50 protein-coding genes (2 of these 50 only partly in view) are annotated in these 57671 nt (G+C 61.4%); 27 read left to right on the forward strand and 23 right to left on the reverse strand.

What is annotated here, in order from left to right:
- On the reverse strand, position 1 holds a 1-nt sliver of the coding sequence (locus M0D68_RS00535) for an MFS transporter (protein ID WP_200652100.1). 1331 nt of this gene lie to the left of the window's left edge; just 1 of its 1332 coding nucleotides falls inside the window; the start codon is cut by the window's left edge — 1 of its three bases falls inside, at position 1; the stop codon falls past the left edge of the window.
- Positions 2-432: 431 nt separating this feature from the next.
- Here M0D68_RS00535 and M0D68_RS00540 point away from each other — a divergent pair, with 431 nt between their 5' ends.
- Positions 433-1143, forward strand: a complete 711-nt coding sequence (locus tag M0D68_RS00540; RefSeq protein WP_054035508.1) for a FadR/GntR family transcriptional regulator — start codon at positions 433-435, stop codon at positions 1141-1143.
- A gap of 78 nt (positions 1144-1221) precedes the next feature.
- Here the strand turns inward: M0D68_RS00540 and M0D68_RS00545 are convergent, their stop codons facing one another.
- Genes M0D68_RS00545 through M0D68_RS00555 form a run of 3 tightly spaced genes read right to left on the reverse strand, consistent with a single transcriptional unit; the run spans position 1222 to position 4240 of the window.
- A complete protein-coding gene (locus tag M0D68_RS00545) occupies positions 1222-1542 on the reverse strand; it encodes a hypothetical protein (protein ID WP_093637499.1) in 321 nt (106 codons plus the stop codon).
- A gap of 1 nt (position 1543) precedes the next feature.
- Positions 1544-2902, reverse strand: a complete 1359-nt coding sequence (locus tag M0D68_RS00550; RefSeq protein ID WP_266223509.1) for an acyclic terpene utilization AtuA family protein — start codon at positions 2900-2902, stop codon at positions 1544-1546.
- 33 nt (positions 2903-2935) lie between these two features.
- Positions 2936-4240 carry a CitMHS family transporter gene (locus tag M0D68_RS00555; RefSeq protein WP_266223510.1) on the reverse strand — a complete coding sequence of 435 codons (1305 nt, stop codon included), beginning with the start codon at positions 4238-4240 and terminating at the stop codon, positions 2936-2938.
- A 99-nt stretch (positions 4241-4339) separates the two neighbouring features.
- On the opposite strand from M0D68_RS00555, the gene M0D68_RS00560 reads away from it, so the two are divergent.
- The 5 genes from M0D68_RS00560 (at position 4340) to M0D68_RS00580 (ending at position 9093) form a co-directional block, all read left to right on the forward strand.
- Positions 4340-5251, forward strand: a complete 912-nt coding sequence (locus M0D68_RS00560; protein ID WP_093637510.1) for a LysR family transcriptional regulator — start codon at positions 4340-4342, stop codon at positions 5249-5251.
- 350 nt (positions 5252-5601) lie between these two features.
- Positions 5602-6108 (forward strand): DUF2844 domain-containing protein, encoded by a 507-nt coding sequence (locus M0D68_RS00565; RefSeq protein ID WP_266223511.1) that lies wholly within the window; start codon positions 5602-5604, stop codon positions 6106-6108.
- A 29-nt stretch (positions 6109-6137) separates the two neighbouring features.
- Positions 6138-7439 (forward strand): DUF3443 domain-containing protein, encoded by a 1302-nt coding sequence (locus M0D68_RS00570; RefSeq protein ID WP_266223512.1) that lies wholly within the window; start codon positions 6138-6140, stop codon positions 7437-7439.
- Positions 7440-7661: 222 nt separating this feature from the next.
- Positions 7662-8468 carry an alpha/beta fold hydrolase gene (locus M0D68_RS00575; RefSeq protein WP_266223513.1) on the forward strand — a complete coding sequence of 269 codons (807 nt, stop codon included), beginning with the start codon at positions 7662-7664 and terminating at the stop codon, positions 8466-8468.
- 397 nt (positions 8469-8865) lie between these two features.
- Positions 8866-9093, forward strand: a complete 228-nt coding sequence (locus M0D68_RS00580) for a hypothetical protein (protein ID WP_093637525.1) — start codon at positions 8866-8868, stop codon at positions 9091-9093.
- Positions 9094-9255: 162 nt separating this feature from the next.
- Here the strand turns inward: M0D68_RS00580 and M0D68_RS00585 are convergent, their stop codons facing one another.
- Positions 9256-11484: an NADP-dependent isocitrate dehydrogenase gene (locus M0D68_RS00585; RefSeq protein ID WP_211700302.1), complete on the reverse strand. Its 2229-nt coding sequence runs from the start codon at positions 11482-11484 to the stop codon at positions 9256-9258.
- Positions 11485-11891: 407 nt separating this feature from the next.
- On the opposite strand from M0D68_RS00585, the gene M0D68_RS00590 reads away from it, so the two are divergent.
- Entirely contained in the window at positions 11892-14081 is a 2190-nt protein-coding gene (locus M0D68_RS00590; RefSeq protein ID WP_308187543.1) for a TonB-dependent siderophore receptor, read from the forward strand.
- A 55-nt stretch (positions 14082-14136) separates the two neighbouring features.
- Here M0D68_RS00590 and M0D68_RS00595 read toward each other — a convergent pair whose 3' ends face one another.
- Positions 14137-15054, reverse strand: coding sequence for a LysR family transcriptional regulator (locus M0D68_RS00595; protein ID WP_093637532.1), 918 nt, complete (start codon positions 15052-15054; stop codon positions 14137-14139).
- A 126-nt stretch (positions 15055-15180) separates the two neighbouring features.
- Between M0D68_RS00595 and M0D68_RS00600 the strand changes: the two genes are divergently transcribed.
- Positions 15181-16887: an MFS transporter gene (locus tag M0D68_RS00600; RefSeq protein WP_266223515.1), complete on the forward strand. Its 1707-nt coding sequence runs from the start codon at positions 15181-15183 to the stop codon at positions 16885-16887.
- A gap of 99 nt (positions 16888-16986) precedes the next feature.
- On the opposite strand, the gene M0D68_RS00605 is transcribed toward M0D68_RS00600, so the two are convergent.
- The 3 genes from M0D68_RS00605 to M0D68_RS00615 all read right to left on the reverse strand — a co-directional run bounded on the left by M0D68_RS00605 (position 16987) and on the right by M0D68_RS00615 (position 20657).
- The gene (locus tag M0D68_RS00605) at positions 16987-18285 is read right to left on the reverse strand and encodes an MFS transporter (RefSeq protein ID WP_266223516.1); all 1299 of its coding nucleotides are present in this window, start codon (positions 18283-18285) and stop codon (positions 16987-16989) included.
- A 54-nt stretch (positions 18286-18339) separates the two neighbouring features.
- Positions 18340-18813, reverse strand: coding sequence for a hypothetical protein (locus M0D68_RS00610; protein WP_211705925.1), 474 nt, complete (start codon positions 18811-18813; stop codon positions 18340-18342).
- Positions 18814-19076: 263 nt separating this feature from the next.
- The gene (locus tag M0D68_RS00615) at positions 19077-20657 is read right to left on the reverse strand and encodes a methyl-accepting chemotaxis protein (RefSeq protein ID WP_093637546.1); all 1581 of its coding nucleotides are present in this window, start codon (positions 20655-20657) and stop codon (positions 19077-19079) included.
- Positions 20658-20920: 263 nt separating this feature from the next.
- On the opposite strand from M0D68_RS00615, the gene M0D68_RS00620 reads away from it, so the two are divergent.
- The 3 genes from M0D68_RS00620 to M0D68_RS00630 all read left to right on the forward strand — a co-directional run bounded on the left by M0D68_RS00620 (position 20921) and on the right by M0D68_RS00630 (position 25511).
- Positions 20921-22081 carry an iron-containing alcohol dehydrogenase gene (locus tag M0D68_RS00620; protein WP_266223517.1) on the forward strand — a complete coding sequence of 387 codons (1161 nt, stop codon included), beginning with the start codon at positions 20921-20923 and terminating at the stop codon, positions 22079-22081.
- 269 nt (positions 22082-22350) lie between these two features.
- Positions 22351-24165 (forward strand): collagen-like triple helix repeat-containing protein, encoded by a 1815-nt coding sequence (locus tag M0D68_RS00625; protein WP_266223518.1) that lies wholly within the window; start codon positions 22351-22353, stop codon positions 24163-24165.
- A 77-nt stretch (positions 24166-24242) separates the two neighbouring features.
- A complete protein-coding gene (locus M0D68_RS00630; RefSeq protein WP_211705929.1) occupies positions 24243-25511 on the forward strand; it encodes an isoprenylcysteine carboxylmethyltransferase family protein in 1269 nt (422 codons plus the stop codon).
- A 208-nt stretch (positions 25512-25719) separates the two neighbouring features.
- Here M0D68_RS00630 and M0D68_RS00635 read toward each other — a convergent pair whose 3' ends face one another.
- Positions 25720-26496 (reverse strand): EAL domain-containing protein, encoded by a 777-nt coding sequence (locus tag M0D68_RS00635; protein WP_266223519.1) that lies wholly within the window; start codon positions 26494-26496, stop codon positions 25720-25722.
- Positions 26497-27032: 536 nt separating this feature from the next.
- On the opposite strand from M0D68_RS00635, the gene M0D68_RS00640 reads away from it, so the two are divergent.
- Positions 27033-27311 (forward strand): transposase, encoded by a 279-nt coding sequence (locus M0D68_RS00640; protein ID WP_093637563.1) that lies wholly within the window; start codon positions 27033-27035, stop codon positions 27309-27311.
- A 95-nt stretch (positions 27312-27406) separates the two neighbouring features.
- On the opposite strand, the gene M0D68_RS00645 is transcribed toward M0D68_RS00640, so the two are convergent.
- The 6 genes from M0D68_RS00645 to M0D68_RS00670 form a co-directional block, all read right to left on the reverse strand.
- Positions 27407-27826: a histidine kinase gene (locus M0D68_RS00645; protein ID WP_266223520.1), complete on the reverse strand. Its 420-nt coding sequence runs from the start codon at positions 27824-27826 to the stop codon at positions 27407-27409.
- A gap of 73 nt (positions 27827-27899) precedes the next feature.
- Positions 27900-28655: a hypothetical protein gene (locus tag M0D68_RS00650; RefSeq protein ID WP_093637566.1), complete on the reverse strand. Its 756-nt coding sequence runs from the start codon at positions 28653-28655 to the stop codon at positions 27900-27902.
- Positions 28656-28810: 155 nt separating this feature from the next.
- Entirely contained in the window at positions 28811-29509 is a 699-nt protein-coding gene (locus tag M0D68_RS00655) for a response regulator (protein WP_054035528.1), read from the reverse strand.
- A gap of 25 nt (positions 29510-29534) precedes the next feature.
- Positions 29535-30917 (reverse strand): sensor histidine kinase, encoded by a 1383-nt coding sequence (locus M0D68_RS00660; protein ID WP_093637570.1) that lies wholly within the window; start codon positions 30915-30917, stop codon positions 29535-29537.
- A 184-nt stretch (positions 30918-31101) separates the two neighbouring features.
- The gene (locus M0D68_RS00665) at positions 31102-32496 is read right to left on the reverse strand and encodes a sensor histidine kinase (RefSeq protein ID WP_211705931.1); all 1395 of its coding nucleotides are present in this window, start codon (positions 32494-32496) and stop codon (positions 31102-31104) included.
- Positions 32486-33163, reverse strand: a complete 678-nt coding sequence (locus M0D68_RS00670; protein ID WP_027778124.1) for a response regulator — start codon at positions 33161-33163, stop codon at positions 32486-32488. Before M0D68_RS00670 ends, M0D68_RS00665 begins: the two co-directional genes overlap by 11 nt.
- 283 nt (positions 33164-33446) lie before the next feature.
- On the opposite strand from M0D68_RS00670, the gene M0D68_RS00675 reads away from it, so the two are divergent.
- The 4 genes from M0D68_RS00675 (at position 33447) to M0D68_RS00690 (ending at position 36731) form a co-directional block, all read left to right on the forward strand.
- Entirely contained in the window at positions 33447-34466 is a 1020-nt protein-coding gene (locus M0D68_RS00675) for an ABC transporter substrate-binding protein (protein WP_200621428.1), read from the forward strand.
- 53 nt (positions 34467-34519) lie between these two features.
- Complete coding sequence (locus M0D68_RS00680) at positions 34520-35314, forward strand: ABC transporter ATP-binding protein (RefSeq protein ID WP_054035532.1); 795 nt, start codon at positions 34520-34522, stop codon at positions 35312-35314.
- Between the two features lie 17 nt (positions 35315-35331).
- Positions 35332-36195 carry an ABC transporter permease gene (locus M0D68_RS00685; RefSeq protein WP_054035533.1) on the forward strand — a complete coding sequence of 288 codons (864 nt, stop codon included), beginning with the start codon at positions 35332-35334 and terminating at the stop codon, positions 36193-36195.
- 227 nt (positions 36196-36422) lie between these two features.
- Positions 36423-36731: a DUF4148 domain-containing protein gene (locus tag M0D68_RS00690; protein ID WP_211705932.1), complete on the forward strand. Its 309-nt coding sequence runs from the start codon at positions 36423-36425 to the stop codon at positions 36729-36731.
- 275 nt (positions 36732-37006) lie between these two features.
- Here M0D68_RS00690 and M0D68_RS00695 read toward each other — a convergent pair whose 3' ends face one another.
- From M0D68_RS00695 to M0D68_RS00715, 5 genes are all read right to left on the reverse strand, one after another.
- Positions 37007-37255 (reverse strand): hypothetical protein, encoded by a 249-nt coding sequence (locus M0D68_RS00695; RefSeq protein WP_093637584.1) that lies wholly within the window; start codon positions 37253-37255, stop codon positions 37007-37009.
- A gap of 166 nt (positions 37256-37421) precedes the next feature.
- Entirely contained in the window at positions 37422-38468 is a 1047-nt protein-coding gene (locus tag M0D68_RS00700) for a phytoene/squalene synthase family protein (protein WP_211705933.1), read from the reverse strand.
- Between the two features lie 109 nt (positions 38469-38577).
- On the reverse strand, positions 38578-40416 hold the full coding sequence (locus M0D68_RS00705; protein ID WP_266223944.1) for a feruloyl-CoA synthase: 1839 nt from the start codon (positions 40414-40416) through the stop codon (positions 38578-38580).
- 168 nt (positions 40417-40584) lie between these two features.
- On the reverse strand, positions 40585-42036 hold the full coding sequence (locus M0D68_RS00710) for an aldehyde dehydrogenase (protein ID WP_266223521.1): 1452 nt from the start codon (positions 42034-42036) through the stop codon (positions 40585-40587).
- Between the two features lie 85 nt (positions 42037-42121).
- Positions 42122-42949: a p-hydroxycinnamoyl CoA hydratase/lyase gene (locus tag M0D68_RS00715; RefSeq protein ID WP_093637597.1), complete on the reverse strand. Its 828-nt coding sequence runs from the start codon at positions 42947-42949 to the stop codon at positions 42122-42124.
- 167 nt (positions 42950-43116) lie between these two features.
- Here M0D68_RS00715 and M0D68_RS00720 point away from each other — a divergent pair, with 167 nt between their 5' ends.
- From M0D68_RS00720 to M0D68_RS00760, 9 genes are all read left to right on the forward strand, one after another.
- Positions 43117-43587 (forward strand): MarR family winged helix-turn-helix transcriptional regulator, encoded by a 471-nt coding sequence (locus M0D68_RS00720; protein ID WP_175049047.1) that lies wholly within the window; start codon positions 43117-43119, stop codon positions 43585-43587.
- 380 nt (positions 43588-43967) lie between these two features.
- A complete protein-coding gene (gene mhpT, locus M0D68_RS00725) occupies positions 43968-45215 on the forward strand; it encodes a 3-(3-hydroxy-phenyl)propionate transporter MhpT (protein ID WP_266223522.1) in 1248 nt (415 codons plus the stop codon).
- 85 nt (positions 45216-45300) lie between these two features.
- Positions 45301-46440, forward strand: a complete 1140-nt coding sequence (locus tag M0D68_RS00730) for a porin (protein WP_266223523.1) — start codon at positions 45301-45303, stop codon at positions 46438-46440.
- A gap of 10 nt (positions 46441-46450) precedes the next feature.
- Complete coding sequence (locus tag M0D68_RS00735) at positions 46451-48178, forward strand: tannase/feruloyl esterase family alpha/beta hydrolase (RefSeq protein WP_266223524.1); 1728 nt, start codon at positions 46451-46453, stop codon at positions 48176-48178.
- A gap of 401 nt (positions 48179-48579) precedes the next feature.
- Complete coding sequence (locus M0D68_RS00740) at positions 48580-50055, forward strand: ATPase domain-containing protein (RefSeq protein ID WP_093637615.1); 1476 nt, start codon at positions 48580-48582, stop codon at positions 50053-50055.
- A 6-nt stretch (positions 50056-50061) separates the two neighbouring features.
- Positions 50062-50412 (forward strand): response regulator, encoded by a 351-nt coding sequence (locus tag M0D68_RS00745; protein WP_093637618.1) that lies wholly within the window; start codon positions 50062-50064, stop codon positions 50410-50412.
- 121 nt (positions 50413-50533) lie between these two features.
- Positions 50534-51967: an MFS transporter gene (locus tag M0D68_RS00750; RefSeq protein ID WP_093637622.1), complete on the forward strand. Its 1434-nt coding sequence runs from the start codon at positions 50534-50536 to the stop codon at positions 51965-51967.
- Positions 51968-51992: 25 nt separating this feature from the next.
- Positions 51993-53192: a CaiB/BaiF CoA-transferase family protein gene (locus M0D68_RS00755; protein WP_266223525.1), complete on the forward strand. Its 1200-nt coding sequence runs from the start codon at positions 51993-51995 to the stop codon at positions 53190-53192.
- A gap of 2 nt (positions 53193-53194) precedes the next feature.
- A complete protein-coding gene (locus M0D68_RS00760; protein WP_266223526.1) occupies positions 53195-54019 on the forward strand; it encodes a citryl-CoA lyase in 825 nt (274 codons plus the stop codon).
- On the opposite strand, the gene M0D68_RS00765 is transcribed toward M0D68_RS00760, so the two are convergent.
- Positions 54007-54771, reverse strand: coding sequence for an IclR family transcriptional regulator (locus M0D68_RS00765; RefSeq protein WP_200621458.1), 765 nt, complete (start codon positions 54769-54771; stop codon positions 54007-54009). The genes M0D68_RS00760 and M0D68_RS00765 overlap by 13 nt on opposite strands.
- 303 nt (positions 54772-55074) lie before the next feature.
- On the opposite strand from M0D68_RS00765, the gene tehA reads away from it, so the two are divergent.
- Entirely contained in the window at positions 55075-56082 is a 1008-nt protein-coding gene (gene tehA / locus M0D68_RS00770; RefSeq protein ID WP_266223527.1) for a dicarboxylate transporter/tellurite-resistance protein TehA, read from the forward strand.
- A 167-nt stretch (positions 56083-56249) separates the two neighbouring features.
- On the opposite strand, the gene bla is transcribed toward tehA, so the two are convergent.
- A complete protein-coding gene (gene bla, locus M0D68_RS00775) occupies positions 56250-57185 on the reverse strand; it encodes a class A beta-lactamase (protein WP_093637645.1) in 936 nt (311 codons plus the stop codon).
- Positions 57186-57284: 99 nt separating this feature from the next.
- Here bla and M0D68_RS00780 point away from each other — a divergent pair, with 99 nt between their 5' ends.
- Positions 57285-57671, forward strand: partial view of a LysR family transcriptional regulator gene (locus M0D68_RS00780; protein WP_200621462.1) — the 5' end (the start) only. 492 nt of this gene lie beyond the right edge of the window; only the first 387 of its 879 coding nucleotides appear in the window; it begins with the start codon at positions 57285-57287; its stop codon lies off the right edge, out of view.

A 57671-nucleotide genomic window follows, 5' to 3' on the forward strand; every position in this document is an offset into this window, starting at 1 on the left:
AGGTTGTCTCCAGTTCCGGTCACTCCGGCGGCCTGATCGAACGCACGGCGGCACATTCGAGCAGGCCGGGCGATTCGGTCCTAAAATGTGTGATACGTTGTCTGACGACAGTCTACCCCGTTCCAATCACCGATTCCAATGGGGTGTTTACCCTGCCATGCAAGCTATATATCCCGGGACACAGCCGCCACAGTGCCGCTGCAGTCGTTGGCATTGTAGAATCGAATTAAGACGTCCGATGACATGACAAAAGACTTGCAAGCTGTGCCGCCTAGGTCCGGGTAACGAGTCATCACCGCCGGCATCGGGAGCACGAGATTCAAATCGGCGCCTTTCGGACAGACGCTATGATGGCTATGTCGAGACGACACGCGATGTCACTCGCCCACGCAACGTGTGAATTTCCAGCCGATTAGTCAATAAACAACAGAGATGAGCAGCCTAACTGAGAAGGTGGTGGCCACCCTTTCCGATGAAATCCGCCGCGGCAGCCTGCGGCCCGGAGACCGTATCCCGACTGAAGTCGCGATGATGAAGCAGCTCTCGGTGAGCCGCTCCGTGGTCCGCGAGGCCATCTCGCGCCTGCAGGCGGCCAAAGTGGTCGAGACGCGTCACGGCATCGGCACGTTCGTTCTGGAGCCGGCCACGGAACAGTCCATGCAGCTGCCCGCCGCCGACCTCTCCAGCATGCTGGACGTCATGGCGATCATCGAATTCCGCATCGACGTCGAAGCGGCCTCGGCCGCGCTCGCGGCAGCGCGACGCACCGAGCAGAATCTCAAGCAGATTCGCGCCGCACTGGAGCGCTTTGAATCCGAACTCGAACGGGGAAGCACCGACACGTTGGCGCACGACATCGAGTTTCATCTGCAGATCGCGCGCGCCAGCGGCAACCGCTACTTCTTCGATGTGCTCAGCCAACTCGGCCGCGCGGTGAGCCCGCGCACGCGGCTCGGCACCGCCGAGATCGCGGAGCTCGACCATATCGAGATCCTGCGCAATGTGCTCAGCGAGCATCAGATGATCTATCGGGCCATTGAACGCCAGGACGCGGACGATGCGCGCGCCGCGATGCGCATGCATTTGAGCAACAGCCGCGAGAGACTTCGGCGCGCGCATGAGTTGAGCAAGGCGAGCGGCTGAGCCGGATAACCGGCGAGCTCTCTTAACTTCACGCTTCGGGCTGCCTTACAGCACCAGCTAACAAGAACAAGAAGCCGGCTAAGGGACCGCAGCCGGATCCTCCACCTCCAGCCCCATCAAAGCCGAACTCAACGATTTGCCGTGCGCGTCGAGCGCAAGCGAGCGCGTCACGCCCCCGCCGAGCGCATGGCCGAGCACGAAGTTGAATGCGGCGATGCCAGGCAGTTCATAACGCACGACTTCGCCGCGCACTACGTCGTTCAGATGCGCCTTGACCCGCTCCACGGTCAACACCGCCCGCAGATGCTCATAGTGCTTCGCGTCATAACAGATGACGGAGATATTCAGCGTATTGCCTTTGTCGCCGGTCCGCGAATGAGCAAGCTCACGTAGTTTCATGTCACGCCTCCACCAGCGAGAATGCCGGCTTGACATGCGCGCGCGGCAACAAGACCGATTGCACCGCGACGACTTCGCGCGCTGACTTCGTCACGCCGCCACCGCCCGCCGGGCCGTTCGTGTAAAGCGTCTCTACCTCGTTGCCGATCCGCACTGCTTGCGCCAACGATTCAGTGCGCCCCGCGACCCGTACTCGCACTTCATAAGGCTCAGCGTGACCGGCAGTCACCGCATCACCATGCAATGCGTTCACACCGATCAGATCGAACCGTAATTCACGCGTTTCGACGCCCGTCAGAGCAAGCCTTTCCCGCACGATATCGAGTGCAAGCCGGGCACGCGCCAGCGCGCCGGGACCGCCATATGAAATCTGCCCTTCGCCGATATAGCCATCGAAGTAAGCGACCGACACCTTCAACGTATCGGTACGTGGCGTACCGCGCCCACCGCTCACGCGAATGCGATCCGGCGCTTCCTGCATAACACGCACCTGTGTGAAATCGGCGACCACGTCCGGTTGCAGATAACGCTGCGGATCGTGAATCTCATACATCAGTTGCTCTTTGCAGGTTGCTTCGGTTACCCGGCCACCGGCCTGCGGGAGCTTGGTGATGACCACCGTGCCGTCCTCAGCGACCTCGGCGATCGGAAAGCCGAGCCTCGCGAGATTGGGCACGTCCTTGAAACCCGGGTCGGCAAAATACCCGCCGGTGATCTGTCCCGCGCATTCGAGCAGATGGCCGGTCACAGTCGCCTGGCCAAGGGTCTGCCAGTCGTCCATCTGCCAGCCGAATTCGTGGATCAGTGGCGCGACAAACAGCGACGGATCGGCGACACGTCCGGTCAGGACGATTTGCGCGCCGGCCGCGAGCGCCTCGACAATCGCCGCCGCGCCGAGATAGGCATTCGCGGATACGAGGCGATCGCTATATGAAGCGACGCTTTCCCCCGACTCTTCAAAACGGAAATTGCCCTGCCGCACGACGTCGAGTACATCGTCGCCGGTGACGGCGGCAATCTTCACGTCACCCAGACCGAGCGAGCGCGCGATCTCGGCAGTCTTTCGCGCCGCCGCAAGCGGATTGGCCGCGCCCATGTTCGAAATGATCCGCACGCCGTTGCGAATCGCTGCGGGCAGCACAGCCATCATGCGCGTTTCGAGCAACGGGTCGTAGCCCAGCTCAGGGTCTTTGCTGCGCGCCTGCTGCGCGATCGCAATCGTGCGTTCGGCGAGGCACTCGAACACCAGGTAATCGAGCGCGCCGTGTTCCGCCAGTTCGACCGCGGGTTCGATACGGTCACCGGAATATCCCGCGCCCGCGCCGATTCGGACCGGCTGCCTATGTGGAGTCGCTATCATGCTGGTCGCTTCCATTCAGTCAAACAGTCAAGCTCACAACGAGAATATCCCCAGCACGACGCAGGCGATCGTCATGACGATCGATGCGCCGAACAGCAGGGGGAACGTGAATTTTTGATGGTCGGCGAGATCGATACCGCACAGGCCAACCACAAGGAAAGTCGCCGGCGTCAGCGGGCTGACCGGAAAGCCGGTGGTCATCTGGCCGAGCAGCGCGGCCTGGCCGACATGCACGGCAGGCACGCCGAGTTGGCCGGCCACTTCGGCAATCACCGGCAGCACGCCGAAGTAAAACGAGTCCGGATCGAACAGCATGCTCAGCGGCATCGACACCAACCCGAGCGCGACGGGAATGTGGCCCGCCATGGCGGGCGGCACGAAGCCGACTGCCGCCTGCGCCATGGCTTTCAACATGCCGCTGCCCTGCATCACGCCGGTGAACACGCCGGCCGCCAGCAGAATGCCGGCCATCATCAACGCGGCGCGTGCGTGAGCGTCGATCCGCTTACGCTGCATGTCGACGTTCGGATAGTTCACCATCAACGCGATACATAGTCCGACCATGAACATGATGGCAGGCGGAATCTTCTCGCCCATTACGACCATCGTGCCGAGCACGACGAGCGTCAGGACAATGTTGAACCAGAAGTTTTTCGGCCGGCGCAAGGCTTGCTCTTCGGGCGTCAATTCGCGTTTTGGCATCGGCGCGGAAGCGTTCGCGGCGGTGAGGCCGAGCCGCTTTTCCTCGCGCCGCCCAAGCCAGAACGCCACGCTGAACACGAACACCAGGCCGATCAACTGGACGGGAATCAGCGGATTGAACAACGCCGAAATAGGCAGATGCAGCGAGGCCGACGCGCGAATCATCGGTCCCGTCCACGGCAAAAAATTGATGCCGGCGGCCATCGAAACGGCCGCGGCCAGCACGCGCCGGTCCATCTTCAAACGATCGTAGAGCGGCAGCATCGCGGGAATCGTGACAAGAAAGCACACCGCGCCGGAACCGTCGAGGTGAATCAGCAGCGCAAGCAAGGTGGTGCCCATCACGATCCGTGTGGGCCGCGTGCCGACAGCACGCAGAATGCGGTCGATGATCGGATCGAGCGTGCCGGCGTCGGTGATGGTGCCGAAGTACAGAATCGCAAACACGAACATACCGACGACCGGCGCGAGGCTCTTGAGCCCGTCGATCACGAATTTGCTTGTCTGAAAACCGAACCCGCCGATCAGCGACGCGGCGAGCGGCACGATGATGAGCGCCACCAGCGGCGACATCCGTTTCGACAGAATCGCGCCAAGTAGCACGACGATGGTGGCTAGCCCCAGCAATGGCAGCATGTCCTTGTCTCCGATGTTGTTTTTTACTGTGATCCAGCGTAAGTTCGAGGCGGCGATAAATCAATTGAAATGAATTGATCGCAGCTATTACAAACCATCATGGATCTGAACCTTCGAGACATTCGCGCGTTTATCGCCGTGGCGCAAACCGGCAGTTTCACGCGCGCGGCCACGCGCCTGCATCTCTCTCAACCGGCCTTGACGGTGCAAATACGCCGCCTCGAGGAGACGGTCGGGCTGCGCCTGTTCGATCGCAACAGCCGCAATGTCGCACTCACGCCGACCGGCCGCGAACTGCTGCCGCTCCTGCAAAAGTCCCTGCATGACATGGAGCACGTGCTGATCGACGCGCGTGCGCTCGGTGAGGGCTCGAGCGGCACGGTCCGGATCGCGTGCTTGCCCACTTTCGCGGCGAGCGTATTGCCGGAACTCGTGCAGGACGTGAAGAAGACCGTGCCGCGCGTGAGCTTTCATGTGCGCGACGTGGTCGCCAGCATGGTCAACACACTGGTGCGCAACGAGGAAGTGGATATCGGCCTGACCGGCGGCGAACTGGGCGACGCCAGCTTCGAGGTGCTGCATGCGGGCATCGACCGGTTGGTGGCGGTATTTCCGAAGCGCCATGCGCTGGCGCGCCGCAAGCGCATCACGCTGGCCGACCTCGCCAGTGTCCCGCTCGTGCTCACCGCGCAGGGCACGAGCGTGCGGGCGGTAGTCGACAGCGCGTTTGCCGACGCGCAGGCCATGCCGGAGATCGCGTGCGAGCCGACCTACATGATGAGCGCGGTCGCGATGGTCCGCGCGGGGCTCGGTGTGACCATCCTGCCGGCGTCGGCCCGCGAGGTCAGAGCGGAACCTGAACTGATCGTCCGACCCATCGACGATCCCGCGTTCACCCGCCCTATCGCCCTTATCAAGAAGCGCGGCAGGACCCTGCCGCCTGTCACGGAAACCTTCGTTGCGGTGCTGATCGAAAAGCTCGGCAGGATTGAAGTGGGCGGCCAGGCTTGAGATTACGCGTATTCAATGATTCAATCGACAGCACAACCAGACAGAGACAAAGTCTAGCGCCGCATGCCGGATAAAGCGGCCACACTGGGGAGTCAGGCACGTGTCGAAAGGACAGGTTCTTACCTTGCGCTACCGGTTGGGCAGACGGCTAGCCGGGATCCGAATATCAGCGCGGCGTGGTCACGCAGGCCATTGATTATCTATCGCGCATTATCTTTCAATTTCAAATAGAACCCGATTCGCCTCGCTATTCATCTGATTTAATCAAAGAGCAGCGCGCTAGTATTTACATCGCGTGGGCGCGAGGAAACGTTCGCGCGTATTTTCCAAAAAACGTCGAAAACCAAAAAATGATAATCAGCCAATTTCGAATGCTCGTGGTGGCTGCGGCCTCGGTCGCCACGATTGCTCCGGCATATGCAGGGTTAGGCGGCGCACCGACCTACCCCGTGACCGCCAGCAGTACCAGCGCAGGGGCGGCCAGCCAGGGCGGCAGCGCAGTGGCCCGCTTTGCCGCCAGCGGCAATGCAGCTTCGTCCACTTACACCGTGAGTCAGACCACGCTTGCATCGGGCACGGTCGTGAACGAGTACATCACGGCAGGCAACACCGTGTTCGCGTTGAGCTGGGAAGGCCCTACCATGCCGCCGCTCAACACGCTGCTCGCCACTTACTTCCCGTCTTACGTGCAGGGACTCACTGACGCGCACGCAGCGCAAGGCGGCGGCTATGGCTCAGCGGTCGTGCGTCAGTCGGCTCTGATCGTTGAAACGGGCGGGCATATGGGCGCCTTCGTGGGTCGAGCCTATCTGCCGCAAGCGTTGCCGCAAGGCGTTAGCGCTGACGACATCAAGTAAGTCTTTAAAAATCAATCGAGAGAATAAAAGTGCGCAAAATCGCATGGATCATTGCCGCAGCGCTCGGCCTGAGTCTGGCTGGCTGCGGTGGCGGTAGCGGGGGCAGCAACAGTGGAACCAACAGCAACACATCGATAAACGCACCAGGGGGTTCGCCGGCGACACCGAGTGGAACGAGTTCGTCGTCCAACGTCCTCGCGGTGGACGCTTCGGCGGTGCCTACTGCGGTCGGTCCCGGCAATACGATGGCCGTGACGGTCAGCAAAACGGGCATCCACAATCAGCCCATGGTCAGCGTCACGATCTGCGCCCCAGGATCTAGCGCCGGCACCAGCTGCTCGACGATCCCGAACGTGATCGTCGATACCGAATCGTTCGGGCTGCGTCTGGTGCGCTCAGCGATTCCGGCCGCCACCTTCAGCGCGCTGACAGCCGAAACCACCCAGTCGGGAGGTCTCCCGCTCGCCGAATGCGCATTGTTCGGCAGCGGCTATGCATGGGGTTCCGTCCATCTTGCGGACATTGCGATGTCGGGTGAGGTTGCCTCGAGCGTGCCGATCCACGTGATCGGCGATTCGGACCTGACCGTGGCTGCGCCGACGGAGTGCCAGGTTGGCCGCTCATTGACCACCACGACCGATCTCGGCGCAAACGGCATTCTCGGCATCGGTGTGAGCCCGAATGACTGCGGCTCGGCATGCGCGAATGCGGCGGTGTCGACGTTCTACTACACCAACGCGGGCGTGGGCACCTCGGTGCCCGTAAGCGGACAGATCACCAATCCGGTCACCAAGTTCGCGCTGGATAACAACGGTGTCATTCTGGAGATGGCGCAGGTTTCCGACAGCGGCAGCGCGACGGCTCAGGGCACGCTGGTGTTCGGAATCGACACGCAGACCAACAATACGTTGTCAGGCACGGGCGCCACGCTGATCAGGACGAACGGGAACGGCGACTTCGCGTCGACCTACGGTGGCTCGACGCTGACGAAGACGTTCTTCGATTCCGGATCGACGGTGCTGTTCTTCCCTGACTTGACGATCCCGGTTGATAGTACGACCGGGTACTACATCCCGACGACCACGGTTGGGCGGACGTCGACGCTGGTGGCAACCAGTCCGGCGAGTGTCTCACTCGGCTTCAATATCGCGAATGGGGCGACACTGAACGCGTCGGGGAATTCCGCGTTCAACAACCTCGGCATTTATATCTCGCGGCAGTTCGACTTTGGTATGCCGTTCTTCTACGGCCGGCACGTGTACTACGGCATTTCGGGTAAGACGTCCACGGCTGGGGGTACGGGGCCTTATGTGGCGTATGTTTCGAGTTGAGCGGTAGTGGTTCTGTAAACAAACCCGGCCTGTGCGCCGGGTTTGTTTTTAGTGGCGTCGATCGTGTTGATGCTGGTCGTATTTCCCGCGCCGAGGCGAGAAGTCGCGCCACCCACCCACCATCCCAGGCGCGAAAATTCGTAGCTTTGTTGATTTTCTGGTGGCGGCGCCGACAACCTGGGGGATCCTTGCATTACTGAGCTCACCAGGAAGGCACCCCTCATGCAATCCCACGACGACGACCTCACCCATTTCGCAGCCCACGGCGCAGCCCCGCTGCCGGATTCGAACGACCACGGCTACGTCGAGCACGATGGCGCTCGAATCTGGTACGCGTCATATGGAACCGGCAAACCGGTGATCCTGCTGCATGGCGGTCTGGGACACAGCGGCAACTGGGGCTATCAGGTCCCGGCGCTGGTCGGCTCGGGGCATCGCGTGATAGTCATCGACAGCCGCGGCCATGGCCGCAGCACCCGCGACGCGCGCCCCTATATGTATGAGCTGATGGCCTCCGACGTGCTGGCCGTGATGGACACACTGCAGCTCGACCGCGCCGCAATAGCCGGTTGGAGCGACGGCGCGTGCGTCGCCCTGGTGCTGGGCCGCCAGGTCCCCGAGCGGGTTGCAGGCGTGTTTTTCTTCGGCTGCAATATGGATCCGAGCGGGACGAAGGAATTCGTGCCGACGCCGATCATCGATCGCTGCTTCGGACGGCATGCCAAAGACTACGCGCAACTCTCGGCAACGCCGGACGACTTCGACGCATTTGTCGGCGCGGTCAGCGAAATAATGAGAACCCAGCCCAACTACTCCGCGCGCGATCTGGCCGGGATTCGAGTGCCGGTTGCGATCGTCCAGAGCGAGCACGACGAATTCATCAAGCCGGAACACGCCGACTACCTCGCCCGCACCATTCCCGGCGCGAAGTTGATTCTTTTGCCTGGCGTGAGCCATTTCGCCCCGCTGCAACGGCCGGACGAACTCAACCGCGTGTTGTTGGCGTTCCTAGGCCAGGTTCTTTCCTGAACAGAACGCTCAGGGGCGAAGCCGCGCTCCGCCCTGAATGAACCCCGCCCCACTATTTGGCCGATCCGCCAAAATTTCACGATGTGGAACGAGTCCTTGCTTCGTAAAAAATCGTGGTGCGTGGCACAAATTCGCCATTTCGCAATGCCGCCCCACGTTGCACATCGTAAAATGACGACAACAAGCCTTTATTTTTAAACGATATTTTTTGATCGAATGAACTGTCTAACAGCCCCTTGCGCCGAGACCCGCTGACGTAGACTCTTTTACAAGAGCCGGCGCTTCATGTGGTGCAGCGAAATAGACGGGACGAAAACGCAGTTGCAGTATGTCCCCCGCTCCACGCATGAAGCCGCCGCGGCGCAGCGGTTTTTAAATGGCAATTGGGAGACTAAAAATGAAAGGCTTTCGCTTTGGATCGACCCAGGGAGCGTTCTACATTTTGCCGGGCCAGGGCGGTTGGGAGGCAACCTACGGCAACGAGACGCTCGGTGAATTTTCCAGCCCGCAACAGGCAGCCGATGAAGTCGCACGCGGCCTGACCTGCCCGCAGTTGACCGAAGTCGACACGTCGACGCTCGAAATTCCAGAAAAACTCAGCGATTGGGAAATCGTTCACGTGTGAAGGCCAGGCATGACCGCCACCCACGTAAGCGTAGAAACGACGATGGCGCTCCTCGGGAGCGCCATCGTTTTGTTTGCTGCTTACTTCAGTGCCTGCTTCGGTACTTTCAGGAACGGCCTAAGTACCTCATTCGGCACGCCACTCAGCACGTCATTCCAACCGTTAAGCAACCGCGTCCACAATCTTGTTCAGCGTGGCGCTCGGGCGCATGGCCTTGCTCGTCAGCTCAACATTCGGACGGTAGTAACCGCCGATATCCACCGGCTTGCCTTGCGCTGCACCCAGCTCTTCGATGATCTTCGCTTCGTTGTCGGCCATCGCCTTCGCCACGCCGTCGAACTGCGCCTGCAAGGCAGCGTCGTCGGTTTGCGCGGCCAGCGCTTCCGCCCAGTACATCGCCAGATAGAAGTGGCTACCGCGGTTGTCGATACCGCCAATCTTGCGCGCCGGCGACTTGTCGTTGTCGAGGAACTTGCCCGTTGCCTGATCCAGCGTCTTTGCCAGAACCTGCGCCTTCGGGTTGTGATACGCGCCGCTCAGGTGTTCGAGGGAAGCCGCCAACGCCAGGAATTCGCCAAGCGAATCCCAACGCAGGAAACCTTCTTCGACCAGCTGCTGAACGTGCTTCGGCGCCGAACCGCCCGCGCCCGTTTCGAACATGCCGCCACCTGCCATCAGCGGAACGATCGACAGCATCTTCGCGCTGGTGCCCAGCTCCATGATCGGGAACAGGTCGGTCAGGTAGTCGCGCAGCACGTTGCCGGTGACCGAGATGGTGTCCTTGCCGGCGCGGATGCGCTCGATCGAGAACTTGGTCGCTTCAACCGGCGTCATGACGCGGATATCCAGACCGTTGGTGTCGTGGTCCTTCAGGTATTGCTCGACCTTTTTGATGATCTGGGCGTCGTGCGCACGTGCCGCGTCCAGCCAGAAAATAGCCGGCGTGTTGGTGGCGCGTGCGCGGTTCACCGCGAGCTTGACCCAATCCTGGACCGGCGCATCTTTGGTCTGGCACATGCGCCAGATGTCGCCCGCTTCAACCGCCTGCTCGATCAGCACCGTACCGGCTGCGTCGGTCACGCGAACCACGCCGTTTGCCGGGATCTGGAACGTCTTGTCGTGTGAACCGTATTCTTCAGCGGCTTGCGCCATCAGGCCGACGTTCGGCACCGTGCCCATGGTGACCGGGTCGAATGCACCGTTCTTCTTGCAGTCTTCGATCACTGCCTGGTAGACGCCGGCGTAGCAACGGTCCGGAATCACTGCCTTGGCGTCGTGCAGTGCACCGTCCGCGCCCCACATCTTGCCCGACTCGCGAATCATGGCCGGCATGGAAGCGTCGACGATCACGTCGCTCGGCACGTGCAGGCTGGTGATGCCCTTGTCCGAGTTGACCATGGCCAGTTGCGGGCGTTGCGCGTATTGAGCCTTGATGTCGGCTTCAATCGCTTCGCGCGTTTCAGTCGGCAAATCCTTCAGGCGCGCGTACAGGTCGCCGATCCCGTTGTTCGGGTTGAAGCCGGCTTGCGCCAGCGCGTCGGCGTGCTTGGTCAGCACGTCTTTGTAGAACACCGAGACCACGTGACCGAAGATGATCGGATCCGACACCTTCATCATGGTGGCCTTCAGGTGCACCGAGAACAGCACGCCCTTCGCTTTCGCATCGGCGATTTCTGCTTCGATGAAGCTGCGCAGCGCGTTCTTCGAGAGCACCGAAGCGTCGATGATCTCGCCCGCTTGCACGGCCGTCTTTTCTTTCAGGACCTTCGCCGAACCGTCGGCGGCGATCAGTTCGATCTTCACGGCGCCGGCTGCTGCGATCAGCGCCGATTTTTCGCTGCCGTAGAAATCGCCGCCGCTCATATGCGCCACGTGCGACTTCGAGTCCGCGCTCCACGCGCCCATCTTGTGCGGGTGCTTGCGTGCGTAGTTCTTCACCGACAACGGCGCACGGCGATCCGAATTGCCTTCGCGCAGCACCGGGTTCACCGCGCTGCCCTTGATCTTGTCGTAACGAGCCTTGACGTCTTTTTCAGTGTCGGTGTTCGCCACGTCCGGATACGGCGGCAGTTTGAAGCCCTGATCGCGCAGCTCGGTAATCGCGGCCTTCAGTTGCGGCACCGATGCGCTGATGTTCGGCAGCTTGATGATGTTCGCTTCCGGACGCGTGGTGAGTCCACCCAGTTCCGCCAGATCGTCGGAACCCTTCTGTTCCGCGGTCAGGTAGTCCGGAAATGCAGCGATGATCCGGCCGGCGAGCGAGATATCGCGCGTTTCAACGATCACGTCGGACGAGCGCGTGAACGCCTTGACGATCGGCAGCAGCGAATAAGTCGCCAGAGCAGGCGCTTCGTCGGTCAGGGTGTAGATGATCTTCGGCGATGTGGACATGTTTGATGCTTTGCTAGGTGAAGTGTTAGACAGAGCGTTGGTGGCGCTGAGCCACGAGGTGGCGACAGAGCAGCAAGAACGCAGCGCGACCCACGGCACTACTTTTTACGGCACGGACGTGAGTATATGCGTGTTTTCCAGTACTCGCTGCTAAACAAACATGCCGCCGTGACGCCCCACAGAGGGGCAAGCCCCACCAGATAAGGCTTTGAGCCGATTGCCCTATGTCTTAAGACAGATGTCTTATAGATGACTTACCGTTTGAAATTAACGATTGTGAATGCGAATCAGATGCATTAACATTCGTAAGCTTTGTAGGTTGAACCGTCCGCTTAATCACCACTCGCTCGACCGACGCCATCCCGCACTTTTTGGTGCGGGGCGTCGTGCTGCCTAATTCAAACAACATGCAGAATTCATCTATCACCGGACGCCCAGCGCACCCAATCGTTTTGCGCGGCCACCGCCGTACCCCGTCGTTACTCAGTGCAGGGCTCCTCGTCAGCGTCGGCTTATCGTTGTCGACTTTGTCATCATCGGGATGGGCGCAAGTCGCGGCAAGCGATACGGCCGCCACGCTGCCCGCGGTGAGTGTGTCGGCCACGAAAGATACGACCGTGGCGCAGGCCGACACCGTCAGCGCCGGCGCGCTAGGTTCGCGCAAGCAGGTGGACACGCCGTTTTCGACACGCGTAGTAACGAGCGACGAAGCGCAGGACCTGATGGCAGCAACCGCCAACGACCTGTTCAAGTACGACCCGGCGGTATCGGCCATCAGCGAAAACGGGATCAGCGAAAACTCCATGTTCACCGTGCGCGGCATGCCGATCGACACGCTGAACAGCATCAAGGTGGATGGCCAGACCTTCCCCTCGTGGGACACCGATCTCTCGCTCGAACCATTCGAGCAGGTCGAATTGCTCAAGGGTCTGTCCGGTTTCATGTACGGCTTCGGTTCGCCGGGCGGCATCGTCAACTACGTGCTGAAGCGCCCGACCGACGATCCCTACCGCAGCATCTCGATCGGCTACAAATCGGCTGGCGTGTTCAGCGAGGCGGTCGATCTGGGTGGCCGCTTTGGCAATGACAATCGCTTCGGCTACCGCCTGAACCTCGTCAACGAAGACGGCAATACTGCTGAGGACCACGGCCACATCCGCCGCAAGGTGGCCTCGCTTGCGTTCGACTTCCGCATTACGCCGGACCTGACCTTTACCGCCGACGCCTTCTATCAGAAGCGCAAAACCAACGGCACGCTATTCGGCCTGATGTTCGGCAGCGGACTCAGCATTCCCGACGCAAGCACGGTCACCCATGCGCTGACGCAACCGCAGAATTACTACCAGACCGAGATGGCCTCGTTCGGCACGGGCCTGGATTACCGCCTCTCCGAGAACTGGCATGCGAGCGTGAAGTACCGCTTCGCGAAGGAAAACCGCACCAATTCGGACAGCTTCCTGTATGTCACCGATAGCGCGGGCAACTACTCGAACACGCTTTATGCGGCGATGACGCGTTACTTCTATCAGAACGTCGACGCGATGGTGCAGGGCAAATTCAACACCGGCAGCATCAAGCACGACGTCGTGGTCGGCGCGGGTTTCCAGACGCAAACCAGCGAGTACAGCAACAGCGAAGGCTGGAATAGCGGCTACTTCCTCGGCAACGGCAATCTGTACAACAGCACGCTGTTGACCAATGCTGAGGTCAGCATCGGCTCAGACCTGTATCGTCAGCAGCGCACCACGCAGGCCGCCCTGTACGCGAGCGATACGGTGCAACTCACGTCGCGTCTGTCCGCCCTGGTTGGCGTGCGTTACACGCAATATCGCGAGCACGTGTACAACACGAGCGGCGCCGTCTCGTCACAGTACAGCGCGGATCCGGTCACGCCGACCTTCGCGCTGATGTTCAAGACCGACCCGTATTCGACGGTATACGCGAGCTATGTCGAATCGTTGGAACAGGGCGGCGCGGCATCGAACACCAACCTCAATTACCCGGACACGTTCGGTCCGCTGAAGAGCAAGCAGTACGAAGTCGGCTTCAAAACGGACCACAGCAAGTGGGGCGCCAATCTTGCGCTGTTCCGTGTCGATCAGGGCTACAACTATACGAACTCGGCCAACATCTTCGTGCAGGACGGCACGAAGCGCTATACCGGCGTCGATGCGAGCGGCTGGCTTGCGCTGACGAGCGAATGGCGCGTGATGGGCGGCGTGATGTGGCTCGACGCGAAGGCGGTCGATGTGGACGACGCCAGCGTCGAAGGCAAGCGTGTGTATGGCGCGCCGAGATTCACCGTGACTGGCCGGATCGAATACAACCCGTCGTATCTGCGTCCGCTGACGCTGGCGTTCGGCGGCAAGTACGTCGGCAACCAGGCGGTCGACGCGGCCAACACGCAGTTCGTGCCGGCTTATGTCACGTACGATCTGAGTGGCCGCTACGAGACGAAAATCGCCGGCAAGGACGTGACGTTCCGTGCGGGGATCAACAATCTGTTCAACCGCCGCTACTGGACCACGGCATGGGGCTACTACGTGGCGCCGTCGCCGACACGGACTGCCGTGGCGAGCGCTACGTTGCAGTTCTAAGCAATACGTAGCAACGGAAGCGCGCCCACCGTAGCAGCGGGGGCACGCCTCCTCATCAGTTCGCTGGGGGCGCTCCAAGCATCCCAGGAATCTCGGCAACGAGCGCATCAATCGCGCAGCGCGTCTTCAACGCGAGATACCGGCTCTTCGGCCACACGACGTTGATCTCCTGTGAAGGTCGAAAACAGTTCTCCATCACGGTCTGCAACTGACCTGTTGCCTCAAAACGCGTGAGCAGCCAGCTTGGTAGCCACGCCAGCCCGAAGCCCGCAATCGCGGCATCCACGATCCCCTGCATATCGTCAAAGCTAAGCTGCGGCACGACATCCGCGCGGCGGATTTGCCCATCGACATCGAGCACATTCCACGGCTCGATAACCCCGTTGCGTGAATAAGCAATGATCGTGTGCCCGTGGAATTCAGCCACGCGGCCCGGCGTGCCGCAGCGCGCCAAGTACGCCGGCGCGGCGCCAATGCTTGCGTACTGAACACCGAGCCGCCGCGCCGCGAGACTCACACTATCGACCAGTGGACCAATCCGCACGACGAGATCGAAGCCCTCTTCCACGACGTCCACAAAGCGGTCCGTGACCGAAATGTCGATCTTCAATTGCGGATGCCTGCGCGCAAGCCCAAGCAGCACCGGCGCCACGCAATGATGGCCGAAGGCCTGCGGCACGCTCACCCGCAGACGTCCTTTCGGTTCGCGGCGCCCCGAGTCGAGATCGGCTTCGGCGGCCTCGAGTTCAGCCAGCGCGCGCACGCAACGGTCGTAATACGCTTGCCCGGCCTCGGTGAGACTCTGGCTGCGCGTCGTGCGATTGAGCAGACGCACGCCGAGACGCTTTTCGAGCCGAACGATGACCTTGCCGACCGCCGAGCGTGTCACGTCCATGCGCTCGGCAGCCAACGCGAAACTGCCCGTCTCAACCACACGCACGAACGTTGTCACGCCGTCGAGAATGTCGCTCATACCTTACCTTATTGGTTCCGCTGAGGACGCATTTCTGGGATTTACTCGCGTCAATCGGGACTTAGATTCCCTCTATATTACACAGTCCATGGTGGCCAAAGCCATCGACTATCGAGGTGAATTCCCATGTCCAGGTCCAGAAACGCGCCGCCGCCGTATGACGAAGGTTCCCAAGCGGTTATCGCGGAAGAACATCCATCAAGCTTGTCGGACAGGCGAGCAGCAGACGCCCTTTCGAGCGATGCCGCGCAACCGACAACTCGCTTCTCCATCAGCAAGAACGCCTTGGCGTTGGGCGCCGTGTGCCTGGCTTCGCTGATGTTCGGCCTCGAAATCTCCAGCGTGCCGGTGATCCTGCCGACGCTCGAGCGCGTCCTGCACGGCGACTTCAAGGGCATGCAGTGGATCATGAATGCCTACACGCTCGGGGTGACGACGGTGCTGATGGCAACCGGCGCGCTGGCGGACCGCTTCGGCCGCAGACGTATTTTTGTCATCGGGATCGCGCTGTTCGGCCTCACCTCGCTGATCTGCGGTTTCGCGCAGAGCGTGCCGACGTTGATCGTCGCGCGCCTGCTGCAAGGCGCAAGTGGCGGCGCAATGCTGATATGCCAGGTCGCCGTGCTCTCGCATCAATTTAGCGAGGGACCGGAGCGCGTCCGGGCCTTCAGCGCGTGGGGCATTATTCTCGGCATCGGGCTCGGTTTTGGACCGATCATCGGCGGGATGATCGTTGCCGTATCGGGATGGCAATGGGTCTTCTGGATTCACGCGCTGCTTGCCGCCATCACGTTGACACTCGTTTTCGGCGGCGTCCAGGAGTCGCGCGATCCGCACGCACACACGCTCGATGTTGCCGGCATCGTCACGCTTTCGCTGGCGGTGTTCGGACTCACGTACTACATCACACAGGGCTCGGATCTTGGTTTCGCGAGTCTTCGCGCGATCCTGATTCTGGTGGCAACGGTCGTCGCCTTCGTGGCTTTTCTATGCGCTGAGCGACTCAGTGCGCGCCCGATGTTCGACTTCTCCGTATTCAGGATCCGGAAATTTTCCGGTGCGTTGATGGGTTCCGCGGGCATGAACTTCAGCTTCTGGCCGTTCATGATCTATCTGCCGATCTACTTCCAGATCGGCCTCGGCTACGACAGCGTGAACGCCGGTCTTGCGCTGCTCGCATACACGCTGCCGACACTGTTATTTCCGCCGCTCGGTGAACGTCTTGCGCTGCGTTACGGATCAGGAATCGCGATACCTGCAGGCCTGTTTACGATCGGCCTTGGCTTCATGTTGATGAAATACGGCAGTCACGTCCCGCATCCCGGCGTGTGGACCATGTTGCCGGGTTGCATCCTCGCCGGCGCCGGCCTCGGCCTCACCAACACGCCTGTCACCAATACGACGACGGGTGCGGTTCCGGCGGAGCGGGCGGGCATGGCATCCGGGATCGATATGAGCGCGCGCATGATTACGCTTGCGATCAACATCGCGTTGATGGGCGCGATCCTGGTTGGTGGCATCCTCGTCAATCTGCGGGCGCGACTGCCTGCGACGCTCGACACCGCCCCACTCGGACGACTGGCGGAGAAGATTGCCGCAGGAGACGTCGAAGCGGTCAGACATGGAATCCCAGCACTAGCCACACTCGACCCATCCGGAACCGCCGTTCACGCCGCGCTAATAGACGGCTTTGGCTGGGTGATGCTCTATGGCGGCGTCGGGGTCTGGGTACTCGCCGCGTTGAGTTTTGTGATTTCGGGAAGCGCTTCGAGAAGGCTGAGGAAAATAGAAACGGCCCCAACACCGCACGCCGTTCGATGCGATTCCTGCTAAATGCCAACGGCCATTTGACGTTCGATGCGCATTTTTTTGCCTCCGGCGTCAAAGTGCGCCGCTGGCACCTTGATAAGGTCGAGAAGCAGTTCGCAACGCTCAGCGCAACCGCAAAGCGGTTTTGCATTTCCACAAGGCCACAAGACTCAGCGCACCGAGAAATGCCAGGTACAACGCAGGCGAAAGCTTGTTGCCGGTGAGTTGAATTAGCGAATCAACGATCAACGGCGCGAACCCGCCGAAGACCGTTACACCAATGTTGTAGCTGACTGCCATGCCGGTAGCGCGCGTCTCTTTCGGAAAGGCGTCTGCCATCAACGCGGGCAGCGCCCCAAAATACACGGCCTTCAGCAGACCGATCCACGCCATCATTGCCATTAACGAGCCCAGGCTCGGATGACGGATCAATGCGGCAAATACCGGGTAGATCGACAACGTGAAGATCACGCCAGAGGCCGCCATCAAGCGAATTCGGCCCACCCGATCGGAGAGGAGACCAATGAACGGCGGTACGAACATCAGAATTGCACCCGTCAATACGGTCGCGGTGAATCCGAAACTCGCCGGCATATGAAGCTGCTTGACCGCGTAGGTCGGGATATAAAGAATCACGTAGCTCGTGCCAGTTGACACGGCCAACACGCCGATCGAAAGCAGCATGCGCAGCTTCTGTTGCGCGAGAACAGTCCTGACAGGCGTAAGCGCGACAGGCGATTTGCCCAGGGTATGAAGGTCATGCTCCTCCTTCATCTGTCTGCGAAGGTACAGCCCGATTGGCCCGATCAGAATTCCAAAGAAAAACGGAACGCGCCAGCCCCATGATTCCATGGATGCCGTGTCCAGGGTGCTGGTCAGCACCGCACCGAACGCAGCGGCCAGTAGATAACTGAGCCCCTGACTCGCGAACTGGAAGCTCGCCATGAAGCCGCTTCTGTGCGGCGCCTGCTCGACCAGAAACGCGGTCGTGCTGCCAAACTCGCCGCCTGCGGAAAAGCCCTGCAACAGCCGTGCAGCAAGCACGGCGATAGGCGCAGCCATGCCGATTGACGCGTATGACGGCATGACGGCGATCGTGAGTGTGCCGACCATCATCATCATGATCGATACCAGCATCGACGCTTTCCGGCCGTGCCGGTCGGCGTAGGAGCCGAGTGCCAGAGCACCAATGGGTCGCACAAGATAGGAAATACCGAAGGTGCCAAGCGTGACCAACAGCGATACCGCGGGACTGGATGCTGGAAAGAACGTCTTCGCAATGGTTGTGGCAAAGAATCCATAGATCAGGATATCAAACCATTCCAAAGCGTTTCCGATAGTCGCGGCAAATATGGTGAGATAGAAGCGGGTCCTCTTCGGCTGGGAAAGGAGATTGGCGCTCACACTTGCGGATGTATCCATGACATGCTCCATAAGGGCTTAGCAGTGAACCTGCGGGCCATACACCCGATGTGGTCAATAACCGGTCGCTACGTTGCGTAGGACGACTGCGCGGAGAACAGCAAAGACTCGCTCGATCCCGATCGGTACTGCCGACGCCTCGTCCGTATCGATTCGATAGCGCATGTGCAAGACGGACTGCCCGTGAACACCGCCGAGCCAATCCAGTTCCTCCGGCACGCTGGACCAAAGCAACAGTTGCACGGCCCGGGATAACTGCCGCATCGATTTTTCGGCATCCCCCGTCACCGTGGCCCCGGAGAATGTCTCGCGTTCGCTGGATTCGATCCATGCTCGATGCAGAGACACAGGCTCGGGAATTCGCAGCATCGAGACCTGAGACACGGCGGTGAAGCGCTTCGCCAGCGCGTGTGCAACCGAAGTCGGAATGCTCCCGTCGACGACGATGCACAGTTGCGTGAATTCCGATGCCCGCAGTATCCAATCCCAATCCGCGCTCGACACATCATGCGAATCCAGGCTACCCATTGCACCCTCCGGAAAGGTCAACGTCGCTTCAAAACACCAGACAAGCCTGACCCGCGCTCTGATTCAAATTCTAAAGAATTTGATCCGAAATCAAATTGCGAAGAAAATTTCTCATACTTACTTTAAGAAACTTCATCACGGTGTTTATGCGTGAGAATTTTGCATAGATGCAAATTCGCACAATAAAAAAACGCGGATCAACTGGACCCGCGCCACTCACGCATGCCGGCATGCGGCTTCGTACGACGGTCGTCGCATCTCCCTCAACCCAGCGACATGGCGAGACTCGCGCCGCCGTCGAGCTTGAAGATCGAGACGACTTGCACCAGTTCGTGGGACTGGTTGCGCAGACTGTTAGCCGCGGCGGTCATTTGTTCCACCAGCGCGGCGTTCTGCTGCGTGGTCTCGTCCATCTGGGTGACAGCCTCACCGACCTGAGCCACGCCCAGGGATTGTTCGTTGCTGGCAGCGCTGATCTCGCCCATGGTGTCGGTGACGCGGCGGATGGAGCGAACAACTTCGGTCATGGCGACGCCGGCCTGCTCGACCTGGGCCGAACCCTGTGCAACGCGTTCCACGCTCGCGCTGATGAGTTTTTTGATTTCCTTGGCCGCATCGGCGGAACGTGCAGCCAGACTGCGCACTTCATTGGCCACTACCGCGAAGCCGCGTCCCTGTTCACCGGCACGGGCTGATTCCACCGCAGCGTTCAAGGCGAGGATGTTGGTCTGGAAGGCGATGCCGTCGATGACACCAATGATGTCGGCGATTTTCCTGGAGCTGTCGTTGATACCTTTCATGGTTTCCACGACCTGATTGACGACTTCCCCACACTGGATGGCGACCTCAGACGTGTTCATGGCCAACTGGTTCGCCTGGCGGGCATTGTCGGCGTTCTGGCGCACGGTGGAACTGAGCTCTTCCATGGAGGCGGCGGTTTCTTCCAGCGCGCTGGCCTGGCTTTCTGTGCGGGCGCTGAGGTCGTCGTTGCCCTGGGCGATTTCGGCGCTGGCGGTGGCCACGCTTTCCGAGCCGGAACGTACGTTGGAGACAACACGCACGAGGCTGGTTTGCATGTCTCTCAGGCTGGTGAGCAACTGGCCGACTTCGTCGGTACTGTGGTTATCGATACGAGCGGTCAAATCGCCTTCGGCGACCTGGCGGGCTACCCCGGTGGCTTTGACCAGCGGCCTCGTGATGCTGCCGGAGATCAGCCACGCACACACCACGCTCAGCAGCAGGCTGACCACGCCAAGAGCAATCATCAGCGTGCGGCTGTATTCGTAGTTGGCCTCAATCTGCGTGGCCACCCTGTCGATTTCATCGCGCTGCTGCTTCACTAAAGCGTCGACCTTCGCCACAAAGAGTCTGGAAGCGGGTATGAACTGTTGCTCCAGCAACTGGTTCGCCTCCTCGGCTTTGCCCGACTTTTTCAGTGCATAGATCTGGTCGCGGGTAGCGATAAAAGCTTTGCGCTGTTCACCGATTGCGGCAAACAAGGATTTTTCCTCGTCAGAGGTCATCAAGGCTTCGATCGACTTTTGCAACGCTCCCGACACCTTGGACGAAGCCACGGCTTCTTCCACAAAGTAACTGGCAAGGCCAGGGTCAGCGCTCTTGGCAATCGCGGTCGTGCGGGTGACTGCGGTACTGATATTGCGCGACCAGTCGTTGACAAGCCGCTCGGTCTGGATTGGATTGGCAACCAGATTGCGGGTTGCCTGCGCTACAGAGGACAGGCGCGCAAGCCCTATGACGATGCTGATCATCGACATGATCAATACCAGAACAAAGCCCGCCCCCAGTCGCTTGGCGATGGGCAGATTGGAAATAAACGTTGGCATAGTCGGTTTCTTCAATAACCAAAGGGAAAAATACCCGCTGACAATACGGACTATCGGAGTTCGCTCACTACACGTATACGGCTGCGAACGCCAACCCTGAAGACGCTATTCCGTGGGCCATTCCTGAAACAGAGGTAGGGATATCCTTATAAGATGTCTGCCTGTCCGCCCGCGATAGCGAATGGTGGAGTCCGGACTCCGAACGTTGGAAGTACCGATCTTGCTGGCGTATCAATGGCCAGTGCCGACCTGCAGGTGAAACGATGAACGCATTCCGGTTTCAAACCGTGCCGACGATGGTCGTCGAATTTGGTGCAGCGCGCCGTCTCGGCGCTTTGCTGCGCGCGCAATTTCCGTTGCTTACACGCCTGTGCGTGGTGACGGATGGGTTTCTTCACCAGAGTGGCCTGCTGAATCCGGCGCTCGCCGATCTCGCGGCGCACGGCTGGAACGCCACCGTGATCGACGACGTGATCGCCGATCCGCCCGAGCACATCGTGCTCGAGGCGACCTCGCGCGCGCGTGAGGCCGGCGCTGAGATCGTGCTGGGGCTCGGCGGCGGTTCCTCGATGGATGTGGCGAAGTTGATCGCCGTACTGGCGCCGCAGGATCAACAAGCGCTCAGCGACATGTACGGCGTGAACAAGGTGACGGTGTCGCGCCTGCCGCTCGTGCAGATCCCGACCACCGCGGGCACCGGCTCCGAAGTCACGGCCGTATCGATCGTGACGGTGGGCGAGGCGAAGAAGATGGGCGTGGTCGCGCCGCAACTGGTCGCCGATCTGGCGATTCTCGACGCGGAACTCACGCTCGGACTACCGGTTGCCGCAACCGCTGCAACCGGCGTCGACGCGATGGTTCACGCGATCGAGGCGTACACGTCCGCGCATTTGAAAAACCCGGTGTCCGACATGCTGGCGGTGAAGGCGCTAGAACTTCTGTCGCGCAATCTGTTGCCCGCGTGTGAGAACGGCCAGAACCGCGCGGCGCGCGAAGCAATGTTGCTCGGCGCGGCGTTCGCTGGCCAGGCGTTCGCCAATTCACCGGTGGCCGCGGTGCATGCGCTCGCCTATCCGATCGGTGGCATTTATCACGTCCCGCACGGTCTTTCGAATGCGCTCGTGCTGCCGCACGTGTTGCGGTTCAACGCCGAGGCGGCGGCGCATCTGTACGCGGAACTCGCGGACGTGGTCCTGCCGGGCATCACGGGCAGCGCCGAGAGCCGGACGCAGGCGTTGATCGAACGGCTCGAACAGATGATTGCCGCGACCGCGATTCCGGCCAGGTTGCGCGATGTCGGCATCGAACGTAGCGGGCTCGAACGGATGGCGAGCGACGCGATGCTGCAAACGCGGCTTCTGGTGAACAACCCCCGGCCTGTTAGCGAGGCCGATGCATTGGCGATTTATAGCGCTGCGTTTTAATCGGCGACGGGCGTAATTGAGGGCGGGAGTCGCCGAGATGTTTGGCGACGACTCCGCGCCGTTACGGCCAGCGGACACGTTACGTAGCATGCTACGTGGAACACTCCATCGCGCCTTTAGGCAGAATCGCGTTTATGACGCTATAAATTCTTCATATAATAATTCTTTTAACCACTTATGCGCCGAATTACTAAAATGAAGCGATAAGTGGCATTTGGCGTGCAACTTGCAGTGTTGGCCCCACCAATAGTCGTTCAACGGGGACCATCATGCAAAAATTCGCCGGTCGGACAGCCATCGCTGTCGCGACATCCGCACTACTCGCGCTCTACGGTTGTGGAACCAGTAACATCGGTACTCCCAAAACCGGGCTTAGTGGCGGTGGGCTAGGCGGCACTTCGGGCTCTAGCTCGGGTAGCTCCGGCAGTTCGGGTAGCTCTGGTAGCTCGGGCAGCTCTGGTAGCTCGGGCACTTCAGGTAGCTCTGGTTCTAGCAGCTCCGGTACTAGCTCTGGTACTAGCTCTGGTACCAGCTCCGGTACGAGCTCTGGTACAAGCTCCGGTACCAGCTCAGGTACCAGCTCAGGCACGAGCTCCGGTACCAGCTCAGGCACCAGCTCCGGTACGAGCTCAGGCACCAGCTCCGGCACCAGTTCCGGTACGAGCTCTGGTACCAGTTCCGGTACGAGCTCCGGCACCAGCTCCGGCACCAGCTCCGGCACCAGTTCCGGTACGAGCTCCGGCACCAGTTCCGGTACGAGCTCCGGTACGAGCTCCGGTACGAGCTCCGGCACCTCAGGCACCTCCTCCACCCCTATCGGCAACATCGTCACGCAAGGCGGCAACCTCATCACTGCCGTGGGCACGACCGTCGCTGATACGGGTTCCAAGATCACCGGCACTTCAGTCCCTGGCGTCAACGGCGCAACCACTGCGAATCTCGGCGCCGCGATCACCGATCTCGGCAACGGCGTCAAGGTACTCGGCAACGGCACGGCCGCAGGCCTCGGCACGCTGGGCAGTTCGACCAATCCGCTTGGCCCGACCCTGACCTCCACATCGGGCCTCGTTACTAATGCAGGCGCGGCCGTTACGGCGGTGGGCGATGTGGTGACAAGTCTCGGAACCGGGCCGCTTGCGCCGCTCGCACCCGTCACGTCGACGGTGGGTACCGTTGTCGCCGGTGTGGGCGCCGGCGTCATCAAAGTGGGCGCGGGATTGAACTCGGCGCTGACCAGCTCGCCGGTTCAACAGGTCGAGACCCAACTGAGCACGGTCATCAACCCGATCACCCTCGTCGTCTCGAATACGACGCAGACCATCGGCAACACCACGGGTCTCGGCGCGCCGCTCAACGGCTTGCTGAGCACCATCGGCAACGGACTCGATTCGGCCGGCCAGAAGGTGTCCGGCGCGACGGGTGATCAGGTCGGCAAAGATATCGGTGGCGTAGTGAGCCAGTTGGGCAAGACGGTCACGAGCACCGGCGGACTGCTGACGGGCGCGACGACCAACCCGCTGGCGCCGATCGCCGGCCTGGTGGGCCCGCTCGGAGGACTGGGCGGATCGACTGGATCGGGTGGCGGCCTCAGCATCCCGCCGCTGACCGGCCTGATCGGCAACCTGGGTTCGCTCGGTGGGACCGGTAGCAGCGGTAACCCGCTCGCGCCGATCACCGGACTCCTCGGCGGCCTGGGTTCGCTCGGCGGCACCTCCGGCACCGGCAGCCCGCTCGCACCGGTCACCGGACTTCTCGGCAACCTGGGTTCGCTCGGCGGCACTTCCGGCGCCGGCGGTCCGCTTGCACCGGTCACGGGTCTCGTCACGACGTTGACCTCGACGCTGGGTGGCGCCGCGGGCCAAAGCTCACCGCTCGCGCCCGTCACCGGTCTCGTCACGGCGCTGACTTCGACGCTGACCGGCGCATCGTCCGGTAAGGCCTCGCCGCTCGCGCCGGTCACTGGCCTCGTGAGCGGTCTGACCGGTGGCGCGGGCAGTGCCGGGAGTGGTTCGTCCAGCACGAATCCGCTGGCGCCGGTGACGAACCTTGTCACCGGATTGCTGGGTGGCGTCGCAGGTAAATAAGCGGTAATCAGCACAGCGGCCGGGACTTAAAAAATCAAAAGCCCGGCCGCTATCAATGTCATGACTACGAGGATGACATGAACTCCACTCTGGATAACGTGGCGCACGTGCAGGAGCAGCGGCCGCGTTCGGCGACGCCGTTTTCCGTCGGCCTGCTTGGCATCGCCGTCGGCCTTCTAACACTCTGGCTGCTGCGCGACAGTACCGCGCTGGATGGCGCGCGCCGCAGCACCGCCGCCTGCCTCGCGATCATCGCAACGATCGCTCTATACGAACTGTTCGTCGCACGCGTGTATCTACGCCCAAGCGCCGGCCTTACGGGTCAGGCGGTTCGACCACTCAGCATCGCGCGTGTAGGCTTGCGTCTTGCCGCGCTGGCTTCCGTGTATGTCAGCATCGGTGTGCTCTACTGGCTCTTGCCCGAGTATCACGGCACCTTCTATAACCCCTTCTGGTCTCTGATCCGCACGCTCGCACCGTACCTGATCGTGGCCGCGCCGTTTTACTTTGCGTGGATGGACAGACGTCAACGCGAAGTCGACGATGCCTATATGTTGTGGGGCCGCCTCGTATTCCTCGGGCAGCGTCCAGGCAACTGGAAGCCGGTGCGTGAAATGCTCGCCGGATGGATGGTGAAAGCGTTCTTCCTGCCGCTGATGATCACCTATCTTTCCACCGATGCGGACCATATCGGCGCCTCGCTTGCGACCGCCATGAACGCGCCGTTCTCGCTTGCGACGTTCAGGTTCATGTACGACCTGTCCTTCACGATGGACCTGATGTTCGGCACGGTGGGTTATCTGTGCACACTGCGCATTCTCGATACCCACGTGCGTAGCGCGGAGCCGACCACGCTCGGCTGGCTGGTTGCACTTCTCTGTTATCAGCCGTTCTGGTCGGTGATCTCGGCCCAGTACATGCACTACCAGGGCGCGATGTTCTGGGACAGCTGGTTGATATCCGTGCCCATTGTTCGAATCATCTGGGGCACCGTGATTATCGCGTTGGTCTTCTGCTACGCGCTTTCCACCATCGCGTTCGGATTGCGGTTTTCGAACCTGACCAATCGCGGCATCATCACGTCAGGCCCTTATCGCTTCACGAAGCATCCCGCCTACATCACGAAGAATCTCTCGTTCTGGATGGTCTCGGTGCCGTTCATCGAACCCATGGGCTGGCAAGTCGGGCTCACGCACTGCTTCGCGCTGGCGTGCGTCAATCTGCTGTATTTCATGCGCGCTAAAACCGAGGAGCGGCATCTGATGAACGATCCCGACTACCGGGCGTACGCAGAATGGATCGCGAGGAACGGGCTGTTCGCCAGGATCACACGTGCGTTTGAATGAGATGTTTATGCTACGAACGCGGCCGAGTGCATTTATTGCAGCGCACCATTCTTTAGCGGCGTGAAGATGGTGATGAGTATCTTTGACCGCCTGTAGGCAGTCACCGGTGGATGCAGACGAGCGCGCCCGTTGCCAATTTTCCGCGAGCAGTGGGTGCGCGTCTCAATGACATCGCAGGCAGGACGTTACGTAACGTCCTCTGCCGTGTTCACGACTCGCAGCCTGGCGCCAGCACATTGGCCAGCCCGGCCTTCGGGCGAGAGAACAGAAAGCCTTGCACCAACGCTTGCGGCCATGACGCGCTCAACCATTGCAACTGTGCTTTGGTCTCGACGCCATTCACCACGATCTGCACGTCGAGCGCATGAAGCAGATCCAGCAACGCCGACATCACTACGCAGGCACGAGGATCGCGTGGAACCGCTGCCATCAACTCAGGCGCAATCGTGAAGGTGTCCACGTCGAGCGCGCCGAGCAGTGCGAGCGAAGACGCGCCATTGCCCCACTTGCCCAGCGAGATGCCGGTTCCCGCAGACCGAAGGCCAGCCGTCAAAGTACGCAAAGACAAGAGACGTGCTGCATCTGCGCTATCGGGCACTTCGATTTCAAGCAGGTTGCCCGGCACGCCATACGATCGCGCGATGCGCGTGAGGTCGTCGGCAAACGATTCGAGCACGGCTACCTGCGCCGGCACCGTGATCGCGACCGGCAGCAACGCCATCTTCGACGACAGGCAATCGCGCAGTTCACGGCACACGCCATCGATGACGAACAAGGCCATCTCCAGCGCAACCTGCGGGTGCTCGAGCGGCATCATGAAAATACCGGGTAGCAGCAACCCGTAGTCGGGATGCGTCCATCGAACCTGCGCTTCGAGGCGAGCCAGCGCGCCACCTGCCGCGCGATAAGCCCCCTGAAACACGAGATGAAATTCACCCGCGTGCAGACCCTGGTGGACGCGGCTTTCGAGTTCGCTCAGTTCCATGGGATCGTCGCGTGAGTCATCCCAATTGGTCTGTTCAACGCAAACGTTACGCATGCCGAATGTCGTTGCGAGCGATACAGGCTTGTCATAGTCGAGCGATAGCATGGCGTAGGCGCAATTTTTTAACCTGACTAACGCATGCACATGTCGTGCCAAGCGGCACGTTCACTGCGCGACTATCCGCGGCCTTGGCCAACAAGCCCTTTAGTTCAATGGTTTACGGCCATCCGATCAAATCTGTCGAAGCGTAATTTCAATCGCCAAACGTTTGTATGAACGCGGATGTTACGTAGCGTTTCGCATCGACGTTACGGGGCCGCACAAAACGTCGAACGCGCCGGCTACCACAAGTCCATCGCTTCAAACGGCGAAACCATGTCATGCGTCGTGAATAAGATCGCTAAACAACAAGCGATAAATGAAGGCGTCGCACCGCAACAATAAAATTTGACCGAGAAAAAAAGATTTACTAGTATCGGCAGCAAACGCAGCATGTAACGACTGCGCATTCCCTACACAGTCATTCAAGGCGGCAGATGCTTCAGATCCCCCTCACCGACGCCGATTGGGCGCGTGTTCAGAGTCTTTTTCCCGTGGTTTCGTCAGGGCGCGGGCGCCCTCGCCGCAGTGATCGCGAGATCCTCAACGCGATACTCTGGGTGCTGCAGACGAAAGAAAAGTGGCACAGGCTGCCGGCCACTTTTCCGCCGCAACAGACTTGTTATCTTCGATACATGGCTTGGAAAAAAACGGGCGTTCTTGACCAGGTGAACGAGCGCCTGCCACTGTGCGACCACGAGCTTTCAACTTGCTGAATCAGCGGTAATAATTGTTTTGCATACCGTATCGATTCAAAGGCGAACATGTGTTTCACAGATGGTCGCAGTGATCGCTCGCACCCTTCAGCGCGTCAGGCCTTCCCGTTCATTCGATCCATCACCGCCAGCAGATCAGCGAGCGCCTGCTTGCATTCCGCTGCGTTCGGCGTGCCGGCGCGCAACGCACTCAGCGCGCGGTCGATCGCTTTGTCGACGGTATGCCAGTCAGCTGCGGCTCGAGGCTTCAGCGAAGGCTCGGCGTCGTCCCATGCGAGTTCCAGATCCTTGATACGCGCCTTACCGCCCGCGAGATTGCCTTGGTCGACGAGTACCGCGGTGTCGGCAGCGATCTTGCGGAACGGCGAGAGGTCGCCGAGCTTTGACGCCTTGACGGGCTCGGCAGCCGCAGCCGACGGAAAGCCGATCCCACCTGCCTCGCGATGCCCGAAGCTAACGGCACCGAGGGCAATGAAAGAAGCGATGACGGCTTTGTTGAGCGTGCGTTGGTTCATGATTGTTCACTTCCGTTTGATTCAACATACGATTGAAAAGGGCTACGTCTACGACTTGTCGAGCGACCCGCGCTCAAGGCTCACGTGTGGCGATCGCGCGCGTGGAGCGCTGTTCGACTGCGCTCGCGAAGACGACCAGAACGACAATGGCACTCAGAAAGAGCACGCTCGTATTGATCGTGCCGAGGCCGATACCGCCGTATGCACGTGACTGCGAGAGCAGATCGCCGAACGAGGCGCCCAACGGCCGCGTCAGAATGTAGGCAAGCCAGAACGTCAGCACCGGATTCCCGCCGACGTAGTAGATGGCGCACACCAATGCGATTAGCGCACCGAATACCACCACGCCGATCATGAAGCCGAGTCCCAACGCTTCTGTCGCGAGATCACCGGCCGCGGTGCCCAGCGCGAAGGTGAACAACACGGCGGCCCAATAGAAAAGCTCCCGCCGCGTCGTGTAGATGGTGTGAATCGACAGTGTCCGTTCACTGCGATACCAGAGCGCGAACACCACAGCCAGCGCGAGTGCAAACGCGACCGTGCTGGCATAGAGACTGATGCCGAGCTTGTCGGTCAGCGCATCGGTAATCTGCGTGCCGACCACACTGACCAGCACCACGGTCAGCCAGTAAATCCACGGCACGTACTTGCGCATGCGAAGCTGCACGGCCAACGCGGCAATCAGCAACGTGAGCATCATTGCGCCGGTGAGCGCGGTGCCGAGCCCCACGTGAACGGCCAGATAGTCCGCGCCGGTCTCGCCGACGGTGGTCGCCATGATCTTGATCGCCCAGAAGACAAGTGTTGCCTCGGGCACTTTGTTGCGCATCTCGGCAACACGATAAGTCGAGGTCTCTAGCAAGCGGGTTCTCCCATCAATAGGCATTCAATTCGACGTTGCGAGCAGGCGCGCTTGCGCTCGCTCGATGCGGCGAATAGTGCAATGGGGAACCTTAGGAAAGCCTTACGGAGTGATCTGCTGCGCTATAACGACTCGGCAAACGCTTCGCACGGCACTTCCTCGCGCAGGATGTAGCCAAGCCCGCGCAGGGTCATGATCTTCGCGCTGGAACTCGCCAGATGTTTGCGCAGGCGGTGAATGTAAATGTCGATGGCATCGGCGCTGGGTTCGTCGTCGAGCGTGAACACCTTGTCCATCAGGGTGGACTTCGAGACGGTCTTGCCCTGCTTCAGCATTAGCGTTTCGAGGATGGCGTGTTCGCGCCGCCGTAACGGCAAGGGCTCGTTTTGCAAGACGAATTCGCGGGAATCGAACAGATAGCGCAGATCGCCGCAGTCGATCGACTGACCCTTATCGCCGGCCGCCTGACGGCGGATCAGCGCCTTGATGCGCGCCACCAGCTCTCGTGCGTCGAAAGGTTTGACGACGTAATCGTCCGCGCCGGCCGAGAAGCAGGCCACTTTGTCGTCGGTCGAGCCGTTGGCGGTGAGCATCAGCACCGGCACGTTGTCGCGTTTACGCCGTAGACGCGCCAGCACGTCCTTGCCGCCAATGCCGGGCAAGCGCAGATCGAGCAACACTGCGTCGTAGCACTGCATGCCGAGCAGCGTCTCCGCACGCTCGCCGTCCTGCGCCCAGTCAACCACGAAATTCTCGACCTGCATCAGGTTCATCACCCAGCGCGCGAGGTCAGCGTCGTCTTCAACGAGCAGCAGTTTCATAGGTTTCCCCTGATTTGGCGGCGCATCACACCACCGCCGACCATAGTCGCATCTCGACGGTGGCGACCAGGCCGACACCGCCCTCACCCGGCTCGAGCGTAACCGTGCCGCCTTGCCGGCAGGCGATCTCGCGCACGATCGGCAAACCGAGCCCGGTTCCGTCAGCGTGGCTCGACGCGCGATAGAAACGTTCGAACACACGCACTCTCGCCTCGGCTTTGATACCTGGCCCGTTGTCGATCACCCGCACGATCGCCCTGTCATTACCGCGCTGCGTGTGCACAGTGACGCGACCACCGGGTTGCGTATAGCGCAGCGCGTTATCGACGAGATTGGTCACCAACGCCGCGGTCAGCGCCTCGTCGCCGGTTACGTACAGACCGTCTTCCAACTCGGCGCCCAGATCGATTTCACGCGACTGCGCGAACGCTATCAACTCCTCCAGCACCCCCGCGATCAACGCGCTCAGATCGACCCGTTCGCGCGTACTGGAAGGCGCGGCGGATTCGGCTTGAGCGAGCAGCAACAGTTTGTTGGTCAAGGTGGTCAGCTTGCGGCTGCTTTTATGCATGCCGGCCAGTGCCTCGCTGAGCGGCGCGTCCCGATTCTCACGTTGCCGCGCGAACTGGATCTGCGCCACCAGCAGCGCGAGCGGTGTACGCAACTGATGCGCCGCGTCGGAGATGAATTGCCGCTGCGTCGCGGCCTGCTGGCCCATGCGCGCGATGCACTGGTTGATCGCTTCGACAATGGGTCTTAATTCGACATGCAAGCGCGCCACGCGTATCGGTTCAAGTTGCGACGCGTTACGATCGGCGACGTCGTCTTTCACCTTCATCAACGGCCGCAATTCGAAGGTCAGCCCGAGATAGACGAACACCATCGCGAGCACCAGCGTGAGCACTTCGCCGAACAGTTGCGGCCGCAGCAGGCGCCACACCATGGCGTCGCGCGAACCTTCCGTTTTCGCGACCGCGACGACAACTTCTTCGGTGCGGCCCGAGTCGTATAGCTGCCGCACGTAAGTAGCCGCGCGCACGGCACGGCCGTCTTCGAGATGGGTGGAATAGAGCATCGGCACGTCGCTCACGCCGCGCGGCAACGGTAACTCGGGACTGCCGGCCAGCAGGCGGTGGCCGCTTGCTTCGACGCGATAGAACACACTGTCCTGTTCCGGCGACTCGAACAGCTCGAGCGCGGCCGGCGGAATCTGGACCGACACGTTGCCGTTATCCCAGTCGATGTCCTCGCCAATGATGCGTATCGACGATAGCAACGCGTTATTCTGAACCAGGTCGGCGGTGGTCTGCGCGTTGCGATACGAAATCATGCCGGAAATGGAAACGAACGCCGCCAGCGGCAGCAAGAGCCACCAAAGCAAGCGTCCGCGCAGACTGCCTGAAAACACGATTCTTCGTTCCTCTGTGCTGGATGTCTCCGCTATGTCCCGCGTGCGCGGTGGGCGTTCGTGAATCGCCTGCCTCAAATTCTAGGGGTACAAATCCTTCTACAGGCTTTCGAACACGCGTTTCCTGTGCCGATTGCGGGTTTGTCCCGAGTACTTTTGAAGCCGCCGATTTGAAGCGGCCGAGTTAACCGGCCTGAGATTCTTCCGTCGGTGCGCGCGGAAACGAGACGGTCACGTGCACGCCTTTACCGCCCTCACCCGGTTTAAGCACAATCTCCCCGTGATGGGCGTCCGCGATTTCACGCACGATGGCGAGGCCCAGCCCGGTCCCTTCAGTATCTGTCGACGCCCGAAAGAACGGCTCGAACACGCGGGTGCGCGATTCGGCGGGAATGCCGGGACCATCGTCCAGCACCGTCACGGTGACTGTATCGGCTTGACCGCTGACCGCCACCGTGACGTGGCCGCCGCTGCCGGTATAGCGGATCGCGTTCTCCGCAAGGTTGGCGATCAACGCCTGAAGCAAGCCGCGATGCCCTGCCACCGGCGCGGGGCCGTTCAGTTCCGCGCCCAGATCGATGTCCCGGGCCTGCGCGAGCAACGCCAGATCCTCCACCACTTCCATCGCCAGCGGCACTAGATCGACCGTTTCCACCGCGAGTTGCTTGTTGTCGGCAGCCTCGGCCTGCGCGAGCAACAGCAGCTTGTTCGTGAGTCCGACCATCGAACGATTACTGCGGTGCATCGCGGCGAGCGCCTCGTCGAGCGCGGGATTCAGGCCGTCCTGCTGGCGTGCGAACTGCAACTGCGTGCCGAGCAGCGTGAGCGGCGTGCGCAACTGGTGCGCGGCGTCGGCGATAAAACGCCGCTGTGCGGCCACCTGCACGCCGAGCCGCGCGATACATTGATTGATCGCTTCGACGATCGGCCGCAACTCGGTATGCAGGCGCTCGACGCGAATCGGTTCGAGCTGCATGGGGTCACGGTCGGCGACCTCTTCCTTCACTTTCATCAGCGGCCGCAATTCGAAGGTGAGGCCGATGCAGGCCAGCGCGACCGCCAGCACGATCATCTCGATCTGCCGCACGAGTTGCGGTTGCCACAATTGCTGCGCCATCGCGTCGCGCGAGCGTACGGTCTTGCCCACCGTCACACGTACGCGGCGCGTCGCACCGTTGTCGTACATCAGGCGCACGAGGCCGACCGCGCGTACGGGTTGCCCGTGGAGTTCGGTGTCGTAGTGATCGGCCGTGTCGGGCGAGCGCGCCGAGCGCTGCGGAAAATCCGGCGTGCCCGCCAGCAGGCGGCCATCGTCGACCAGCACGCTGTAGAACACCTGATCGCGATAGGGCGACACGAACACTTCAAGCGCGGCGGGTGGCACGTCCACGCGCAGAAAACCGTCCACCCACTCCACTTCACCCGCGATCATCCGCGCCGATGAGATAAGTTGATTGTCCTGCACCAGGTCCGCCGTGCGCCGCGCGTTGTCGTATTCCGCTTTGCCCGTGACGAACACGTACAACGCAAGCGGCACCAGCAGCCACCACAGCAGACGCATGCGCAGACTATTGGTCATCTTCTTTCTTGCGCAGCAGATAACCGAGTCCGCGCAACGTGACGATCGCGGCCGAGCTGCCGTCGAGTTTCTTACGCAGCCGCGAAATGTAGATTTCGACCGCGTCCTCGCTCGGCTCGTCCGCGAGCGTGAAGATCGCGTCGACCAGGGCGGGCTTGGTTACCGTCTTGCCCAAACGCAGGATCAGCGTTTCGAGCACCGAGCGCTCGCGCGGCGTCACGTTCAGCGGCGCGCCCTTCAGCGTGAACTGACGCGTGTCGATGTCGAACGCGAGATCGCCGCACACTACCTCGCTCGCCTTCGAGGGCGACTGGCGGCGGATCGCCACCTTGATGCGCGCGATCAGCTCGCGTACTTCAAAAGGCTTGACCAGGTAGTCGTCCGCGCCGGCGCCGAGCAGTTCCACTTTTTCGTCGATCGAACCGCTCGCCGTCAGGATCAGCACCGGCGTGGCGTCACCGCGCTGGCGCAAACGGCGCAGCACGTTCTTGCCCGACAGCTTCGGCAGATTCAGGTCGAGCAGGATCACGTCGTAGTGATTGGTGCGCAGCAAGCGGTCGGCGGCGTCGCCGTCCTGCACGGCGTCGAGCGCGAACGCCTCCTGCTCCAGCATCTTCGCGAGCCAGTGCGCCAGCGTGGGGTTGTCTTCGATGAGCAGCAGCTTCATGGGGAGAACGGCGAAATAGGCAACTTAATGCGCGGCAAAAGTCAGGACGCCGATTGTGCCGTAAAACAAGGGCTTTGCGCGCGGCTTGGGTGCTTTGTGGCCCACGTTATGGGGTTTGCCAGGGGGCGCCCCAAAGATTACGGAGGATTTTCGGGTTAACACCCATGATTTGCTCGCAGCCCCGAAAGCTGCCAGAAGGTTTCAGATTTCTATAATCGCCGTCATTCGTCCAGAAAGCGCCGTATCCGCACAGGGCGGCGAATAAACCTCAGGAGACTGCTTCATGCGTACCTTGCGCCAGATTGCCGCCGTGTCAGGTGTTGCGTTTACCCTTGCCGCCGCTTCGGCCGCGGCCCATGCGGAGAAGCTGACGATCATGGTCGGCGGCGCCACCAAGATCATCTATCTGCCGGCCAAGCTCACGGAGCAGCTCGGCTACTTCAAGGACGAAGGCCTCGACGTCGAAATCCTCTCGCAACCGGCCGGCGTGGACGCGGAAAACGAACTGCTGGCGGGCGCGGTGCAAGGCGTGGTGGGCTTCTACGACCATACCATCGACTTGCAGAGCAAGGGCAAGGAAGTCCAGGCGCTGGTGATTTTCGGCCAGGTGCCGGGTGAAGTGGAAATGGTCGCCACCAAATCGGCCGAGACCTTCAAGAGCATGGCCGACTCGAAGGGCAAGACGCTCGGCGTGACCGGCCTCGGCTCGTCGACCAGCTTCCTCACGCAATACCTCGCGCAACGCGCGGGCGTGCCGTCCACGCAATACACGCTGCTGCCGGTTGGCGCGGACAACAGCTTTATCGCCGCCATCAAGCAGAACCGTATCGACGCGGGCATGACCACCGAGCCGACGGTCTCACAACTGCTTAAGACCGGCGACGCCAAGGTGCTGGTCGATATGCGCACGCTGGAAGGCACGCGCGCTGCGCTCGGCGGCACGTATCCGGCTTCGAGCTTCTACGTGCAGCGCGCATGGGCCGAGTCGCACAAGGACGACGCCACGAAGCTCTCGCACGCCTTCGCGAAGACGCTGAACTTCATCGCGACCCATAGCGCGGAAGAGATCGCCGCGAAGATGCCGAAGGATTACTACGGCAACAACAAGGACCTATACGTCGGCGCGCTGAAAGCGTCGCTGCCGATGTTCACGAAGGACGGCAAGATGCCTGCCGACGGCCCGGACACTGTCCTGAAGGTGCTGTCGGCGTTCAATCCTTCGGTGAAGGGCAAGCATATCGACCTCGCCAAGACCTATAGCAACGACTACGTGTCGGCACCGGTCAAGACCGCGGCGAAGTAACACCCTCTGCGTCACGCCCTTTCAACATCAAGAGAACTGCGAGGCACCAGCCGATGAATCAACCTCTGTCACGCGATACGCCCGCCATCGAGATGCGCAACGTATCGTGCCGTTTCATCTCTCCGGATGGCAAAGCGACGATCGCCTTGCGCGACTTCAGCATGTCGGTGGCGCGCGGCGAGTTCGTCGCGGTTGTCGGCCCGACGGGTTGCGGCAAGTCGACCACGCTCAGCATGATCACCGGCTTGCTGAAGCCCACCACCGGCGAAGTGCGCGTAATGGGCGCACCGGTAGACGGCATCGACCCGCGCATCGGCTTCGTGTTTCAGGCGGACGCCGTGTTTCCGTGGCGCTCGGTCATCGACAACGTGGCGGCCGGCCCGCTCTATCGCGGCCGCTCGAAATCCGCCGCGTACGACGAAGCCAACGAATGGCTGCGCCGCGTGGGCCTCGACAAGTTCGGCAAGCACTACCCGCATCAACTGTCCGGCGGGATGAGAAAGCGCGTGGCGCTGGCGCAAACCTTCATCAACAAGCCGGAAATCCTGCTGATGGACGAGCCCTTCTCGGCGCTCGACATGCAGACGCGCACGCTGATGCAGGACGAACTGCTGCAACTGTGGGGCGGCGCCGGTTCGGTGGTGTTCGTCACGCATGATCTGGAAGAAGCGATTGCGCTTGCGGATCGCGTGTTCGTGCTGACCGCGCGTCCGGCGACGCTGAAGAAGGTGTACGAAATCGATCTGCCGCGTCCGCGCGTCACGTCGGAAGTTCGCTACGACCCACGCTTTATCGAAATCTCGCGCGATATCTGGCACGACCTGCGCGAAGAAGTGCAGATCGGATAATCCAAGGAACGGCAAACATGTCTACTACCCCTCAACAGACGATGCCTTCGGGCATCGATCCCGCGTCGCTCGCGCAAGTCGAACGCGTCGCGCAAAAACGTATCCGCCAACGTCATGCGCTGGTGATCACGCTGCGTATTGTCGTGCTGGTGGTTGTGCTCGGCGGATGGGAATTGTCCGCGCGCCTGAAGTGGATCGATCCGTTCTTCTTTTCGATGCCGAGTGCGATCTTCGATCAGATCATCGACTGGTTCGTGAACGGCACGTCGCAAGGACCGCTCCTGACGCAGGTGTGGGTCACGCTCGAAGAAACCGGGCTTGGCTTCATTATCGGTTCGGTGGCGGGCGTGTTCTGCGGCATCGTGCTCGGGCGCAACAAGCTGCTCTCCGATGTGTTCAGCCTCTACATCAAGATCGCCAACTCGATTCCGCGCGTGGTGCTCGGCTCGGTATTCGTGATTGCGCTCGGTCTTGGCATGGCTTCGAAGGTGGCGCTGGCGGTGGTGATGGTGTTCTTCGTCGTGTTCGCCAATGCGTTCCAGGGTGTGCGTGAAGCTGACCGCTACATGATCGCGAATGCGCAGATTCTGGGTGCGTCGCGCCGTCAGGTGACGACCTCGGTGGTGATCCCGTCGGCATTGAGCTGGATTCTCGCCAGCTTGCACGTGAGCTTCGGCTTTGCGCTGGTCGGCGCGGTGGTGGGCGAGTTCCTCGGCTCGAAGCAAGGTATCGGTCTCTTGATCTCCACTGCGCAAGGCGCGTTCAACGCAAGCGGCGTGTTCGCGGCGATGATCGTGTTGGCGGTGGTCGCGCTGGCCGCAGACTACCTGCTGACTGCGGTCGAACAGCGGCTGTTGAAGTGGCGGCCCGCAGCGGTTTGAGTTGAACGTCAGGTCGTAAAGGGAGAAAGGGCGCCGTCGGCGCCCTTTTTTTCGCGATGCGCACAAGAGCGCATTAACCAAAGCACTCTTCTTTTGTTGCAAATCTCGCAACAAACATTAGCTGAATTGATGATTACTCCGGTCAGATCGCAAAACTACAATGGAATCACTGACTACGAACAACACCGCTCGTAGCAAGATAAAGACCGAACTGGAGGTAGTTCATCATGAAATCGCTCATTCAAGCCGTTGTTGTCGCCGCTGTGCTGGCCGCTCCTGTTGCCTCGTTTGCGCAGTCCAACCAGCCCGTGACCCGCGCCGAAGTCCGCGCGCAACTGATTCAACTCGAAAAAGCCGGCTACCAGCCGGGCCGTTCCGACCCGTACTACCCGGCTGACATCCAGGCTGCGCAAGCCCGTGTCGCCCAGCAAAACGGTACCGCAGAAAGCAGCTACGGCGGTGTGGCGAACGGCTCGTCGCAGTCGAGCCAGCCGGTTCCGATGAGCGGTTCGAAGTCGGTTTATTTCGGTAACTAAGCTGGTAACTGAGTTGCCAACCAGGCCGTCCAGCGGATCGAGGCAGAGGCCACGCCGTCTGCCCTGATCGACCGCTAAGCCCGCAACACAGCCGCACGCTCTGATTCAAACGAACTGGCCCGCGACCGAGTATCCCCGATCGCGGGCCAGTTCTGTATTCGATACCTCCGTCATCGGGCTCCCGATGACTTCGCCTGGACCTTCAAGGTCTGGGCGCTTTTTGTTTATGTCGTGCTACGTCTGGCCTGAGCCTTAGCGGCGCCAGGCTGCTTGCGTTATTCGCGAGCGATCAGATCGCCCACCTGGCCACGACCCGTGACGAGACAACTCGACAGGAAATTTTCACCCTGGCTGCTGGCCCCGGCGTCACCGAAACCCTTTTTCAACGCATTCGCTTTGACCAGCTCCGCGCCCTGGTGGCACGTAATTGTCCCCATCTCTCCGGCTTGGGCGCGCATTAGCGCTCTATCCGCCATCAAATAGCCAAGCAACAACACCACTGCAATATTGAACGCTTGTCTCATGAATCGTCTCCTCTTTTGAAGAGACTAACGCGAACCATCAATGCAGGGTGCCAGGGGTTTCCCGATTGCTGGCGATTCAATAATGCGGATTAAGTTGAAAGGCAATGCCGCGTAAATCGGCTATGCGGCATGACTGAATCCACGTTAAAACCATCGCAACCCACGCTCAGAATCGAGCTTCGATTTGCTTGATCCGCTTTTCAACCGACGCCCGCACCAGACCATTCGAAGGCACCAGCAGCAGTGAAGACGCAATGATTTGATACACCTGATTGCGCCGCACTTTAGAGACCTTGGCCGGGTCGAGCCAGTCATTGTTATCCACCAGCAACAGCAGCGTGTCGAGGCCAATCAGGATCGGCCACAAGCAGGCGAGGCGCAAACGCACTGAAAACGCGGGAATAGCCAGCGTGTAGTCCAACGCTTCGCGAAAATGATCCAGCGACTTGCGCACGAGTTCGACCATCAGCGGCCGGGCGCGAACGGAATTTGCCGGCTGCAGGAGGTCTTGTGCGCTCAGACCAGATTGATCGAGCATCGTCTGCGGAAGGTAGCAGCGGCCGATCCGCAGATCCTTGCCGCAATCGCGCAGCACGTTGGTCATCTGCAGCGCTTTGCCGAAACGCACGCCGCGGCGCGCCATGATCTCAGGCCGCTCTTTCAGTGTGCCGGGCATGTGCGCGTAGGTCATGGTGGTCCAGAATTCGCCGACGCAGCCGGCCACCAGGTAGGTATAGCGGTCGAGTTCTTCGTACTCGCAGAGCGCGGCGATCTGGCCGGAACGTTCGTCGGGGAACGTGCGAAGGTCGAATTCCATGCCCTCGGTCAGCGTCGACACGATCTCGCGCACGGCCTTACGGTCGGACTCGCTCAGTTGCGACAGCACCTCGAGCGCAGGTCCTAGCGACTCGAGCAGCACCTTTTCATCGGACTGGATCTGTTGGCCCGCCACTTCAGTGGCCATGCGCTGGAGCAGCGCGCCGTCGTTCGGGGCGCCGTTGATCTGGTCGCGCAGCGACAGCAGCATTGCAAGGCGTTGCTCGGGCGAGATCAGCGAGGTATCCGCAATCGTGTCGGCCGCGCGCGCGAGCAGGTACGCGAGGCCGATCGGATCGCGCATCCCCGCGGGCAGCACGCGCAGGGTGAGATAGAAGGAGCGTGAAACGCCTTTCAGGAGCGGGCCGAGAAGAAAGGCCCGGGTCGGATTCGGCATGAGTGGGATTAGGTCAGTATTGGGCAAGAATCAGGCGCTGCCGAATTGTATACGGCGAAGCGCCTTTGCCGTGCGACGAGAGACCCAGGGTTAGCGAACGATGCGTGCCTCACGTCGCGCCACACGCAGCCGCGTAAATCACGGCGGGGTCGCGCTGTGCCGCGTCGTACATCGCTTCGACGAGCGCCGCCCGATGCGTGAGCACCGCGCGCTGATTGATCGACCCTTTGTCGGTGATCTCGCCGAGATCGAGCGAAGGGGCGACGTCCATCAGCCGGATACGGGCGATCGTCGTCGCGCCGCCAGTCGCACCGCGATTGAGCGTTGCCAACAAGGCTGCAAAATGCGCGCGCACGGCGGGTGCTTCGATCACCTCACGCGCGCTGGCCGACAAAGGCAAACCAGCCAGTCGCCGGCAATCGTCGAGCCGCGGAAACACCAGCAAACCCACGTCGTCGCGATTCATCCCGGTAACGACCACGTCCTGCACGTACGGCGCGCCTTCGGAAATCACGCGAGCCCGCATCGGGCCGACGCTGACGAAGGTGCCTGAACTCAGCTTGAAGTCCTCGGCGATGCGACCGTCGAACAGCAGCCCGAGTTCCGGTCGTTCGATATCGACAAAGCGCAACGCGTCGCCGCTGCAAAAGTAGCCTTCTTCGTCGAAGACGCTGTCCAACTCCGCGGAATTCGCGCGCCAATAGCCGGCCATCACATGCGGTCCGCGATAACGCGCTTCCAGTTTGTCGCCGACCGGCGCGAGTTTGACCTCACAGCCAGGCGCCGGTGAGCCGACATAGCCGGCGCGCATGATCGGACCTGTGGTGAACAGACAAGACGGCGAGGTCTCGGTCATGCCGAGTCCGGCCATGATGCGAATGCGCTCGCCGCAATATTGTTCGGTGACGCGTTCGAGCCGGTCCCACGCCGCCTGCGAAAGCCCCGCGCCCGCGAAGAAATACACCTTCACGCGCGAGAAAAACGTCTCACGCAATTGCGCGTCCTGCTCCAGCGCGATGGCCAGTTCTTCCCAGCCCTTCGGCACGTTGAAGTAGATCGTCGGTGCGATTTCACGCAGGTTGCGCAGCGTTTCTTCGAACTTGCCGTTGACTGGCTTGCCATCGTCGATATAGAGCGTGCCGCCGTTGTAGAGCGCGATGCCCGCATTATGGCTGCCGCCGAAGGTGTGATTCCACGGCAACCAGTCAACCAGCACCGGCGGCACGTTCGCGAACTCAGGAAACGTTTCGAGCAGCATCTGCTGGTTGCTGCACAGCATGCGGTGCGTGGTCGGCACGGCCTTGGGCAGTTTGGTCGAGCCTGATGTGAACAGAAACTTGGCGATGGCGTCCGGACTCAACGCCGCCTGAACGGAATCGACTGTGGTGGGCGTTGTATTCAGCAGGTCGCCGAATGAAGTCACGCTGCGCGCCGCCTGCGGCTCTTTGGGTTCTGTTGCAGCGACGACTTCGACGTCGGCTGGCACCACGGCATCGATCGCCCTCGCAAAGGTGTCGTAGCCCGTTACGAAGACCAGGCCCGGCGTCAGCAGATCGATCGTATGGCGCAGCTTGCCGAAGTCGCCGGAAGCGAGCGCATACGCCGGGGAGATTGCCGCATACGGAATGCCGGCCCACATCGCGCCGAGCGCCAGTTGCAGATGCTCGAGATCGTTGCCCGAGAGAATCACGACCGGACGCTCAACGGAGAGATCACGCGCCAGCAGCGCTTGCCCAATCGCGCGAGCACTTTGCAGCGCCTTCGCGTAGCTCAGGCCGATCCATTGACCGCCACTGCCGCGTCGCGCCGCCAGCCAGCGCTCCGGATGTTCGCGCGCGCCGCTCGCGAGCCGGTCGGTCATTCGTTGTGGGTGTTCGCCGAGCGGCTCAGCAGCGCGCAAATACCACGTGTCGCCGTGCCGTTGCGCGTGCAACGATGACGCGCCGATCGTCGTCGCGCGGTAATGCGTCGACGCGTTGTCGTGCGCGATGGAAGTGTTCGGTTGTCTCGGCTCGGAATGCAACGCCTGTCTCCATGGAAAGCAGTCTGCGCCTCGTTCTCTGCGGCGGCGAGACCTTCCTTTAATGCTCCAACGCGGTCATTCGACCGCGCACAATCAAATCGGATAGTGCCGCGGGCCGGTCTGAATCGTGATCCAGCGCAAGTCGGTGAACTCGGCGATCGACGCCTTGCTGCCAAAGCGCCCATAGCCGCTCTTCTTCACGCCGCCGAACGGCATCTGCGCTTCGTCGTGCACAGTCGGCCCGTTGATGTGACAGATGCCCGATTCGATGCGTTTCGCCACATTCAACGCGCGCGATATATCGCGGCTGAATACCGCCGCGGAGAGACCGTATTCGCTATCGTTGGCGACCTGAATCGCTTCCTCGTCACTGTCCACGCGCTGCACCGTCACCACCGGGCCGAAGGATTCCTCGGCATAGAGCAACATGTCCCGCGTCACGCCGTCGACAATCACGGGTTGCATCACCGCACCCTCAACCGAGCAACCGACCGGCAGCTTCGCGCCCTTCTCATGCGCGTCTTCAACGAGCGCCTTGATGCGCCGCGCGGCCGCCACACTTTCGAGCACGCCGAGCACGGAATCGGCCGCAGCGGGATCGCCCGCCTTCAGCGTTCGTGCTTTGGCCGCGAGCTTCTCAACCAGCACGTCGGCGATTTTGCGGTCGACGATCAGCCGCTCCGTCGACATGCAAATCTGCCCCTGGTTAAAGAACGCGCCAAACGCGATGCCGTCCACCGCCGCATCCAGATCGGCATCGTCGAGCACCACCACAGGCGCCTTGCCGCCGAGCTCGAGCAACGCCGGCTTCAGATGCTGCGCGGCATGTTGCGCGACGATGCGTCCAACTCGCGTCGAGCCGGTGAAATTGACCCGCCGCACCGCCGGATGCGCGATCAACCTTTCGACGATCGCCGGCGCATCTTCAGCTGAATGTGTGATGACGTTCACCACGCCGTCTCCGAGGCCGGCTTCCTGCAACACACTGCCGATCAGTCGATGCACACCGGGACAGCCTTCGGAAGCCTTAAGCACGACTGTGTTGCCGCACGCGAGCGGCATGGCAATTGCCCGTGTGCCGAGAATCACCGGTGCATTCCACGGCGCCATGCCGAGCACCACACCGCACGGCTGGCGCACGGCCATCGCGAGACTGCCCGGCACATCCGACGGAATCACGTCGCCGTCGATCTGCGTGGTCATCGCAGCAGCTTCGCGCAGCATATTGGCGGCCAGCATCACATTGAAGCCGTACCAGTTCGGCATGGCGCCGGTTTCTGCCACACCGGTTTCGATGAACTGCGCGGTGCGCGCATCCATCAGATCCGCTGCAGCCAATAGACGTTTGCGACGTTCGGTCGGCGCCAACGCGGACCATGCCGGGAACGCGCGCGCAGCGGATTCGACCGCCGCATCGGCATCGGCCAACGTGGCGGCAGCCGCACGCGAAGCCGCCACGCCGCTCGCGGGATTGATCCTCTCGAATGTTCTGCCGTCCGATGCGCCACGGCTCTCGCCGCCGATCAACAATGTCACTTCATGCATGTGTCTCGTCTCCTCGCTATGTCTCTCGTCCCGCCAGTCTTCCTGCGCGTGTATCTGCCTGCGCTACCTTGGCGCCGGCGATCGCTCAGCGCTTGTAGGTTTGCAGACCCGGCTTGATCGCCTTCTCGTCGAGGAACTGCTTCAGGCCCTGCTCGCGGCCGCCTTCGGGATCGCGCAGTTGTGCCTGATCCAGCTTGGCGTACAGGTAATCCTCGTTCTGATCCCACGTCAGTTCGCGGCAACGCTTGAAACCGTGCTTGGCCGCGCGCAGCACCACCGGATTCTTCTGCAACAGCTTGCCTGCGAGAACACGCGTCGCCTCGCGCAGTTCGGCACGCGGCACGCTGTTGTTGACGAGACCCATCCGCGCGGCTTCCTGCCCCGTGAACGTCTCGCCGGTCATGATGTAGTAAAGCGCCTGACGATGCCCCACGGTATCCGCCATCGCCTTGCTCACCAGGTTGCCCGGCGGAATGCCCCAGTTGATTTCGGAGAGGCCGAACACGGCTTCGTCAGCGGCGATTGCAAGATCGCACGCCACCAGCGGCGAGAAGCCGCCACCGAAGCACCAGCCGTTGACCATCGCGATGGTCGGCTTCGCGTACATGCGCAGCAACTGCCATTGCCAGCGGCATGCATCGCGGCGAATCTTTTCTTGCAGGATTTCCGGGCCTGCGTCCACTTCACGGAAATATTCCTTCAGATCCATGCCGGCGGTCCACGCGTCGCCCTCGCCCGTCAGCACGAGAACCTGCGCTTCGGCGTCCAGTTCGACTGCCTCGAGGACCTCGATCATTTCCTTGTTCAAAGTCGGGCTCATCGCATTGCGCTTCTCCGGGCGATTGAACGTAACCCATGCGATGCCCTCTGCCACATCGACCTTGACGGTTTTCCAACGACCTTCGTAACTCATCTACTTTCTCCGTGAATGTTGACCCCAGCAGCGGCCCGATGAGTGCATTTAATATCAGGCTACCTGATATGTAAAGCGGAATTTCGCTGACTCGGTGCAAACCCCTATCGGTCGAATTAACGCAGAGGCGCGCTAAGATGCAGGCTAGACCGGACCTCCAGCCCACCATGAGCAAAAATCCAGATTCGCCCGCCGAACCCACCACTACGCGTACCCGTCGCCCGCATCTGCGGTTGGCCTACGTGATCGGAAGTCTCGACCGCATCCTGCGGCGCCGCATGACCGAAGCACTCGCACCACTCGGTCTCACGCTTTCGCAATTCACCGCGCTTTCGGTGCTAGACGCAAAGGGGCAGGCGTCCAATGCGCAAGTGGCCGAACGCTCCTTCATCACGCCGCAATCGGCCAATGAAGTGATGAACGCCATGGCGAGCCGGAACTGGGTCAGCCGCGAGCCGGACCCGACGCACGGCCGCATCGTGCTGCTGCAACTGACCGATGAAGGGCGGGCCGTGCTGCGCGAATGCGAGCAAGCGGTGAAGACGATCGAGAAACAGATGATGGAAGGTCTCGAGCTCGACACGGCCGGCGTCGTACAAACTCACCTCGAAACTTTCGTGCGCAACCTGCGCGACTAACTTCTCCGTCTTTGCAAATTGCTAGGTGTTTTCACCGAAGCATTTGCACTTGTATTATCAGTCTACCTGATATTAAATCCTATCCACGATGCAGCGTGTGGAGACGCGTTGCATCGCGTCGAATCAAACGGACAGCAACGCAGACATCGAACCGATGTGCTGTGCGCTGCGGCTTTCGCCGGGCGGTTCTTAAACATTCCTCGGTGACCTCGACGGCGGTCTGAGTCCCGTTTCATCGAGCCGGTCTGGAACACCGGACCGCCCCGGCATTGAGCAAACGCAACCGTCTCTGCGCCAAGCCGGCACACCAGACGGCGGCTCCGCACCTGCCGCTCTTCATCGACGCCGGAAAACCACGCATTTTAATAAGGATCACTAACGTGAAAAGAGCCGGAATACTACCCTCGACAGAAAGCCTTGCAGGACCGGCGACGTCCAGCCGGACAAGCGCCTTTGTCACACTCGGATTGTGTTTTGCCGTCGCGTTGCTCGAAGGGCTCGATCTGCAGTCAGTCGGCATCGCCGCGCCACGGATGGCACGCGAGTTCGGTCTCTCGGTCGGGCAAATGGGTCTCGCGTTCAGCGCCGGAACCTTCGGCTTGCTGCCGGGCGCGATGTTCGGCGGACGGCTTGCTGACCGCATCGGCCGCAAGCGCGTGCTAGTGATTTCCGCATGCCTGTTCGGCTTGCTGTCGATCGCGACCGCGCTAGTAAGCGACTTTCACACGCTGGTGATCGTGCGGGTGCTGACAGGCATTGGTCTTGGCGGTGCATTGCCTAACCTGATTGCATTGTCGTCGGAAGCGGTCGAACCGCGCTCGCGCAGCACCGCCGTGAGCGTGATGTATTGCGGCATTCCGTTCGGCGGTGTGATCGCTTCGGTGATCGGCGTGTTGAGTGCGGGCGACACCGAGTGGCGGCATATCTTCTACGTCGGCGGCACAGGGCCGCTGGTGCTGGTGCCGCTGTTGCTCGTGTTTCTCGCGGATTCGAAGGCATTCACTCAAGCCTCCCGAGACGGTCAGGCGAAGCCCGCGCCGGTGGGCGAAATCCTGTTCGGCGGTACACGCGGCCTCTCGACCGTGCAGATCTGGGTCAGCTATTTCTGCACGCTGATCGTCCTCTACTTCCTGCTCAACTGGCTGCCTTCGTTGATGGCCGCAAGCGGTCTGTCACGCGCACAAGTGGGCTATGTGCAGATTTTCTTCAACATCGGCGGCGGCATCGGCGCGTTGTGCATCGGTATGTTGATGGACCGGATGCGTTCGGGTCTCGTGGTGGCGGGCATGTATGTCGGGATCATCGGGTCGCTCGCGGCGCTCTCGATGGCGCCCGGTTTCGGCGCGCTCGCCACCTCCGCTTTCTTCGCGGGGATGTTCGTGATCGGCGGGCAATCGGTGCTTTACGCGCTCTCGGCGGCGTTCTATCCGACTGCCATGCGTGGCACCGGCGTCGGCGCGGCGGTGGCGGTGGGCCGTATCGGCTCGGTGGTCGGACCGCTGGCAGCAGGTCAATTGCTGGCGATGGGGCGCAGTTCGTCGACGGTGATCGGCGCGAGCATTCCCGTCACGCTGATCGCCGCCGCGGCTGCGCTGTTGTTGCTACGCCGTCCGCGTGCTGACGACTGACCGGACCAGGCAAGAAAACTCAAGAAGATTCAAGAAAACCCACCAACAACAACCACATTCGATCAACGGTTTGGAGACACCCAGCATGCAAGCATCCACACGCATTCTTCTTTGCAGCGCATTGTGCGCCGTCAGCGGTGCCGCGGCGGCTCAATCGAGCGTAACGCTCTACGGCATCATCGACACCGGCATCGAATACGTATCGCACGCAAACGCCGCGGGCAAAAGCGCTTTTCGCATGCCGTCGGTCACCGGCGAACTGCCTTCGCGTTGGGGCCTGCGCGGTAATGAAGATCTGGGCGGCGGCTATAGCGCGGTATTCACGCTGGAAAGCGGTTTCAACGTGCGCGCCGGCGATCTCGGCCAGGGCGGCCGGTTGTTCGGGCGCCAGGCATTCGTCGGCATCAAGAGTCCGTACGGCACCGTTTCGTTCGGGCGACAGTACACGATGACGTATCTCGCGCTGATGGGCGCGGACCTGATTGGTCCGGACATCTACGGGCTGGGCTCGCTCGACGCCTACGTGCCGAACGCCCGCGCCGACAATTCGGTGAGCTACCTCGGCACTTATGCGGGCGTGACGCTCGGCGCGAACTATTCATTCGGCCGCGACGCGGCGGGCACCGGCAACTCGCCGGGCCAGGGCACCTGCAGCGGCTCTGTCGCCGGGCATGCAACGGAATGCCGTGAGTGGTCGGTGATGTTGAAGTACGACGCGCCGCTGTTCGGCGTTGCGGCGTCGTATGAAGAGCAACGCGGCGGGAGCACTGCTGCGGCGAACTTCTTCGACGGCGTTGCGCCCATTCCGCTCACCAATGCCACCGACAAAGACATTCGCACCCACGTCAGCGCCTACGCCAATATCGGCAAGGCAAAGATCGGCGCGGGCTGGCTCAATCGCCGGGTCGAACCATCGGCCGTCACGATTGCAGCGGTGCGCTCGAATCTGTTCTTCGTGGGCGCCTCGTACTTCGTGACGCCGGCTTTCATCGTCGACGGCGAGGTCTATCACATCACCAATAGCGAGCACGACACGCGCGCCACGATGGGCACGCTGCGCACCACCTATCTGCTGTCGAAACGCACCGCCGTCTACGCGCAGGGCTCGTATCTCGCCAACAGCGCGAAGGCCCGCTACTCGGTCAGCGCCGGAGGCGGCGGCACGACACCCACGGCGGGCACCGGCCAGACCGGCGTAATGCTCGGCATTCGTCACTCGTTCTAGGGGATACCGCATGAAGCACACATCCATCGCACTGGCTGCAGCGGCGGCACTGACTCTCGCCGCGTGTGGCGGCAATGATGTCAGCGACCCGGCCACCACGAGCACGAATGCCCTGCCACAACTGAATGCGGCGACTCCCGGCACACTCGCCGGCAATTGCGCCGCGCTCGCCGCGAAACTCACGTTCGCCAACACCGTCTTCACCTCGGTGTCAGACGTCGCGGCCGGCACGCTCAAGGTGGCCGGCAAACCGATCGCCGAGCACTGCCTGATCCAGGGCAGCATGAATCAGCGCGTGAGCGGCGTCGATGGCAAGACGTACGCCATCGGCTTCGAGATGCGTCTGCCGCTGGCATGGAACGGGCGCTTCTTCTATCAGGCCAATGGCGGACTTGATGGGAATGTGGTGACCGCTACCGGTGAAATCGGCGGCGGCGGCCCGACCAACGACGCGCTCAACATGGGCTTCGCTGTAATCAGTTCGGACGCAGGCCACAGCGCGTCGCAAAACCCGCTGTTCGGCCTCGACCCGCAAGCACGCCTCGACTACGGCTACAACGCGGTCGCCACGCTCACGCCGATGGCCAAGCAGGTGATCAAACTCGCCTACGGCAAGGGGCCGGACCGCAGTTATTTCGACGGTTGCTCCAACGGTGGCCGTCATGCATTGGTCGCGGCGGCACGTTCTTCGGCGCAATACGACGGGATCATTGCCGGCGACCCGGGCTTCCACTTGCCGAAGGCAGCAATCGGCGAAATGTGGAGCGCGCAGCAATTGGCCAAGGTGGCGACCGCCGCGACCACGAACGGCCTGCCCGACATCACGACCGGCTTTACCGCAGCGGAACGTCAGATGGTGGCCTCGAAGATACTGGCCAAATGCGATTCACTCGACGGCGCCAGCGACGGCCTCATTCAGGATATCAAGGCATGCCAGGCAAATTTCAGCCTGGCGACAGACGTACCCACCTGCACGAACAACGTGCGCGACGGAACCTGTCTGACGAGCGCGCAGAAGGACGCGATCGGCAACGTCTTCTCAGGCGCACGCAACAGCGCCGGCACGGCCTTGTATTCGAGCTTTCCATACGACGCCGGCCTCGGCCCTGGCTGGTCGGCATGGAAGCAGGCGAACTCGATCACCCTTGATCCCGCCGCTGCGGCGTTCACGTTCACCACGCCGCCACAGAGCGCATCGGTGTTGAGCCAGTTGTCGGCCTACGCGCTGAACTTCAGCATGGATACCGACGCGCCGAAGATCTTCGCCACGAGTGGCGTGTATAGCGAGTCCGCCTGGTCGTTCATGACGCCACCCGACGAGACCAACCTCAGTGCGTTGAAGCAACGCGGTGCAAAGCTCATGGTTTATCACGGCACGAGCGACCCGGTGTTTTCGTCGAACGATACGACCGACTGGTACCAGCGGCTCACGGCAGCCAATGGCGGCGACGCCTCGAACTTCGCCCGTCTCTACACGATCGCCGGCATGAACCCCTGCTCCGGCGGTCCGAGCACCGACCAGTTCGACATGCTCACGCCGATGATCGCCTGGGTCGAACAGGGCAAGGCGCCGGACAGCGTGGTCGCCACCGCGCGCGATGCGAGCAATGTCGTGCCGAACACGGACGTGCCGGCCGATTGGGGTGCGGGACGCACGCGGCCGCTCTGTGCGTATCCGAAAGTCGCCCGTTATCAAGGCGGCGATATTAATGCCGCGAGCAGTTTCGCGTGTAGCTAAGGCGCAACTGGCTCATTGCCGCGCCATTACCGACCGAGCAGAAAACGCCTCATCCTCGCGCATGACGGGCACTTTGCATGCGCGAGGGATATCTCGTCTCCTCCATTGCCGTGCCCCCTTCGTTGCATCGATTTGAAAAAAACACCGCCACACTCCCGGTGCCCCGCCCTGTAAGCCCCCTCTCCCGCGCCCCTTGCGCACGCTGCGCGCTGGCCTCTTCCTTGCTGCTCACCAAGCGGGAGGCGGGCGCAGCCAGGTTTCCCCTCACCGAATGCCGACACGCTTAGCGGCGCCCACGACCAGGAACGCGAATTGCTGGCGCGGTTAGGTTGAGCGACGCACCTCCGCTTGATTTCATTTGCAAGCTGTCGCTCCTCCGTACTTTGAACGACATATCGACAATGACTATCCACGAATCTCAGACACCTTCCCGCTCCAACATCGAAACAGGTGTCCCCGGTTTCGACGAGATCCTGGGCGGAGGTCTGGTCAGCGGCGGCGTCTATCTGCTGGAAGGCATGGCCGGTGCAGGCAAAACGATTCTGTCGAGCCAGATCGGCTTTCATCGTGTCAGCAAGGGCGAAAAGGTGCTCTACGTGACCCTGATCGCCGAGTCGCACGACAAGTTGCTGGCGCACCTCAAAGGCCTGAGCTTCTTCGACGAAACCGCCGTCGCGCAGCAAATGCTGTTCGTGTCCGGCTATCACGAGCTGATGCAGGACGGTCTCGATGGCTTCCTCAAGCTGATTGCGTCGAGCATTTACGACCATCGGCCGAGCCTCATGATCATCGACGGCTTTCGCAGCGCACGCGAATTCAGCGAAACCGAATTGTCGCTATCGAAGTTCATCCACGAACTGAACGCGCTGGCCGCGGCAATGGATTGCACCACGCTGTTGCTCGCGCCGCTCTCCGGCAACGAACCGCACCCCGAGCACACGCTGGTTGACGGTCTGATCGAGCTGAACCGCTATAACGACGGCATGCGCCGTGGACGCGAAATCGAAGTGCACAAGATGCGGGCGCGCAACCATCTGATGGGCAAGCATTTCTTTCGCATCGCCGAAAGCGGGCTTCTGATGTTCCCGCGCCTGGAATCGCAATGCGCCGCGCAACCAGGCCCGGTCGATCTGAAAACACGGCTCGGCTTCGGTCTCCCGCATCTCGACAATCTGCTCGGCGGCGGTTTTGCTCAAGGTTCCACGACCACGCTGATCGGGCCGTCAGGTGTCGGCAAGACCCTGCTCTGCCTGCAGTTTCTCGCGGCCGGCGTGGCGCGCGGCGAACGCTGCGCGTACCTGGGATTTTACGAAGGGCCGCAGCGGCTGGTCGGCAAAGCCGAGGCCGTCTCGATCGATCTCGCCGACGCGTACGACGACGGCCGCCTCATGATTCAATGGCAACCCGCCATTGAACTCGCGATCGACGAACTCGCGGCGGTTGCGCTTGCCACGGTCAAGCAGAGCGGTGCGAAGCGGATCGTGATCGACGGCGTGGAAGGCTTTCGCGATTCCGCCTTGCGAACCGAACGCTTCGGCCTGTTCCTGAATGCCTTGCTTCATCAACTGAGGGAAGCCTGCGTCACCACGATACTGACTGAGGAGTTGCCGCTTTACGCCGACCCCGGACACGCGAAGAGCGTGCGGGTCTCCGCCTTGACCGAAAACCTTGTGCTGCTGCGCTACGCCGAAACGGACACGGGTTTGCGACGCATGATTTCGGTGGTCAAGCAACGCGAAAGCGCGCACGACACGTCGCTGCGCGAGCTCCTCATTTCGTCTCAGGGCCTCGACGTAATCGAAAGCCCGCTCAGCCCCGCCAACGTGGTTTCAGCGCAAGGCCTGTCGGCCACGCTGACGCCGCGACGAGAAACGTAGCCACCCATGAAAACCATTCTGGTCGTGGACGACGAGTTCGACATCCTCACGGTCTGGCGACTGTTGCTGGAGCGGCATGGCTATGCCGTATTGACGGCCTCCAACGGGGCGGCCGCGCTTGAACAGATCAACAAGACCCGGCCCGACATCATCGTGTCGGACTGCATGATGCCGGTCATGTCGGGGCTGCAACTGTGCGCCGCGCTTTACAACGACCCCAATCTGCGCGCGATTCCGATCATCCTGTGCAGCGCGGCCGCGGATATCCCCGTGCAACCGAATCCCAGCATCGCATACGCGCGCAAGCCGCTTTCATTCGACGCCCTTCTCGCGATGTTGCAGCGAATGGGAGTTTGACGGCTAGGTAAAACCCCGAATTCCTGGCAGACGCCACACGGACTAATCTCGGCACACCCATTAAATAGAACGTCGTTCTGTTGAACAGAACGACACAGCAAGAGACTCCAAGGAGGATTCCATGGCAAGCCTGCCGATCGAAGCACCCGGCGCGTCGCCCGATTCAAGCGCCGGTGCGCAGGGACTTACGACCGGCATCAACGCGCGCATCGACCGACTTCCCGCGACGCGCACGGTATGGATGCTGGTATTCCTGCTGTCGATCGGCGGCTGGTTCGAGTTCTACGATCTGTTTTTTACGGCCTATGTCGGCCCGGGCCTCGTCAAAAGCGGGCTCTACGCGACGACCACCGCGTCGTTCTTCGGCGTGGCCGGGCTGGGCGCTTTTGTAGCGGCGTCGTTCGCGGGACTCTTCATCGGCACGTTCTTTTTCGCGGGCATGGCGGACCGCTATGGCCGCCGAACCGTGTTTACCGTATCGCTCCTGTGGTATTCCGCCGCCACACTGATCATGGCGCTGCAAACCAGCGCGCCGGCTATCAACCTGTGGCGCCTGATCGCGGGCATCGGCGTGGGCGTCGAACTGGTGACGATCGACACGTACGTCAGCGAACTCGTGCCGAAACATCTGCGTGGCCGCGCGTTCGCTTTCGTTCATCTGGTGCAGTACACCGCCGTGCCGTCGGTCGCCCTGCTTGCATGGTGGCTCGTGCCGCAAACGCCGTACGGCGTCGACGGCTGGCGCTGGGTCGTGATCATCGGCGCGCTCGGCGCGGTCGTGGTGTGGGCGATTCGCCGGCGCGTGCCGGAAAGCCCGCGTTGGCTCGCGCAGCAAGGCCGCGCCGCCGAAGCGGAACAGGTCCTGCAGGCGATTGAAGCGAAAGTCGCGAAGCAATACGGCAAGCCATTGCCCGCCCCTGTCCCGACAGTCGAGCCCGCCACCACGAAGGCGGCCTTCCGTGAAATCTGGCAGCCGCCGTATCGCAAACGCGCGATCACGATGCTCGTGTTCAACCTGTTCCAGGCGATCGGCTTCTACGGTTTCGCGTCATGGGTGCCGACCCTGCTGGTTTCGAAAGGCATAACGATCACGCACAGCCTGATGTACTCGTTCGTGATTGCAGCTTCGAATCCGTTCGGACCGCTGATCGGCATGGCGATCGCGGACCGCATCGAACGTAAGACCTTGATCGTGTTGTCGGCACTCGGTATCGCCGTGTTCGGCAGTCTGTTCGCGACGCAAACCTCGCCCGCCATGCTGATGACGCTCGGTGTGCTGATCACCCTTAGCGGCACACTGCTCTCGGTCGGCTATCACGCGTATCAGACCGAACTGTTCCCCACGCGCTTGCGGGCCCGCGCGGTCGGTTTCGTTTATTCGATGTCGCGTTTATCCGCGATGTTTTCCGGCTTCATGATCGCCTTCGCGCTGCGCCACTTCCAGGTGCCGGGCGTGTTCGCGTTGATCACTGTGTCGATGGTGATGGTGATGGGCGCGATCGGCATCTTCGGGCCGCGTACCAACAATCGCAATCTCGACGAAATTTCGCATTGAACGCATTGAACAAGAGGCTTCAAAGATGACGCTGCCGTTGGCTGGAGTACGGATACTGGATTTATCGAATGTGTTGGCGGGACCCTTTTGCGCATATCAACTCGCGCTGCTCGGCGCCGACGTGATCAAGGTCGAACACCCCGAGGGCGGAGATCTTGCGCGGCGTTTGGGCGCCGACAAGGGCGCATCCATGCGCAACATGGGCGCCTCGTTCGTCGCGGTGAATGCGGGCAAGCAGTCCATCACGCTCAATCTGAAAGACCCGCGCGGCAAGGCCATTTTGCGCGAGCTCGTCAAAACCGCGGACGTGCTGGTCGAAAACTTCCGGCCCGGTGTGATGACGCGGCTCGGCCTCGATTTCGACGCCCTGCGTGAAGTGAATCCCAAGCTCGTGTATTGCGCGATCTCCGGCTTCGGCATGGACGGCGAGTTTTCGAAACGCCCGGCCTACGATCAGATCATTCAGGGCATCTCGGGCGTGATGAGCGTGACCGGCGATGCCGACAGCGCACCATTGCGCGTCGGCTATCCGGTATCGGATACCGTAGGCGGTCTCACGGCGGCGTTCGGCATCTGCGCCGCATTGGTCGACGCCCGCGCGAGCGGACACGGCCGCATGCTCGACGTCTCGATGCTGGAAGCCACGCTGGCGACGATGGGCTGGGTCGTGTCGAACTATCTGAATGCCGGCGTCACGCCCGAGCCGATGGGCAACGAGAACTTCACCGCCGCGCCTTCGGGCACCTTCAAAACCGGCGACGGCCCCCTCAACATCGCCGCGAACGAGAACAAGCAGTTCGCGAGCCTCTGCCATCTGATCGGCCGTGCGGATCTGCTCGATGACGCGCGCTTCTCCGAGCGCAACGCGCGCAAAGTGAATCGCGCAGCATTGAAAGCCGAAATCGAAGCGGCACTGGCAAGCGACAGCGCGACGAACTGGGAAGCCAAATTCTTCGAAGCAGGTGTGCCGGCCGGGCGCGTGATGTCGGTGCCGGAGATTCTCGCGCACCCGCATCTGGAATCGCGCGAGTTCATCCGCGAATTTGCCGGCGACGGCGCCACTGAGCGGCAACGCGTCACCCGGGCGGGCTTTCGCCTCTCCGATGCCGACACAGCGCCGACCGCACCCGCGCCGGTTCTATCCGCTCACACGCGCGAACATCTCGCCTCGCTCGGTTACGACGACGCGCAAATCGACCATCTACGCTCCGAAGGAGTGATCTGAACATGACGCAAGCATTCGACGCCGCCAAGCTCGCCGCCGAGTACTGGAGCACCTCGATCATCGATATCCATCCCGGCTCGATCAAGGTGCGCGGTTTCCCGATTCAGGAGTTGATCGGCAACGTCAGCTTTCCGCAGATGATCTGGCTGATGCTGCGCGGCGAACTGCCCGATGCGGCGCAAGCGCGTCTGTTCGAAGCGGCGTTGGTGGCATCGGTCGATCATGGTCCGCATGCACCGTCGATTGCCATCTCGCGGATGGCGGCCAGTTGCGGTTTGCCGTTGAACGGCGCGATGGCCTCGGCGATCAATGCACTGGATGATGTGCATGGCGGTGCCGGTCAGCAGGCGGTCGAACTGTACGATTCCATCGCCGAACGCATACAAGCAGGTGCCACATTGGAAGATGCGGTCGAGCAAGGTGTCGATGCTTTTACCGCCGAACATGGCAAGTATTTGCCCGGCTTTGGGCACCGTTTTCATCCGGTCGATCCGCGCGCCATCCGGCTTCTTTCGCTCGTGGACGAAAGCGTCGAACAGCAAAGTATCAGCGGACAATACGCGGCTATCGCGCGCGGCATTGAAGCCTTGCTCAAGCAGCGCAAGAACAAACCTGTGCCGATGAATATCGACGGCGCTACCGCCGTGATCTACGCGGAACTCGGCTTTGCGCCGGAGCTGGCACGCGGGGTGTTCTGCCTGTCACGCGCGGTCGGCATTCTGTCGCATGCATGGGAGCAACGCGGACGCAACGAGCGCAACAAAGGCCCGATGCCGCGCCAGATGAACTACACGTACACAGGCAAGCCCGAGCGTCACCTGTCCTGAACTTCGGCCGCGCGCCGCTGCGCGTTGCGCATTGCGCGCGAGTCGCCGCCTAATGCATCCGTTGCGCGTGCGGCGCAATCGAACAGCGCGCCGAGATTGCTCTCGAGGAACGCCTGATCGATGCGAGAACTCGGGCCAGCAAGCGTCAGCACGCCTCGCAAACTCTGCCGCACACCGAATACCGGCATCGACACCCCCGCCGTCTCACGATCACGCTCGCCGATCGACACACAGTAGAAGTCCTCGCGAATCTTCTCGTACGGCTCGCCCGGCTTGCCGCCGAACGCCAGCAATGCAAGACCGCCGGAGCCGCTTTCCAGCGGCAGCACGTCACCTTCACGCACGTGAAATCGCACCGCATGCGTCGAGTCCACACGATGCAGACACACACGCACCGCCTCGTCGCGCACATAAAAGGAGACGCTTTCGCCGCTCGTTTCCGCGAGTTCGCGCATCAGCGGCACCACAATGTCGCCGACGTTCAGGCTGCGCTGATACAACGCGCCGAGCATGAAGGTGGCGGAGCCGAGTTGATAGCGGCCGTCGTCTAGTCGCAGCAGCAGGCGGTGCTGAATCAGCGAACCCGCCAGCCGCAGCAGCGTGCTCTTGTAGAGGCCCGTGCGAGCCGCAAGCTCGGCGAGCGTGAGCGCGTCGTCGTCCGGCCTGAAGGCGAACAGAATCGCGCAAGCACGATCGATGACGGCAACGCCCTCGCTTTCCTTTGAGTTTGATTTGTCCGCAGGCGTTGGCATGAGTTAGCGTAAATGACGTTACTTCATATCGAAGTTGAAATTTTACGCCATGACGCGGGGCTGTCATACCAGGCAGTGGTTCTTCGGGGCCGAAACAGCCGGAAATCAGCGCCTGGGCGGCGAAAACCGGCGGAACGTGGCGCAACTGGGGCAAAGCACGCGCTGTGAATGCACGTTGAGACGATCGCGCCATTTGTTGAGCCGCCCCAGCATTCAGCGTTTTGCCGCCCCCCTCTACAGTACGTTATCGAACGCGCAACGCTGGAGCACCGTAGCGCGTCGCAACGTTTCGGAGGATCAGAGATGAACAGCAATCGTGGCACGATTCCAGTTTCTTTCTTCGGGATCGCGGTGGGCGCGCTGGCGTTCGCCAACTTGTGGCGTGTGGCGATCAGGGTGTGGCATCTGCCCACCATCGCTGGAGACGTGTTGAGCGTCGCAGCGCTTGCGGTGTGGGTTGTCGTTCTGCTCGCATACGGGCATAAATGGCTGACGCACGCAGCTGAAGCTCGTGCGGAAATGCAGCATCCGGTGCAATCGTCGTTTGCGGCGCTTGTGCCGGTTTCGAGTTTGCTGGCCGCACAGATCTTGCAGCCTTATGCGCATTCGGTTGCGCTTGCACTGTTCGGCGTGGCCGTGGTCGCGCAATTGGTGCTCGGCGTGTACCTGCATGGACGGCTGTGGCAAGGTGGCCGCAAGCCTGAACTGATCACGGCGGCCATTTATCTGCCAACCGTCGCGTCGAGTTTTGTCGCGGGCACGGCTGCGGCTGCCTTCGGTTTTCATCAGCTGGGCGGGCTGTTCTTCGGCGCCGGCGTGCTGTCCTGGCTCGCGATCGAATCGATGATTCTGCACCGCGCCGCCGTGCATGAAGCGCTGCCCGAAGCACTGCGTCCGATCCTCGGCATTCAGCTCGCACCGCCGGTGGTGGGCGGCGTGACGTATCTGAGCTTAAGCAGTGGTACGCCTGATCTGATCGCGCTGATGCTGCTTGGCTATGGGCTCTACCAGGTGTTGATGCTGTTGCGTCTGCTGCCGTGGATTCGTCAGCAAGCATTCGTACCGGGATACTGGGCGTTCAGCTTCGGTGTAGCCGCATTGCCGACGATGGCGATTCGCATGGTCGAACGAGGCGCAACGGGTCCGCTCGAATGGATCGCGCCGGTTTTGTTCATCGCGGCGAATGTGGTGATTGGAATTCTGGTGGTGAAGACGCTCGGGTTGCTGGTGCGAGGGAAGTTGATTCCGGCTGCAGGTGCTGCTCAGCCTGTGGCCCAAATTACAGCCGACTCGCGTGTTGCGCGGGCCTAGAAATGAAAACGCCCAAGTCCACGGATAGCCGACCGTCTGTTGCTAGCCAGGTATTTGTCGTGGCCCTTGGGCGAGACGAATCGTACGTCAAGACGCATCGCTTGCCAACTGCGTAGATCCTGTGCAGCTGGACAGGCGACGGCTTACCAGCACGAACGCTCACACCATCAAACCGACGCCACGATCAACGCCCCGACGTTCGCAATCGCCGCATTGCTGCGCGCCGCATCGCCGCTCGTCTCGGTCAGGTAGACCGTCACGAGAATCGGCCCGCGTCCCGGCGGCCACAGAATCGCGACGTCGTTTGCCGTGCCGTGATCGCCCGTGCCGGTTTTATCGCCGACGCCCCAATCCTTCGGCAGCTTCGCGCGAATCCGTTCGCCACCGGTCTGGTTGGCGGCGAGCCAGGCCAGCAGTTGTGCACGCGACGGCGAAGACAAACGCTCGCCCAGCAGCAGCTCACGCAGATTGCCGAGCATGGCGTTGGGCGTGGTGGTGTCGCGCGGGTCGCCGGGCGTCGCTTCGTTCAGCGTCGGCTCGTTGCGGTCCAGACGCGTGATGCCATCGCCAATACTGCGCGCGAACGCGGTCAAAGCTGCGGGGCCGCCAAAACTCGCCAGCAACAGATTCGCCGCGGTGTTGTCGCTGAGCGTAATGGCCGCCTTGCACAAATCGGCGACGCTCATCCCCGCGTCGCCAGTGCGCTCGCGAGTGTGCTGGCTGGTAGCGGGCGAGTACGGCACAAGATCGCTTTTGGAAAACACGATGCGCCGTTCCAGGTCTTCTTGTCCGCGATCCACGCGCGTCAAGACGAAACCCGCCGCCAGCAGTTTGAACGTGCTGCACATCGGAAACCGCTCGTCCGTCCGCAAACCGGCGTGCAATCCGGAGGTCGTGTCGACGATCGAAACGCCCAGCCGCCCACCGCTTTCCGCTTCGATCTGCGCGAGCCGTTGACGAATGGCGTCCGCCTTGGCCACGCTGCCGCCCGGCTTTGCTGTGCCCGCCTTCACCGCTTTTCCGAACGCGCCACCACTGCCAACCGCAACCCCAGCTATCGAAACACCGAGCATCGCGCCCGCGAATTTCCGTCTTGTGATCATCGCCGCTCCTTATGTGAAGCCGCAACTATCGGTTTTTCGGCGCCCGCTGGCAAACGATGATAAGTTAGTCGATCCCCTAGAAAATCTTATGCCTCTGCCATGAGACCGTATCTCCCGTTGAATGCGCTGCGCGCCTTCGAATCGTCCGCGCGACATCTGAGCTTCACGCGCGCCGCGCTCGAATTGAACGTCACCCAGGCGGCCGTGAGCCAGCAGGTCAGAACGCTGGAGGAGCGGCTTGGCACCGCGCTCTTCAAACGTCTGCCACGTGGACTGGCCATGACCGACGAAGGCCTCGCGCTGCGCCCTGTCCTCACGGACGCATTCGATCGCATCGAAGCCGTACTCAAACAGTTCGACGGCGGCCACTTTCACGAAGTGTTGACGGTCGGGGTGGTAGGCACTTTCGCGGTGGGCTGGCTGATGTCGCGGCTCAAGTCGTTTCGCGACGCGCATCCGTTTGTCGAGCTGCGGCTGCTGACGAAC

The organism is Paraburkholderia sp. SEWSISQ10-3 4, from assembly GCF_030464785.1.
Classification (GTDB): Bacteria; Pseudomonadota; Gammaproteobacteria; order Burkholderiales; family Burkholderiaceae; genus Paraburkholderia; species Paraburkholderia aspalathi.

Excerpts from the sequence above, each read along its gene's own strand:
- M0D68_RS00540 (WP_054035508.1), top strand. The coding sequence starts at position 433 with ATGAGCAGCCTAACTGAGAAGGTGGTGGCCACCCTTTCCGATGAAATC.
- M0D68_RS00545 (WP_093637499.1), bottom strand. The coding sequence starts at position 1,542 with ATGAAACTACGTGAGCTTGCTCATTCGCGGACCGGCGACAAAGGCAAT.
- M0D68_RS00550 (WP_266223509.1), bottom strand. The coding sequence starts at position 2,902 with ATGATAGCGACTCCACATAGGCAGCCGGTCCGAATCGGCGCGGGCGCG.
- M0D68_RS00555 (WP_266223510.1), bottom strand. The coding sequence starts at position 4,240 with ATGCTGCCATTGCTGGGGCTAGCCACCATCGTCGTGCTACTTGGCGCG.
- M0D68_RS00560 (WP_093637510.1), top strand. The coding sequence starts at position 4,340 with ATGGATCTGAACCTTCGAGACATTCGCGCGTTTATCGCCGTGGCGCAA.
- M0D68_RS00565 (WP_266223511.1), top strand. The coding sequence starts at position 5,602 with ATGATAATCAGCCAATTTCGAATGCTCGTGGTGGCTGCGGCCTCGGTC.
- M0D68_RS00575 (WP_266223513.1), top strand. The coding sequence starts at position 7,662 with ATGCAATCCCACGACGACGACCTCACCCATTTCGCAGCCCACGGCGCA.
- M0D68_RS00580 (WP_093637525.1), top strand. The coding sequence starts at position 8,866 with ATGAAAGGCTTTCGCTTTGGATCGACCCAGGGAGCGTTCTACATTTTG.
- M0D68_RS00585 (WP_211700302.1), bottom strand. The coding sequence starts at position 11,484 with ATGTCCACATCGCCGAAGATCATCTACACCCTGACCGACGAAGCGCCT.
- M0D68_RS00590 (WP_308187543.1), top strand. The coding sequence starts at position 11,892 with ATGCAGAATTCATCTATCACCGGACGCCCAGCGCACCCAATCGTTTTG.
- M0D68_RS00595 (WP_093637532.1), bottom strand. The coding sequence starts at position 15,054 with ATGAGCGACATTCTCGACGGCGTGACAACGTTCGTGCGTGTGGTTGAG.
- M0D68_RS00600 (WP_266223515.1), top strand. The coding sequence starts at position 15,181 with ATGTCCAGGTCCAGAAACGCGCCGCCGCCGTATGACGAAGGTTCCCAA.
- M0D68_RS00605 (WP_266223516.1), bottom strand. The coding sequence starts at position 18,285 with ATGGATACATCCGCAAGTGTGAGCGCCAATCTCCTTTCCCAGCCGAAG.
- M0D68_RS00610 (WP_211705925.1), bottom strand. The coding sequence starts at position 18,813 with ATGGGTAGCCTGGATTCGCATGATGTGTCGAGCGCGGATTGGGATTGG.
- M0D68_RS00615 (WP_093637546.1), bottom strand. The coding sequence starts at position 20,657 with ATGCCAACGTTTATTTCCAATCTGCCCATCGCCAAGCGACTGGGGGCG.
- M0D68_RS00620 (WP_266223517.1), top strand. The coding sequence starts at position 20,921 with ATGAACGCATTCCGGTTTCAAACCGTGCCGACGATGGTCGTCGAATTT.
- M0D68_RS00625 (WP_266223518.1), top strand. The coding sequence starts at position 22,351 with ATGCAAAAATTCGCCGGTCGGACAGCCATCGCTGTCGCGACATCCGCA.
- M0D68_RS00630 (WP_211705929.1), top strand. The coding sequence starts at position 24,243 with ATGAACTCCACTCTGGATAACGTGGCGCACGTGCAGGAGCAGCGGCCG.
- M0D68_RS00635 (WP_266223519.1), bottom strand. The coding sequence starts at position 26,496 with ATGGAACTGAGCGAACTCGAAAGCCGCGTCCACCAGGGTCTGCACGCG.
- M0D68_RS00640 (WP_093637563.1), top strand. The coding sequence starts at position 27,033 with ATGCTTCAGATCCCCCTCACCGACGCCGATTGGGCGCGTGTTCAGAGT.
- M0D68_RS00645 (WP_266223520.1), bottom strand. The coding sequence starts at position 27,826 with ATGAACCAACGCACGCTCAACAAAGCCGTCATCGCTTCTTTCATTGCC.
- M0D68_RS00650 (WP_093637566.1), bottom strand. The coding sequence starts at position 28,655 with ATGCGCAACAAAGTGCCCGAGGCAACACTTGTCTTCTGGGCGATCAAG.
- M0D68_RS00655 (WP_054035528.1), bottom strand. The coding sequence starts at position 29,509 with ATGAAACTGCTGCTCGTTGAAGACGACGCTGACCTCGCGCGCTGGGTG.
- M0D68_RS00665 (WP_211705931.1), bottom strand. The coding sequence starts at position 32,496 with ATGACCAATAGTCTGCGCATGCGTCTGCTGTGGTGGCTGCTGGTGCCG.
- M0D68_RS00670 (WP_027778124.1), bottom strand. The coding sequence starts at position 33,163 with ATGAAGCTGCTGCTCATCGAAGACAACCCCACGCTGGCGCACTGGCTC.
- M0D68_RS00675 (WP_200621428.1), top strand. The coding sequence starts at position 33,447 with ATGCGTACCTTGCGCCAGATTGCCGCCGTGTCAGGTGTTGCGTTTACC.
- M0D68_RS00680 (WP_054035532.1), top strand. The coding sequence starts at position 34,520 with ATGAATCAACCTCTGTCACGCGATACGCCCGCCATCGAGATGCGCAAC.
- M0D68_RS00685 (WP_054035533.1), top strand. The coding sequence starts at position 35,332 with ATGTCTACTACCCCTCAACAGACGATGCCTTCGGGCATCGATCCCGCG.
- M0D68_RS00690 (WP_211705932.1), top strand. The coding sequence starts at position 36,423 with ATGAAATCGCTCATTCAAGCCGTTGTTGTCGCCGCTGTGCTGGCCGCT.
- M0D68_RS00695 (WP_093637584.1), bottom strand. The coding sequence starts at position 37,255 with ATGAGACAAGCGTTCAATATTGCAGTGGTGTTGTTGCTTGGCTATTTG.
- M0D68_RS00700 (WP_211705933.1), bottom strand. The coding sequence starts at position 38,468 with ATGCCGAATCCGACCCGGGCCTTTCTTCTCGGCCCGCTCCTGAAAGGC.
- M0D68_RS00710 (WP_266223521.1), bottom strand. The coding sequence starts at position 42,036 with ATGCATGAAGTGACATTGTTGATCGGCGGCGAGAGCCGTGGCGCATCG.
- M0D68_RS00715 (WP_093637597.1), bottom strand. The coding sequence starts at position 42,949 with ATGAGTTACGAAGGTCGTTGGAAAACCGTCAAGGTCGATGTGGCAGAG.
- M0D68_RS00720 (WP_175049047.1), top strand. The coding sequence starts at position 43,117 with ATGAGCAAAAATCCAGATTCGCCCGCCGAACCCACCACTACGCGTACC.
- M0D68_RS00730 (WP_266223523.1), top strand. The coding sequence starts at position 45,301 with ATGCAAGCATCCACACGCATTCTTCTTTGCAGCGCATTGTGCGCCGTC.
- M0D68_RS00735 (WP_266223524.1), top strand. The coding sequence starts at position 46,451 with ATGAAGCACACATCCATCGCACTGGCTGCAGCGGCGGCACTGACTCTC.
- M0D68_RS00740 (WP_093637615.1), top strand. The coding sequence starts at position 48,580 with ATGACTATCCACGAATCTCAGACACCTTCCCGCTCCAACATCGAAACA.
- M0D68_RS00745 (WP_093637618.1), top strand. The coding sequence starts at position 50,062 with ATGAAAACCATTCTGGTCGTGGACGACGAGTTCGACATCCTCACGGTC.
- M0D68_RS00750 (WP_093637622.1), top strand. The coding sequence starts at position 50,534 with ATGGCAAGCCTGCCGATCGAAGCACCCGGCGCGTCGCCCGATTCAAGC.
- M0D68_RS00755 (WP_266223525.1), top strand. The coding sequence starts at position 51,993 with ATGACGCTGCCGTTGGCTGGAGTACGGATACTGGATTTATCGAATGTG.
- M0D68_RS00760 (WP_266223526.1), top strand. The coding sequence starts at position 53,195 with ATGACGCAAGCATTCGACGCCGCCAAGCTCGCCGCCGAGTACTGGAGC.
- M0D68_RS00765 (WP_200621458.1), bottom strand. The coding sequence starts at position 54,771 with ATGCCAACGCCTGCGGACAAATCAAACTCAAAGGAAAGCGAGGGCGTT.
- tehA (WP_266223527.1), top strand. The coding sequence starts at position 55,075 with ATGAACAGCAATCGTGGCACGATTCCAGTTTCTTTCTTCGGGATCGCG.
- bla (WP_093637645.1), bottom strand. The coding sequence starts at position 57,185 with ATGATCACAAGACGGAAATTCGCGGGCGCGATGCTCGGTGTTTCGATA.